Consider the following 57,671-nt stretch of genomic DNA (forward strand, 5'->3'; position numbering starts at 1 on the left):
GCACTTTAAGGGGTCAGCATCCGCCGGAATGTCATGCTAAATTCATGACTTCAACCAACGTTTGCTAAGGGGGTCAGCTTGCTCCGGAATATCCACATAGATCCAAAGAAATCCGTTTTTAATACGTCCCAGACAAAGATTCTGAACAAATGGTTTTATCTAATATTTGTTGCTATGGGCATGGCATTTCTATTGGCTTTGATTTACGATGTTATTTAATTAATAATCTGACGAAGAACCCCACCCGCTATCGCACAACCTGCTCCATCAAAACGGAGATTGCATCGCGTGATAAAGAGATATAAAAAAACAAAATGCTGCATTTTAAAAGTGCGGCTTTTGTTTTGTAAGCTCTCCGTCGGGAGCCGGACAAGCTGGTTTGGCTGCTCTGTACATTGACGATGAATCCACCGATAACGATGGTGGAATGTACTTTACCCATACCGATTATCAAGGAAATTTATTAGCTTTAAGCATTGAATCGGGTAATGTGGTAGAACGCTACGTCCCGATGAGCGCAGCAATTTCGGGAACACCATGCTATCACGTTTCTTAAGTCCCAACCCGTTTTCTATCGATATCAATTGGATAATGGCAGGGGATGCCGATATTCTTAATTCATTCACTGAAACGGGCCAAATTATTTCAGGGAGTTACTTGTTCCATAATCTGTATTCAGGAAGAGTAGATACTATTTACCCTTAATTTGATATATTAACGGTTGCAAGACTTAAAATTAACCCTCCGTTCCTTTTTTAATTTTTTCAACAGCTTCTTCCTTCTCCTCTGTACTGGGACTATCTGTTGTATTTTGTGCATATTGAGCTTTAGAACTGTATAACAATTTGCTGTATATGGGAAAATGATCGGAACCAATGTTTTTTTGGCGTTCCATGGCAATCAGCTTAAAGTCATTGCTATGAAAGATATGATCTAAAGGCCAACGCAACAGCAGATGACCGGCATGAAAAGTATTGAAAAAACCACGTCCTCTTCTCGGATCGAGTAGTCCACTCATTTTAAGGAATAAGCTGGTTGTGCGCGACCAGGCCACATCGTTGAGATCGCCCATCACCAAAATGGTTTCGTTGTCGGCATCTAACTTATTGGCTACCATAAGTAGTTCGGCATCGCGCTCGGCTGACGTTTCGTTTTGCGAAGGGCTGGGGGGTGCGGGATGCAGACAAAACAGCCGGATTGTTTTTCCCGATTTTAACTTCACCGTTGTTTCAATAGAAGGCACATCCGATTCAACCAAATAGTTCACCTCGGCATCTATCAGCTCCAGGCGCGAATACAAATGCATGCCATAAAGGTTATCCAAAGGCACTTTTACCGTATAGGGATAATCCGGCTCTAAAACATTCAACTTGTCTTCCCACCACTTGTCCGATTCGAGCGTGAGCAGTATATCTGGATTTTTTTTTCGCACCACCTCCAACAGACGATGCGACTGCCTATTGGGGGTTAGCACATTACTCACCAATACCGAAACGGTGTTATCCTTCTCCGGCTCAATTATCTGGTTTTGAACACTAAGCACCTGTTTAGGCGCTAACAACGTATATGGGTAAATACGGTATGCCTGATAAGCCAAACTGCACAACAACAGAAACAACAGGAAGAAATGCCATAGTTCGGAGAAATCGTAAACCCACGCTGTTAACATGAGAGTAATAAGCAGCAAGGCACTTATTTGAATACGTGGAAAATCGAATGCTCTTATCCACCAATCATCCCATTTTAAGCGGGATGCAAAAGTAGCCGAAATTGTAACTATAGCAAGGATAAAGGTGATAATTCGGCTAAGGCTAAACGGATCCTGAAATATAGTCATCATAATTATCAGTTAATTACCTGTGTGAACCTATCCTTAACTACAGCAAAAAAATAGCATCGGAACTTCGATTCACTCGTTATATCATGGTAAAATATTTTTTTTTGTTAGCACTTGTTCATCCCTCAAAATAATACATTAAACCTCTATCCCACTATATAAAAAATGTGCTTACATCTGTGGCATCGGCATATTTCACCAACAAGGCGGTGGTTTCGGTCAGGGCTTCTTCAAGTTCATCTTTGGCATTAAAGCCAATATAAATAAATATAATTTTATTTGTTTTATGGTTTATCATGGTTCGGGTAGAATCGCTTGTGGGTGTACCAAAGGCACCCACGGCATCCCTGAATACAGGCAGCCGCTCAATGTTCAGCTCACCCCTACCTATTCCCTCATAAGGTTCTTTTGCTTTTCCAATGCCCAGGGATATGTTGCCTACAATTTGACTGGCATCGTATCCACAAATCGAAAATCCTGTTTTAATAGAAATGTAATTTAATACATCCACAGCATTCAATATCTCATATAATCCCTTGCCATTGGCAATCCTGCGCATGAGCGCTTCGGCGGCAGGACGATACCGGTTGGGGTCTTTACCGAGAGCCCGGTAGGCATCTTTGGTGGCCTTTACGTTTGGTGTTTGCCTTATGGTTTCAGGACTTAGTTTTACTTGTAGTTTTTCAATCTGTTTTCGGATCCAAACGCCTTGATCTGGTGAAGTGGGCGCTATAGCTACCGAAGCCTCCAATCCGGCCAACTGTATTTGTGGTAAAATATTTTTTATTTCGGACTGTATGCTTATTATCGCCATGAGTTCCTTTACTTTTTTATTGTTGGACAAAGTTAACATTTAAGTCCAAAAAACAGACCCTATTCCATACCATTTAGTAGGAGTTAGCACTCCTTGCGTTTTCAATAAGTATTATATTGAATACTATGAGTAGGGTTTTGGCATTGCGATCTCTGTTTTTTTTACTTTCTTTAGTGTTAAAACAAATTCCCGGTACAATGCCGGTAAAAGGTAAAAAATATGATAGGTAAAGATATAATTCCCGATGATTTAAAATGTGTGATATTTGATATGGATGGCGTTCTGTACGATTCGATGAAAAACCATGAGATAACATGGCGGAAATCGTTTCAGAGCGAGGGTATCGACTTTCCGGGATACGAGGCCTATATGCATGAGGGCAGACCCGGACACGAAACCATAGCTTATGTGTTTAAAGAATATGTAAAGAAAGAGGCTACGCAGGAGGACAAAGATAGGGTGTATAACGAAAAAGTACGCCTGATGTCCAAAATGCCGGCTGCAGAAAAAATGCCCATGGTAAAAGAGCTCATAAATTTGTTACGGGAGAGGGAAATAAGTATTTGGGTAGTGACCGGCTCAAAGCAGCCTACCTTATTGAACAGGTTGAGTCAGGATTTTGAGATAGCGCCAAGCCATATCGTAAGTGCCAGGGATGTAACCCAAGGCAAACCACATCCCCAGCCCTATTTAATGGCTATACAGGGTTCAGGTTTTATTGCTTCGCAATGTATGGTGGTGGAGAATGCGCCTTTGGGAGTGCGATCGTCAAAAGCTGCAGGTATAACTACTATTGCTGTTAATACGGGTGTATTAAAAGATGAGGTATTAAGCAATGAAGGTGCCGACATAGTACTACCCGATACAAGAAGTTTATATGCCTATATGGTGGCTCATTTTAAGACAGGATAATTAACATATAAAGTAGATGGTAGTTAAAAATGCCCATAGGAATCTAAAATGGATATAAATTAACAGAATAGAAACTACGTCCCTTTTGAGATGGAATACTTGGTTGGTTTAGGTTCTGCCATTTCAATTGCCTACCACAGTCATGCGTAGCGTATGCTTTTAACTGCCAGTGTGGCTTATGCATACTACGAATAAATAGTAGCCAATATATTACGGTGTCCTCCATGATTTCTGAACTCACACAAATAAATGCCTTGCCAGGTGCCCATATTTAGTCGTCCTTTGGTGATGGGAATATTCAAGGAGCAGCCCACCAAACTCGATTTTATGTGTGATGGCATGTCATCGCTCCCCTCGAGCGTATGCGTATATTCCGGTCTGTTTTCGGGTACCATGGTGTTAAGGATGGTTTCAAAATCAACGCGTACCGAGGGGTCGGCATTTTCGTTAATTGTAAGCCCCGCCGAGGTGTGCTGGACAAAAAGGTTCAATAAGCCGGTTTCGGGCAAGTTCAGGTGCGATTCGATGTAGGAAGTTATGAGATGAAAGCCCCTTTGTTTTTCGGGCAACCGAAGTTGTATTTGTTGTATCATGCGTGTTTTTTTATTCATAGAGTATGGGGTATTGCCATACGATGCCACTTGCCATTTCAAGTACTTATATAACTACAATTAAACTTGTTATTTATTGCATGATATCAAAATGCTTCATGGCAAAAACCATGGCGTAATCTTCAATCTCGTTGCATATCTCCCGGTAGGCCAACAATTTTTCCTGGTCGGTTCCTTCGGCCAAGCGTGGATCTTTAAACGGATGGCAGATTATTTCGCCCGGTTCGTGCGTCCATACTAAATCATCGGGCGATGAGTGATCGGCAACAATCACATAGTCAAATCTGTGCTGCTTATAATCTGAAATATTGGACGAAGTGTTTTTGCTGATATCGATAACAGATTCCATCATGGCTTTCTGAGCCAGCATGTGCACGGGTTCGATATTGGTTCCGGCACAGAACACCTTGGCCTGGCCCTTCAAATAATAATTCAGCCATCCTTGCAGCATTTGCGAACGTGCTGCGTTTCTTTCGGTGTAGATTAAAATTTTTTTCATATCGTTCAGGTTATTTCTATCTTATCAAAGATAGACAAATTGATGATAGGGGCACAATGTTGATTATGTTTTTTACCACTAAGGCACAGGGGGCACAGAGAATCTTTGTGTCCTTTGTGTCTCTGTGGTTATTTTGTTTTTTTACCAATTTCTTTGTGTTCTTTGTGTCTGTGGTTATCTTCAATTCACAATATACTTCTTCAGTGTCCCGAGGAAAAACTGATCAATAATATCGCTGATGAATCTGCTCATTTCCTCACGCGTTTCCTGCGTGGCAGTGCCCACATGGGGCGTTAGTACCGCATTGTCCATGGCCAGCAGTTCCTTGGGGATGTGGGGTTCGTTTTCATACACGTCCAATCCGGCACCAGCTATCTCCTTGTTTTTTAATGCCGCTATAAGTTCGGGCTCGTTGATAACGCTTCCCCGTGCCGTGTTAATTACGATGGCCGTGTTTTTCATAGCCTTGAATTGCGCAGCGCCCATCAGATGATGGGTTTCCGGTGTCAAGGGGGTGTTCAGCGAAACCACATCGGCCGATTTAAGTAATACTTCCAAGGACACTTTAGTAGCCTGATATTCCTCTTCAATATCGGGACTCAGTTGTTTGCGATTGTGATAAACGATGTGCATGCCAAAGGCCAATGCCCGCCGAGCCAATGCCTGACCTATGGCCCCCATGCCGATGATGCCCAGCGTTTTTCCATAAAGGGTAGTACTCAGGTTTTTCATCACCCCGGTTTGCACGCCTTCGGGGCTTCGGAGTTGGTTATTCATCTTACCTATTTGCCGGGCCGCTGCCACCATCAGCCCCATGGCCAGCTCTGCCGTGGGCTCGGTTACCGGGTCGGGCGTATTGGTAACGGTGATGCCTTTTTTGCGGGCATAATCGATATCGATATTATCATAGCCCACCCCAAAATTGGCTATCAGCTTCAGTTTTTTCGCCCTGTCGATAAGCTGATTGCTCAGTGCATGCCCGAACACCGAAACGATGGCATCCACTGTTTCAATGTGTTCTTCAATTTCCTTCTCGCTCATCGCATCCCCTTTGGGAATGATAACCTGGAATTGATCGCTTAGGCTGTCAAAACCATCGCTGGGTATTTGCGCCATTATCAGTATTTTTTTCTTCATGACATACAACGTATTAAAAAAGTAAATCTATCGTTTTTAAGATTATTTTAAAAGTATATTTCTGTTTAATCCGCTTGGATGTTTACTTTTGTCTATCATCTTTTTACTTTTACCCTTTACCTTGATTCTAAACTTGTACTCTGAACTAGTACTTGTATGGCAAAGCACCTATTAAAAATTTTTCATGCTTAAAAAGCTTTTACTTCTATCTGTCATTTTGTTTTGTAGCGCAACTTCGTATGCCCAGCAAAACATCCATATCACCGGCACGGTAAAATCTTTCGAGGGGCTGCCGCTGGACCTTGTCAACGTTTCGGTAAAGGATAATCCCGGCGGGAGCATCACGAACCAGGAAGGGGAGTTTACCCTAAAGATAAAAACGCCATGGCCTTTGGGCCTTGTTTTCAGCCGCATTGGTTACCAGCAGCAGGAATTGACATTAGATAGCGCAGCGGCCACAAAGCCCCTGGTAATTGTTCTGTCGGCAAAATCGGAATCACTGGAAACGGTGGACGTAAAGGCCAGGCGACAGAGCGAGCAGAACTTCACGGCCATCGACTCTAAGCTGTCGACCACACTGCCGGATGCTACGGGTGGGGGCATAGAAGCCTTGGTGAAAACGCAGATGGGCGTGAGCTCCAACAACGAGTTGAGTTCGCAATACAGGGTGCGCGGCGGTAACTTCGACGAGAATCTGGTGTATGTAAACGATATAGAGATTTACCGCCCCATGCTCATACGTGCCGGACAGCAGGAGGGCTTGAGCTTTGTGAACCCCGAAATGGTTTCCGACGTGCAGTTTTCGGCCGGGGGGTTCGATGCCCGTTATGGCGATAAAATGTCGTCGGTGCTGGACATAACCTACAAGCAGCCTACCCATTTTGCCGGGAGTGCATCCGCCAGCCTGCTGGGCGCCAACGCCCACGTTGAGGGAACGGACAGGAGCCAGAAGTTTACCCACATTACCGGCTTGCGTTACAAAACCAATAAATATTTGGTGAGCAGTACCGATGTGTCGGGCGATTACAGACCCGCCTTTTTCGATTTACAAAGCTATCTGACCTATCAGATAACTGATAAATGGCGTTTAGGTTTTTTGGGCAACGTGTCCCGGAACCAGTACAATTTTAAACCTGTGGACAGGGAAACCAGCTTTGGTACCATCAATGAGGCCAAAAAATTGAAAATCTATTTTGAGGGCCAGGAGAAAGACGAGTTTTTAACCGGCTTTGCCGCCGGAACCATCGACTTTATGCCCAACAGTCTGCACCATTATAAGCTTACCGTTTCGGGATACCGTACATCGGAAGATGAGAATTATGATATTCTCGGGCAATACTGGTTACAGGAGTTGGAAGGAGAAGATGGACAAATATCGGACGCCGAACGGATTGCTACAGGAATAGGGGTAGGATCGTACCTTGAGCATGCGCGCAACTACTTGTTTGGAGCCATTAGCAACGTAGCGCTACGCGGTGCCCATCGTTGGGGAGATAACAATATGGAGTGGGAAGTGAAATATCAGCACGAGCGCTTTTCGGATATTATCAACGAATGGGAAATGCGCGATTCGGCCGATTTTAATATCCCCATCAATCCCGATAAACTGGAATTGATATATGCCTACAACGCCGAAAACGATATATCCTCCAATCGCTACACGGCCTTTGTGCAAGAGAAAAGACGCTTTGAGCTGCCGAGGAGTAGGATGGATGTATCATTAGGAGTGCGGGGCAATTATTGGGATTTCAACGGTGAGCTTTTAATCAGTCCCAGGCTGGGCATAAGTCTAACGCCCGAGTGGGAGCGGGATTTCAGGTTTCGTTTTTCCACAGGTCTGTATTATCAATCGCCTTTTTACAAGGAGTACCGTTCGCAGGGAGGTGGCATCAATTACAACATCAAAGCCCAAGAGTCGATCCATTTTGTTGGGGGTATGGACTATTACTTTACAAGGGGGGAGCGTCCGTTTAAATTATCTACGGAGCTTTATTATAAAAAGATGAAGAACCTGATTCCCTATCAAATTGATAATGTGCGCATCCGATATTCGGCAAAAAACAATGCCGAGGGCTACGTTGCGGGTATCGATATGAAGATAAACGGCGAGTTTGTCAAGGGCGTTGAGTCCTGGGCCACCCTCTCGCTCATGCGCACGGAGGAGGATTTAAAGGACGATTCATATAAAGATGGGCAAACGGGCCAAAAGATAAGTCCGGGCTATATCCCACGCCCGTCGGACCAACGTATGAACTTTAGCCTGATGTTTCAGGATTATTTCCGCAACAACCCATCCTTTAAGGTGAATCTGAATTTTTTATACGGTACAGGCTTGCCATTCGGCCCGCCACGCAGCGAGCGTTATAAAGCCATAAACCGTATGCCGGCCTATCGCAGGGTGGATATTGGGTTCTCCAAGGAGATAACCGGCACTCAGCTTAACCCCAACGTAACAGCGGGCACCTTTAAAAATATATGGATAGGGCTGGAGGTATTTAACCTTTTTAACATCAACAACACCATATCCTACTTTTGGGTAAGCGATGTAAGTAATCGTCAGTATGCCGTGCCCAATTATTTGACCTCGCGCAGGATAAACCTTAAGTTGGTAACGCGTTTTTAGATTTTACAGCCTCAACTATTTATATCCCATTATTTGAAGCACAACGTGCACAGGAAACTAAATACTGCGCTCCGATATAACGGACTACCCTGCCAGCAGATTTTTCTTTCTTTCTTCATACTCTGCCCTACTCCCCACTTTCTTTATCTTTCGTAACAACCGCCGTCCCCCTTCGAGGTGCTGTGCCGGATACTCCCAGAAGCATTTCAGGTGGTTTAGAATCTGATGCTCCGAATAGCCAAATTCCCTGAGATTATTTAAAAACAGATCGTGCAAGTGTGACATGGTATTGCGCCATTCCTGTTCGGGACGTAACATGCAGGGATTGGCCAGCAGTCCACGGCCAATCATCCAGGCAGCAACATCCGGGAATTGTTGCTCCAGATCATCCAGAATCTTACTTGAGGTGATATCGCCATTGCCAACTACCGTATAACGATGACTTAAATCTTTAAATACATCCCAATTGGGACGGCTCTTATATTGCTGAATGCCCAGACGGGGGTGTACGATGATTTCTTCCAGCGGAAATTGGCTTAACACTTCCATTACCGGTTTTATTTCGTTGGAGTCCTCCCAGCCCAGGCGTAGTTTTACGGATAATCTGAGTAAAATGTCGGTATCAAAAAAAGCAGTCATCATATTGAGCAGCATATTTGGGTGGGGCAACAGGCCGGAACCTAACCTTCGTTTACTCAGCATCGGGAAAGGGCAACCCAGGTTCAGGTTAATTTCAGTAAATCCCCTATCCACCATTGTATAGCCAAACCGCAATAATTCTTCGGCTGAGTTGGTAAGCACCTGAGGGATTATATTTATTTGCGGGCGGGCTGTTAATTGTTTTTCGATCCCAAAATTCCCCTCCCTGTCTGCCCTGTAAAACGGGGTAAAATATTTATCCACACCACCTATCAAATTGTTAAAGGCCAAATAGTACGGCAGAGTGGTATAGCTCTGTAAGGGGGCAAAATATATCGATGTTTTCACAGTGAGAGATGTAAGTGCGGTTAAAATTACAAATTAGTACCTAAGAACAAAATAACGGTTTAAATTTAGTATTTTTGCCCGCAATCGATTAAAATTTTAGCATATTGAAAACAGAAGCCGATCCTTTAGGCAGCGCTTGTCGCGATTATTTAGCCGGAGAAAAAAATGCAGAGATAATTGTGGAATCGAACCTGGTGGAAGACGACGTTATTCCGGTGGAATATCTTTTTAGGTCGTTTAACCAAATGCCCGAACTCGAAAAAATGGCACTCACCCTAAGCACAGGGCGTATACTGGATGTGGGCGCCGGAGCCGGAACGCATGCGCTGCATCTTCAGCAAAGCAATAAACAGGTGTATGCCAACGAAATAAGTGCTGCTGCATGCGAGGTAATGCGCCAACGCGACGTGAAAAATATATTGCAGCAAGATTTTTACACGCTGCCCGAAGATATAAAGTACGACACCATACTAATGCTGATGAACGGGATAGGAATAGCACAGGAAACCGCCAACCTTAAAAAATTCTTTGCCAAAGTAAAAGCATTGTTGGCACCCAATGGCTGTCTGCTTGTTGATAGCTCCGATTTACGGTATCTTTTTGAAGAGGACGATGGTAGCCTGCTTATCAACCTAAACGAAGATTATTATGGCGAGATACATTACCGCATGAAATACAAGGACATACAAGGAAATTCATTTAAATGGCTCTTTATTGACGACGCACTGTTGAAGTATTATGCAGCGCAAAATGGTTTTATGATGGAGAAAATAGCCGATGGACATCATTACGATTACCTGTGCAAGCTTACAGTTAAATAAGTACAGTTCAATCAAGTTATTTATACGGTTATCAAACGTATGATGCATTATCGAAACATATGTGTATTTTTAGCGTTAAATATCTTAATCTTACATACGATTATCCGTGCAATACCCGCCCCTTACTTTTATTATTTTGGGCTTAAAAATATTATACTATGAAGAAGCTTTTTACTTTATTTTTTATTCTTACCATAGCGATTAGTGCCTGGGGACAGGCTTATAATGCTGGTTATCCAAAAATAGAAAACATTGACACTGGCACGGCTACTGTCATCACAAACCTTACTGTTGCAGGATACTATACCACCTTTATCATTTTAGAAGACGGAGCGGCCACCCCTAGCATTCAAAATGTTATTGACTGGTCTCTGGATGGAAATGCTGGCAGTCTGCCATTAGGAACATGGGGGGAAATCGCTGTTGTTGGTCGAGGTGCGGCCAATAGCGATAAAACTTTTAATGTAACAGGCCTTACTTCCAACACCAACTATGTTTTATACTGTGTTACAACAGATGATTCTTATAGTGTCGCTAATGCAATTGAAACATCCGGCCCTACCGCTATACCTTTCACCACCCTAGCAGCTGCGCCTCAATGGGCGGCTAGCTACCCCAATCTGCAAAACCAAAACAAAACAGCCATCGAGGTTATTGGTCAGGTTGATCTGGGGGGTAATTGCCACGTAGTGGTTACCGATAACGCCACCCCCCCCACCCAGGCGCAAATTGCCGCGGGACAGGATCATACCGGGGCGGCGGCAAGCATCGCCAACACCAATAATGTTATTATTGCCAATACGGAGTTCAGTGTAAACCTGGATATCTCAACGCTCATTTCCGAAACACAATACTATGTTTATGCGGTAAGCGAAGAAGGAACAGGCAACTTTTCCGGCGTGGAGCAGATGACCTTTACCACCTTAGACACGCAAGCACCCACTTACAATGCCACGTACCCATCGATGAGCGACGTAGCAGGAACAAGTGCGGCGCTGAATGTTTCTATCAATGAGGCCGGGCAGTTTTATTGGGTAGTCTTACCCCAGGGTGACGCTGCACCTACAGCAGCACAAGTTAAATTGGGGCAAGAAGCCAGTGGCAGTCCTGCCACATTTAGTGGCAACGCAGCACTATTCATTAACACACCCGTACAAGCAACAATTACAGGTCTTTCGTACGGAACGGCGTACAATACTTATCTTGTTTCTGCCGATAACAACGGAAACGACATTGAAACAGGCGCCGCCACCGTCAGAGCTTTTACCACCCTGGAAGCACCACCTACCATCACCAACCTTTCACCTGCCGATAACGTTACGGATGTTGCTGTTAGTCAGGACTTGCAAGTTACGTTTAACGAGAATATTGTTATTGGGACGTCTGGATATTTCACTATTCACGAGAATGGCTTACCTAATTTAGCCTATCCCTACAATAGTGGTAACGTTAGCATTACAGCAAACACCCTTACCATTACCCACCCCGCATTTAACCATGCCACTGACTACCACATCACCATCGATGCCGGCTTTGTGAAGTCGTTGGCTACAGATGTCGATTTTGAAGGCATCAGCAGCGCTACCGACTGGAACTTTAGCACTATTATTGCCGACCCACAATGGAACTCCGGCTTCCCAACCATCGACCCACCCACAAAAACAGATGTAGTGGTAAATGGCCAGGTGGACAAAGACGGCACCTATTATCTGGTGCTGACCCAAAGCGGCACCGCTCCTTCCGTGGCCCAAATACAAGCCGGGCAGGACGAAAATGGAGTCACCATGTCCATTTCGGCAACGGGTGTAGCTACAGCCAACACTACTTTTAGCCCGTCGTTGGATATTACGAGCCTCAGCTCCGAAACACAGTATTGGGTACATTTAGTTGCCGAGGACGGTGCGGGCAACTTTTCCACTGTTGCATCGCCTAGCTTTGCCACACAGGACACGCAGGCACCAACTTACAACACACCTCCCGCCGTTGAAATCTTAGACGGAACATCTATTTATCTCAATGTTGAAATAAACGAAGATGGAGAGTTTTATTATGTCGTGTTGCCATCTACTGAAACTGCACCGTCCATTACACAGGTTAAATTAGGGCATGGGGCTGACAACATTCCGGTTCCGGCACCTCTTTCAGGTAACTATCCATTGTTCACGGATGATCTAATCTCTGCCCCGGTTTTTGGCCTTGCATACAGCACGAGCTATATTGTTTACATCGTTTCCACCGACAACAACGAAAACGACATTGAAGAAACAGATGCCACAGCCGTACCATTTTCCACACCCGGCCCGCCACCGGCCGTCACAAGCTATTTGCCTCTGCAAAACGCCACCGACGTGCCCATTGGTCAAAGCCTGCAATTGACTTTTGACGAGAACATACAGTTTGTGGCAGGATCCTTGGGCAGGATATCTATTTTGCGTAGTATTGATGATTCCGAATTTGTATCTTACAGTATTAATAACCAAAATATTTCCATTTCAGGCCCTACCCTCACCATCAACCACTTGTCTTTCGCCGAAAACACGTCCTACTACGTCACTATCGATGATGGTTTTATAGAATCAGTAGCTACGGGGGGCGACTTCGAAGGTTTCTCCGGACCAACGGATTGGACCTTCACCACTGAAATATTGCCTGCACAATGGGCAGATGGTTTCCCAACTATTGACATACCTACAAAAACATCAGTGATAGTGAATGGTCAGGTAGATAAGTCGGGCACTTATTACATGGTTGTTACGCAAAGTGCAAATGCTCCTTCGGCAGCGCAAGTAAAGGCGGGCCAAGACGAAACAGGAGCGGCTGCTTTGGTAGTTACAAGCGATGTGTCAACCGCAGACGTACCTTTTAACCCGGCATTGGACATATCGGCTTTGGCCACACAAACACCCTACTATGTATATGTAGTGGCGGAAACAACACCCGATAAGTTTTCTACGGTTGAGCAACTTACTTTTACCACGGTACAAACATCGTGGGCAGATACTTATCCAAATATTCAAAACCAGACCAAAACCGATATGGATGTGCTTGGTCAGGTAGATGCAGCTGGTGCTTACCATTTGGTTGTGACTGAAAGTGCCACAGCGCCAACCGAGGCACAAATTATTGCCGGAGAAAATGAACTTGGAAACCCGGCCCTGCTGCCAACAACAGCAACAGTTACGGCCTACACCGAATTCATAGCCAACTTGGATTTATCAGGCTTAAGCTCACTGACCGAATATTGGGTACATATTATGGTGGTGGATGAATTTGGAAACTACACTTCTATTGAAACGCTACCATTTACCCAGGAAGATACGGAAGCTCCCGTTTATGTTGCTCCCACGCCCAACGTAACCAACATTACCGGTACAGGTGCCACGGTAGAAGTAATTATCAACGAACCGGGCAGGGTGTATTACGTGATTTTGCTGGCATCGGAACAGGCTCCGTCCATTGATCAGGTATTGGCCGGCACGGATGCCAGCGGTCAGGCTGTTGTTAATTCTGGCAACAGAAACCTTGCTGCTGATGATGTAGTACAGATAACGTACGACACCTACACCTCCGAAACCAGCTATGTAGCCTATATTGTAACCCACGACAACAGCGATAACTATATTGAAACGATTATTCCAACCCCCGTACCCTTTACCACCGCGGACACTTCCGCTCCTGTGGCCACTTTTGACCCGGCTCACATGTCGGTGGATGTTCTATTGAACAAAACCATTACTGTTACCTTGAGCGAAGAGGTATATAATGCAGCCCAGGAGTTGATTACCAATGGCAACGTGGGCTCTGTTGTGAGCCTGCGCGAAAACAACGCAGCCGGCCTAGAAGTACCGGCAACTATTACTTATGATGAAATTAATTTTATCATCACAATAGACCCTACCTCTGATTTAAAAGAGTTGCAATTGTATAATATTAACCTGCTCGCTTTGCGCGATTCAACGGGAAATACATTAAATGCACAGAATTCCCTATTTACCACGCAAGATGTTACGCCGCCGGTAACAGCGTTTTTAAGTCCGCAAAATACGGAGGAAGATTTCCCTATTGACGCAACTTTAACCATTGGCTTTAACGAAGCCATCCAAAATTTAGACGGTTCTGCTATTAGCAATTTAGATTTGCAAACGCTAATTAGTTTTTCGCCAAGCTTTAGCTTTTCGGCCAGTATAAATGCCGAGGCGAATAGTATTACCATAACACCGGACGTGGACTTAGCACAGAACACTGCTTACACGATTACAGTAAATGAAGTTGAAGATGTGTATGGAAACCAGCAATCGTCACCTGCATCAGCCAACTTTACAACAGATGCATATCAGATTTGGAACGGGTCGGCAGGTTCGACTTATAGTGACCCTCTTAATTGGACTGGCTCAGGAAATAGTATCATTATCCCTCGCTCAGCAACAAATCAACCTGTTTTAGAGAGTCCTTCCATAACAACAGTACACAACGTTTCTGTTGAAGCTGGTGCATCACTCACTATTGCACCAACTGGGAACCTTAACGTCACCAAATCGCTCGTACTCAAATCGTCTGTCGATCCTGCTATTGGGAATGCCAACCTATTAAACAACGGCACTTTAACAACAACAGGAGCTCAAATTAACGTGGAACAAGCTATACGTGGTAATTTGGAAGGCGTTTACATTTCGAGCCCGGTTAGCGGGGCAACTCAAGACAACACGGGCATATCCCACAGCATATACCGTAGAAACGCATCTACTGCGTCCTGGGAAACACTTTCCTCGACAGAAGTATTACAAGCGGGCAATGGTTATTTGGCCTATGGAAACGCAGGTGATATCATTAACTTTAACGGTGCCATTAATAATAATGACGTTGGACCTGTTATTGCTGTGCGTACCGAATCTCCAAATAATTATGGATGGAATTTAACTGGCAATCCTTTCCCGTGCAGCATTGATTGGGAAGCCATTACATTAAATAATATTCGGGATAGGTTTTACATTTTAAATAATGACGATGGTCTTTATGGAGTTTACAATGGTAACAACGGAGGTACGGCGACCTATGTAAATGTTAATTCCGATGAACCAAGTCACATTCCATCCTGTCATTCTTTTTGGACTCAGGTTGAGATTGGCCAGACTATTGGCGACATAACTATACCCAAAAGTGCACGAGTAAATTCTCATTATACCTATTTAAAAAATGCAAAAGCCATTTCCGGTCAGCAGATAAGGTTTGCCGGAATAAACTCGGAAAATATTAAGGATGAAATTCTAATTTCCTTTGATGCCAATGCAAGCGATGAGGTGGATTCATACGATGCCGAAAAACGTTTCTCGAGCAATAAAAAAGTAGTGCAATTTTACGTTATGCAGTCATCCGAAAAATTAGCCATCAGTACTTATAGCAACTACGAAGCAGGCCGGTCTATTGAGCTGGGATACAAGGTGGGACAATCAGGCGAGTATAATTTGGCATTAATTGAAATGCTCAATACTGAAGAAAATGTTATCGTAAAAGTTGAAGATAAATTCAATGGAACCCTTCAAACCATGGCTTTAAACGATACGTATTTATTTACAAGCGAAGCCGGCACTTTTGAAAATAGATTTGTGGTACATATCACGCCAACTATTTCGACAAAGGTAAATCCGGTATCGGATAATTATCCAATCAACATATATAGTGCCGGCTCCTATATTTATATTAAAACCCCGGAATTGACAAAGCCCTATTATCAAGCATACAATACCTCGGGCAGATTGGTACAATCAGGAATAATACAAGCGGGCAGTAACAATAAAATATACACGGAATACGAAGGTTTGTTATTGATAAAAATTATCTCAAATGAAAAAACGATAAGCCAAAAAGTTTTTGTAAAAAATTAGTATCTTTGTAAGTGTTATGAAGAAAAAGTTATATACTAAACCTGAACTTTCTGTTACCATTATCGACAATGACATTTCATTGGTGATGATGACCGATGAAAATAATCCTCCTGATAAACCAGTTCTACCAGCGGCTGGACAGAATCGGGAAGCTAGTCCTTCCCAAAAAAGCAACTTCAACGAAAACCCTTTTGGGGAGTAAAAACAAATATAAAAAAGGCCATCAAGCAATTGACGGCCTTTTTTTTTATCTTTGCAGGCTGAATTAATGCCTGAGAGAATTGAACTTTCCAATGGGGCAAAGCTAAAAATCAGATAAGCACCAATAGTCTCTTATCTTGCTCCTCTGCTTCTCAACCGCTAAAGTTTTTGGCGAATGCGGTAGCTACCCCATGGAGATGCTGGCAGCGCACAGATTATCTCAATTTCTCTTATCTTATTTTAAAAAAATTATTGTGGGAAGATCAAGGAAACGAAAACCGCTTTTTGAGCAGGTAGAAATTACAGATGTGGCCGCCGAAGGGAAGGCATTGGCCAGGATTGACGAAAAAGTGCTATTTGTGCAACATGCCGTACCCGGCGACATCGTAGATGTACAAGTAAACAAAAAGCGCAAAAACTATTACGAGGGCTACGTAACCCAATACCATAAAAAGTCGGAGATTAGGATAGCACCTTTTTGTTCGCATTTTGGTATTTGCGGCGGCTGTAAGTGGCAGCCTCTGCCCTATTCCGAGCAATTAAAATACAAGCAGCGCGAAGTGGCCAGTAACCTGCAACGCATTGGTAAAGTGGAGCTGCCCGAAATAAGCAGCATTATCCCTTCAAAAAAAACACAGTTTTACCGAAACAAACTGGAATATACTTTCTCGAACAAACGCTGGTTAGAATCCGACGAAATGCAGCTCGAAGAAGATTCCCTGGAGCGTAACGGTTTGGGTTTCCATATCCCCCGCATGTTCGATAAGGTGGTTGATATTAAAAAATGTTACCTGCAGGAAGAACCCTCAAATAGCATCCGCCTGGCCATCAGAAAATATGCCTTAGAAAATGGGCTTTCTTTTTTCGACATACGAAAGCAAGTGGGTTTTTTACGTACCCTCATTATACGTACCACTTCAAGCGGCGAGGTAATGGTTATCGTAGCTTTTTACCACGAAGATGTAGAGAAGAGGGAAGGCCTGCTGAATCATCTGAAAACGCAGTTTCCGCAGCTAACTTCATTAATGTATGTGATTAACGAAAAAGCCAATGACACCATTGCCGATCAGGATATTATCTGTTTTAGTGGTCGCGATTACATTGAGGAAGAAATGGAAGGTTTAAAATTCAGGATAGGCCCTAAGTCCTTTTACCAAACCAACTCGGAACAAGCTCATGAGCTGTATAAAATAACGCGCGATTTTGCCGGCCTCACGGGTAACGAAGTAGTGTACGACCTATATACGGGTACCGGAACCATTGCTAACTTTGTGGCCGGAAAAGCACAAAAAGTAGTGGGCATAGAGTATATTCCTGAGGCCATTGAAGATGCCAAAGTAAACTCGGCCAATAACAACATTGCCAACACCCATTTTTATGCCGGCGATATGAAGGATATCCTGAACGAGGATTTTATAGCGGAAAATGGACGGCCCGATGTAATTATTGTGGATCCACCACGCGCAGGAATGCACGAAGACGTGGTGAAAACCATCTTAAAAACTTCAGCTCCAAAAATTGTATATGTGAGTTGTAACCCGGCTACACAGGCACGCGATTTAAATATATTGAACGAAAAATATAGCGTAACACAAATTCAGCCTGTAGATATGTTTCCGCATACCCACCATGTTGAAAATGTAGTGTGCCTGGAGAGGAAGTAGGCGAGGTACGATTCATCAGATACTGTATAAATTACTTATTCCAATCCGGACTTATTAACAATAAATTATTTCATCCTTATTATAAATATAAGTTACGCAAAACGGTAAAATATCAATAACCATGGGTGAAATCCATGGAATAGAAAGATGGAGAATTCGAAGCCGAAAGTGGGTTCAATATTTATTTTAAATTTTTAATTTGATTATTGTTGATGTGTTACCCGCGATATTCCTTGTTGGACTAATTAAAACCAAAAATAAACTATGGAAAACTTTAAACAATTAGGTGTTAAAGATAATTTTGTAAAAGCCATCAGCGAGCTCAATATTATCCAACCTACCGAAATACAAAATCAGGTCATCCCTTTATTGCTTCAAGGTAACACTGATCTGGTGGCACAAGCACAAACCGGCACAGGAAAAACCGCCGCCTTCGGCCTGCCTTTATTGCATCGCATCGTAGCTAAAAGCAAAGAGGTACAAGGCCTTATTCTTTGCCCAACACGCGAACTGGGGCAGCAGATTGCAAAGCAACTGTTCAAGTTTACCAAGTATTCCGATAAGATATTTGTGGAATCCGTTTTTGGTGGAGTACAAATAGAACCGCAGATAAGTGCTCTTCGTCGTCCAACGCATATTGTGGTAGCTACACCCGGCCGTTTGATTGATTTGGTAAAACGTAAAGCCGTTGACCTGCGTAAGGTAAAAACAGTTATTCTGGACGAAGCCGATGAGATGCTGAGTATGGGTTTTAAAAAGGAGCTGGACGAAATATTAACTATGCTACCGGCTATTGAGAGCAAATGGTTGTTTTCGGCCACCATGCCCGATGGCATACAAAAAATAGTAAAACGCCATCTCTCCGGCCAGGCAATTAAAATAGAGATCAACAAAAAACGGCAGGTAAACCGCAATATCGATCATCAATTTTTAATATGCGAAGAAAAGGAGAAGCTGCACATATTGATTCAGATGCTCAATGCCGATCCCAAAGCGCGTGGCGTAGTGTTTTGCAAAACCAAATCAGCAGCACAGACCTTAGCCAAACAGCTGCAAGCTAAAAACATTGCAGCAGATGCCATACAGGGCGACCTGAAACAGGTGGAGCGAGATAAGGTGATGCGTGCCTTTAAAAAGGAAAATCTCCGTATTTTGGTGGCTACCGATTTAGCTGCCCGCGGCATTGACATCGAAGCCCTCGCCTTTGTAGTGCATTACCAGTTGCCCGATAAAGACGAGTATTACACGCACCGGAGCGGACGGACAGCACGTGCCGGTAACCGAGGCATATCCCTTGCCCTGATTACTTCGCCCGAAATAAAACAGATTCGCTGGTTCGAGAAAACACTGGGCATCAGCTTTAAGCAGATAAGAAGATCGAAGTAAAACGGAAATCAGTAATCAGTAATCAGTATTCAGTAATCAGTAATCAGTGATTGGTGTTGGGTGCATGAATGATTGGCAGGTCGATACTGGTTCATCGTTGACAACTGAAAAGATACCTGCCACTAACAACGCGAATCAATAAATCAAATGTGGTGAAAACAAAAATTGCAGAACAACTATTCCATGGTGCCGAAGGGTACAATTGTGCTCAGGCTATTCTTAAGACTTTTCAAAAGGAATTTGAGGTAGATGAACAGGCTATTGTTGCAGCTGCCCGTAATGGCGGTGGAAGAGCGGAAGGTGGTCTTTGTGGCGCCTTGTATGCGGCTCATCAGTTGTTAGGCGATAATCCGTTGCAACAAAAAATAGACATGGATTTTATTGCTAAAGGCAGCAGTGTAAGGTGTAGAGAAATACGAACGGAACGCCGCTTGAGCTGCAAGCAATGTGTAAGTCTGGCAGCGCAAAATTTGCAGGGTATGCTGGGGACATAACAAAAGGCTTCGTATTTAAATACAAAACACATCAGGAATGCACAACGAAAACAAAAAGACTTAGTGTTCATGGCGCCTTCTTTGTGAGCATGGTGGTTAAAAAATCAACCACAAAGGACACGATGAATGCACAACGAACACAAAGTCTAATTATCTAAAATAGAACAGCTTACAAACTCATTAATTTAATACCTACAAATACCGTTCGGGGGCGAGCGGGTCCATACACATAATTACTGTCCCTGTTTTTACCGGTTTCAAAATCATCCTGATATTCGTTAAAGATATTTTGCACACCTGTAAACATTTCAACAGCAAGCCCTTTTTCTAACCAATTGAATTGATACGACACCTTCAGGTTGTTTTCCAGAAACGAAGGAGATTTAATCAATTCGTTACGACCGTAATTTGGTACCAGCATGGGGCCGGTATATACACCCGATAGTGCGGCGTTAATACCCAAACGCGAGTTGTAGGTCAAGGTGTAATAGCCGTACTCGTCGGGTGTTCGCAGATATTTTTTGATGCCCGGGCTGTTCTCACTCCATTCTACCGCTTTCTCGTGTTCACTATTCTGAAAGGTAAGGCCGGCTTCCAGCTGAACTTTGCGGTTGTAGTTAGCTCTTATTTCTGTTGTTACACCTTTCACCGTTGAGCCTTCACCGTTTCTTTTTTCCAGGATGGAGTTTCCGTTAGCATCCGTCCCGTTTTCCTCTAAAATAAAGGCGTCTGTTAGCTTGGTATAAAACCCTTCGAGGGTAAAACCCAAAATAAAATGCTCATTCGGATAATCGTAATTAATAGAAGTACTTATGCTTTTCGATCGTTCTTCCTTTAAGCTTTCTGCGAGCTCAACGCGCTGTATGCCACCACCGGCAAAGGCAATGTGCATGTCGGCATCAAAAGCCTGGGGTGCCCTAAAACCCGTGGACCAGCTTGCGCGGAATTGCCACTGTTTTTGCTTCATCAATGCCGAAATACGAGGACTCCATACCAAGTTATCCACCATGTTGTGTTTGTCGGCTCTTACACCGGTAAGCAAGCTTAGCTTGCGATTGATGGACCAGTCGCTTTGCAGGAAGCTGCCAAAGTTTTTTGTTTCCTGATCCAGGTGGTAATTGTAGGCAACAATCTCATCATCTACCATGTCGTAGTTGTACTCGGCCCCAAAACTAAATTGGTTACTGCCCGATATAAAATGACTAAGCATATGATTAAGCTGAATACCACCCAGATAGGTTTTGTTGTCGGTAATGCCATAAGGAGGTTCTTTAAAATGTTCATCGTATTCCGGTGTGCCTTCATCGGGCATAATGCCGGTATAATGATCGCGGTCGGTAGTTTGTCCGGCCACATAGGCAGCAAACGACGATAGATTATTGTTAAAATTAACGCTGTAATCTGCACCACCCATCAGCACGTTGTGCACGCGCTCCTCGCTTTGGTCGGCCAAAAATGCAGGACCATCTTCCTTATTGCCTCCATACCTGTACTCATACATCGACGACAGATTAAACTCAATTTTATGGTTGGGTGCAGGTAACAGGAAGGCATTTAGCCCAAAAGAATTGTTTTTAAGCTGGGGCATCTCACTAAATCCGTCGTTATTGTGATTGTAGGATTCGCGCATACGGTGCGAAGCAAAAATACTCATGCCGGCATTTCTCCTGTCGGATACGGTACTGGCATTTGCATTTAATATAAAATCGGAGGCAGCACCATTGATCACCGATGTATTGGCATTTACGGCATAGGCATTCCTGTCCGGTGGGCGGGTAATCACGTTAACGGTACCCCCTATGGCACCGGCACCGTACAGGGCAGAGGCACCACCCCGGACCACTTCAATACGCTCTATCATATTAGCCGGTATCTGTTCCAGGCCATATAATCCCGTAAGCGGGCTGAACACCGGACGGCTGTTGATAAGTATCTGCGAATACCCACCGCCGAGCCCGTTCATGCGCAGCTGGGTATAATTGCAGGTCTGACAATCCGTTTCCATACGTATGCCCGGCTGAAAAACCAAGCCTTCGGACAGCGTATTGGCTTGTATCATTTCCAGCATTTTACCTTCCATCACATTTACTATAACCGGCGAATCTGTTTGACGTTTAAAGGTTTTGGTGCCGGTAACTACAATGTCGTCAATGGCCATGATTTGTTCTTCGAGCACAAAGTTTATTTCTATGGTTTTTCCGGCTTCAACCACGATTTCCTTTTCTACGGGTTTGTAGCCTACGCTATTAGCCACCAAAATATGTTTTCCGGCGGGCAAGTTAGTCAACATATAATGGCCACTTAAGTCAGTTGCCGTACCTTTGTTTGAACCTTTAATATAAATACTCACAAAGGGAAGGTGTTCACCATCGCACTGTACATGGCCAAAAATATTGGCATCGGTATGTTGCGCATAACTTAAGCTAACTGTTATGCACAGCATAAATAAGGATATTATTCTTCTCATCATTATTAAATATACTTTTATCATTATTATTACATTGTTGCGCTATTTATAAATATTCGGTATTGGAAATAAAACACGGAGCTTGCACCACAGTAACGGAATAGTGCGTATTTGTTTTTAAATTGCTAAGTGCTGCACGTCTGTCCATCTACTACGCTATCTTACAAAAACATCAATAAGCTAAAAGCCATTACCAACATACCTACAAACAATCCATAAATTGAAAGGTGATGTTCGCCGTATTTTTGGGCAGCGGGTAAAAGTTCGTCCAAACTGATAAATACCATGATGCCCGCCACTGCGGCAAATATAATCCCAAACAAGGTTGGCGTTAAAAATGGCATCAGTATCAGATAACCCACTAGTGCACCTACCGGTTCTGCCAGCCCCGAGAGAAAGCTGAGCTTAAAGGCTTTTCGTTTGCTTCCGGTGGCATAATAAATGGGTACCGAAACGGCTATCCCCTCGGGTATGTTATGGATAGCGATGGCTACGGCTATGGCAATACCCAGATTGGGATCCGTTAGTGCGGCCGTAAAGGTAGCCAAACCTTCCGGAAAATTATGGATGGCTATGGCCAGCGCGGTAAAAAGACCCATTCGCATCAGGTGGGGGCTGTTGCGCCGTTTTTCTTCCGTCATATCCTCAATGCTTTCCATCTCGTGTGGGTTTTCGGCCGAAGGAATCAGTTTATCGATGATAGCAATAAGCAGCATGCCGCCAAAAAAGGAAACTACCGTTACCCACGTGCCGCTCACCTCGCCGTACACCTCTGTAAGACTGTCTTTCGCCTTAAAAAAAATCTCTACAAAGGATACATAAATCATTACTCCCGCCGAAAAACCCAATGCGAGTGATAAGAATTTAGTGTTGGTTCGTTTGGCAAAAAAAGCCATGGCACTCCCAATACCGGTGGCCAAACCTGCAAGGAGAGTTAAGCCAAATGCCATTAATACTTGCGAAAATGCTATGTTTTCCATTTAGTTGTACATTTTGTTTAGTTTTTTACCCCAATAGGTGTAACACCGAATATTGATTGATCAAATACCGGTATGCTGTTTTTATCATCTCAATTACAGATCGGTGCATACTTATTTTAAAACAGTACAGAAAATCCGTTTTTGTAAAGTAGGGGATATCAATATTTTTTGATCATCCATCTGTATCTCCATCGATTGGTCCAGTGCAAAAATTTTTTTCACACTAAACTGTTTGTTGGTTCGTATTTCATAATGATCATATAGCCGTTCAATTTCTTCATCCGCATATATTAATCGCACAATCTTAGCACTGTCTCCTTCCTGCAACTGATCCATTTTAACAGAATTTTTGTGTCGTTGTATAGTTCCGTCTGCATGGGGTATAGGGTCGCCATGCGGATCAAACTTTGGATTGCCTAAAAAGTCATCAAGTCGGGCCAATAAACGATCCGATGTTTGATGCTCCAAGCATTCAGCCTCCGTATGTACCTCACTTAAATCCATATTGAGTACCTGATGTAAAAACATTTCCCACAATCGATGTCTGCGGATAACCGTGATGGCAATTTCTTTCCCTTTCTCAGTGAGCTCTATTTCTTTGTAGGGTTGATAGTTTATCAGGCTTTTAGAGGATAGCTTTTTTGCCATATCGGTTATGGCAGGCCCTGAAATACCCAACCTAAGGGATAGCTTAGAGGCGGACGCTTTTTCACCCTCGTCATACTGTAGGGTGAACACATTTTTTAAAAAATTTTCTACCGATGTTGAATTCATATTTTAGCTTACTTAGCTGCAAAGTTAAGCATGCTTAATTAAATGTGAAAATTATTTTAAACTATTATTTGTTAAAATTTAAATAATAATTTTCCCCAGCAGGATAAATGGTGTTCGGTAAACTTTTTTACATTGACTCCAAATGCAATGCTTTGTTGATGCAAAAAGGTTTTAATTTGATTAGTTGAAGTGTAGCACGTTTCCGGAGTTTAATCAACCCATCTTACTTTAAGTCCTGAAAAAAGTTTTTGTTGCTATATTTCAAAAAAAACTTATCAAACTATAATTGGCAGGTAGTGCCGGCTTTTTTGTGCACTTATTGGGGCTGAAGCCATTTATTACGAAACGTGAAGTAAGAACTCAGCTCACTTAAATATGTTGAACGAAGCTATAACCTTAAATATAAGGAATTAAGATCCCGTTTAGCTTAAGCACTAAAGTTAAGATACAAATGTTTCACCCGACAATAGGGTGTTTTGATAAACAAATGATTTACTTTATGCTGAGTTAATAATTATTTTTAACTTCGGTAGTTACCTTAATTCGATTGTCAACCTAAAAAATCATTTTTATTACATGAAGGTTTTAGTGTTTTATGTAAATAGTTTCGGGTACGAGCCTCGCACAAAGAATTTAGATAATGCTCCTGCGCCAGGAGTGGGAATAGAGATAAAAGATGCGGTTTTGGCATTTATACAGGTAGAAGAATTGGATGAAGAGAAAGATGTGATAAGCCGGGAGAAAAAGTTGGTAAACCATTTAAAATGGGTGGCCCGAAAAAATAAAACCCAACGTGTAATTTTACATTCATTTGCACATCTGTCGGAGTCAAAAGCATCCGTTTTATTTTCGCAGCAAGTATTCGATGCAGCCCAAAAGAGATTAGAAAATGCTGAGTACGAAGTTTGGCAAACCCCTTTCGGATATTTTTTAGATTTAAAAATTGATGCACCCGGAAAATCGCTTGCCCGCATATGGGCCAGTTTATAATCACCGTTAAACCGGCTTCCGGTCTCCGGTAAAATAAACCATGGTTATAATTTTCACTTTGCCCATTTTGTGTAAGTTTTTCCTCCTATGGGCAGATCAAACCCCGATTAGTCTTTTTAAAAGTACCCTCTGCCGTAATTGGCACAATAAAAAAGAATCCGGTATGAGCCTTCATCAATCCGGTACGCTTGGTTTGTTTCGCCTATTTACTGTGCCCCACCCATTGCAATATGATGTAAATAAAAGGAGTAGACAGTACACCATGTATTATAGACGAAAATCTATGGGCTAAAACAACGCCACCACCAACCTATACTAACATTATCCTCGCGCTAATAAATGCCAAAAGGCAATGTATTTGCAATAGGATTTAGAGCGCAGTTTATTAAATATAAGCTAAAGTATCCGTCATAAATATCTAATAGTCAAAATCAAAAACACTATGATTAAACAATTGATGAACAATGAAATGTTTAAAAGGTAAAAAATATGAGCATATGGAACGTCATAACTTTTTTGCTAATTATCCTTAGTCTTTTTACGGATAGATTTGCCGCAGCACAAAACCCAGTAATAAAAAAAGATTCATCAAGGGTTTATGAAAAATTAGATTCTATAGCTCAGCAAAACAAAACGGTAAAAATACTCCACGATTTATTGATTAAAACAGAGGAGGAGAAAAAAAAAGCCAGGAAAAAAAACACAATAAAATCGTATTTGAGTTATAGTTCCTATGAGGGGAAAATCATCCGACACATTATCATCGAAACCCTCGACCCCTTCGGCTACTCGCTTGAAGATACTACCGCTGATGGACATAGTCTGTTGCAAAAAACAGGAAATACGCTGCATATTAAATCGAAAAAACGCACCATAAAAAACCTTTTACTTTTACAAGAAGATCAACCTTTTGACGCCTTTCGTGCTAAAGAGTCGGAAAGGTTAATCAGAGAAAAAACGCATGTGCGTGATCTTAGTTTTAGCGTACGACCATGCGAAGGCGATAATGAATGTGTGGATATTTATATACGTGTTTTGGATATGTGGAGCATCCTACCCGAAACATCGGGGAAGGCACGTATTTTAAGCGATAAAAATTTTCTCGGTCGGGGTCACGAGTTGAAACACATCTACAACCATACAATAAAATACTACGGTATGGGGTATGTAGTTTCAAACATTGGTGCAAGCTATATTAGTGGTGGAATACACTTGGGGCTTGATAGGCATGGTCATGTTAACAGACGCTTAAGTTTTGAACGTAACTTTTTTTCACCACTTACTAAATGGGCTGGTGGAATAAGCCTTGCACATCACTCGCACAGCGACACCGTAGGTATTGATCCCACCCCCACAGGCGAGCGACAGTTTGTAGTTAAGATACAGGATTTATGGGGAGGTAGTTCAATGCAATTGATCAAAGGCAAAAGCGAATACGCACGATCTACAAACTTGATTTCGGCAGCCCGTTTTTTGCGTGTGCGCTATCCTAAAAAACCAAATAATACGGATACGCATTTAATTTTTGAAAGTGAAGATTTCTATTTGGGAAGCATGGGTGTGTCTACCCAGCGGTTTTTAAAAGAAAAATATATATTTAAATTTGGAACAACCGAGGACTTACCCATTGGAAAGGTAATTAATTTAACTGTAGGCTATCAGATTAAAGGGGAGAAGGAACGAAAATATCTGGGGGCCCGTTTTGCTTTTGCTAAATATCCTCCTTGGGGTTACCTTAGTGGGCAACTTGAATATGGCTCATTTTTTACGGCATCCAACTCCGAGCAGGGCGCAGTTTCAATGGGTCTAAATTATTTTACACATTTAAAACAGATAGGCCAATGGAGGTTCCGACAGTTAATTAAATCGCATATTACCATTGGCATTAACCCATTTACCACCGATAGCCTCACCATTAACAACGATGTAGGGATAATAGGATTTAATAGTAGTAGCTTGATGGGTACCCGCCGTGCGGTAATCACGCTGCAGACACAATCCTACGCTCCTTTCAACATTTTAGGGTTTCGTTTTGGACCTTACCTTACCTGGTCGGGAGCCTTGTTGGGGAGCGATCAAAATGGTTTTAAAAACAGGAAACTCTACCAACAGTTTGGTTTGGGCGTTCTAATCCGAAACGAAAACCTGGTTTTAAACACCTTTCAGCTATCGCTGGCATTTTACCCTTCCATGCCCGGAAATGGAAATAATATTTTTAGGCTTAACTCGCTACGCACCACCGATTTTGGACTTAATTATTTTAATATTGGGAAACCAGCCACCGTACTGTATAAATAATTTTTACATAGATGTCAGCCAAATTCAACATTATAAAATTAGTTTTGGATCGTACCCGCAGTTTAGGTTTCGTACTGGTTATCGGATTTTTGTTTCCGGGTCTGTAATTTGGCAAGGCCGATCCGGGCTCAACTTACGGTGCTGCCGGTTCGTGGTACTTACCCGGCTTGTGGGTATCTTATTCCTGTCTCATATTATTTTTTGGTGCCGAGTTTACCTATATTTACACCATGCGTTATGGCTTAGCAAATGAACCCAACTCCCATACGGTGCGGGTAGAACAATAAGAAATTATCGCAGAAAAGAATTAATGCGCAGAATAAACAAAACAGCTGTAATTCATACAATTACAAACTAAAAACAACACAATAAGATGATAAAAGTTTGTGCCCTGGCATCGGGCAGCAACGGCAATTGCTACTACATTGGTAATAACCACGAAGGCATTTTAATTGATGCCGGCATAAGCCGAAGGAAAATTGTGGAACGAATGAAGGCCAGAGGTATCAATCCCGCCATTATAAAAGCCGGATTTATAACCCACGAACACCAGGATCATTATCGGGGAGCACGGGTATTCGGACAAAAGCACGGTATCCCTTTTTATATTTCGGAGCAAACCTTGCACCGCAGTTATTATACCCTGCGCCCACCTCACATCAAAACATTTACACCAGGCGACGAAATACAGATAGGCCAATTTAAGGTACATTCCTTTTTAAAAAAGCACGATGCCGCTGAACCATGCAGCTTTAGGGTGCAAACAGGTAATTATAACATTGGCGTGTTCACCGATATTGGCGAACCCTGCGAAAACGTAAAATCACATTTAAGCCTATGCGATTTCCTGTTTCTTGAATCCAATTATGATGATGCATTGCTTGCCTCCGGACGATATCCTGCTTTTTTAAAACAACGCGTAGCCGGCGAGTATGGTCACCTCTCCAATAAGCAAGCAGTTGAACTGATAGAAAATCATGCCTCGGAAAAATTAAAGACCATATTTTTATCGCATATATCAGAAGATAACAACAGGGGCGATATTGCCCTTTTTGCTTTTGAGCATTTGAATGATAAATATGATATACGCTTAACCTCGAGATACGATGCCACCGAACTAATGCACCTCGAAGACGACACCATTTCATTATCTTTATAAAAACAAAAAAAATAATAAAATGAGAATCACAAAAGAAAACACCGTTGCCCTTGTGGTAGATATTCAGGAAAGATTATTTCCGCACATCCACGACCACCAACAGCTCAAAAAAAATATCGGAATATTGGTGGACGGACTTCAAGCACTGGGAGTGCCTATGATGGTGACCGAACAGTATAAAAAAGGACTGGGCCCCACTATCAAAGGATTAGCTGAGAAAGTGGCCACTTGCCCTACTTTTGAAAAAATTGCTTTTAGCTGTATGGATGACGAAGCATTTATCGAAAAATTTGAAACCGAAGGCTACAAAACGGCTATCCTATTTGGCATTGAGGCACACATTTGTTTGATGCAGACAGCGCTGGACTTGCAAGCCAAAGGTTATAAGCCGGTTGTGGTAGAAGATTGCGTAGGCTCGCGAAACCCCGAAAACCATAGGATAGCCATCAATCGCATGTTGCAACAGGGCATCCTGGTTACCAGCTACGAATCTCTTTTATTTGAACTATGCCGTTTTGCCGGAACTGACACCTTTAAAACTATCTCAAAATTGGTAAAATAAAAAACAGGGAGCGGAAAACAATGAGCAGAAGGCGGGGAGCGGAATATCCGCCCCCAGACCTGTCTGCCTTTTTGGATCCCACTACGCCGATGAAAAGCAAAAATAACGAAGAGTGGAAATCAAGCGGAGAAGCTATAGCGTATTGCTTAGAACGTAGAGCGGAAATTAAATAAAATAGATATTGGGAAATTGAATATTAGCGTTGTTCCGGTCAATCCTATTTTTTTATTACCTTAATAAGCCTGTGTTTGTACAAGAGCTTACTCCTTATCAGCTAACAAGCTACTGATTTAACAAGCAATCCGTGTAACAACCTATTAGTTAACAACAAACATTATGCGCAGAGTTTTTGGATTAGGCGAAACAGTGCTGGACATTGTTTTTAAAAACGGCCAGCCTATTGCTGCAAAAGCGGGTGGTTCTGTTTTAAATGCCTTAATTTCACTGGCTCGGATGGGGCATCAATGCCATTTTATCAGTGAGCTGGGGCACGACAAGGCAGGTGATTTGATTCTCGATTTTATCAAAGAGAATAAAGTTGATACACAATATGTTCAGCGTTATAAGCAAGGACAAACTGCCTTGGCCCTGGCATTTTTAAATGAACACAACGATGCCGGATACGAATTCTACAAAAATTATCCTTCCAAAAGATTAACGGGTCCCCTCCCCGATTTTAATTCAGACGACATCCTGCTCTTTGGCTCGTCGTATGCCATAGCCCCGGCTATACGCCAGCAAATCTATCCGATTATTAAGCATGCGCAGCAAATGGCTTGCCTCATCCTTTACGATCCCAATTACCGAAAAAAACATGATGAAAACCAGGTGCAATATCTCAACTATTTAAAAGAAAACATTGCGGCAGCAGACATTATAAGGGGCAGCAACGAAGATTTTGACAACATCTATGCGGCTACTTCATCCGATCAGGTGTTTGAGACAATAAAAAACAAGTGTAATAACTTAATTTACACCGCAAGTGCACAGGGTGCTTATTTACATAGCAAAGAATTTAAAAAGCATTATCCGGTGCCACGCATCAAGCCGGTGAGTACCATCGGAGCGGGCGACAACTTTAATGCAGGTATTATTCATGCCCTGCTGGCTAATAATATTACCAAAAAGGCATTACAAAATCTTAGCGAAAACAAGTGGGACATCCTAATGAATAGCGGAATAAAATGTGCTACCGAAGTATGCTTGAGCCTCGACAACTATGTGCCGGAAGAATTTAGGGTCTAGCTCCTGACTACTGGCGGACGGTGTGGTAGGTATTGGACATATAGCATGAGGATAGCATACACTTACCAAAACTTTAAAAAACGCGGCGATAAGATCATTCTATTTCTACTGATTTTTCTCAGCACAATCCAAGGCGCATATTACTATATTAGCACTCGGCCTTGTTTAATCCCCAAAAAAATAAAATAGGTATGAACAATACAAAAATGACCCCGCAACATTATATAGACAGAGAAGATAAATATGGCGCCCATAACTATCATCCACTGCCCGTTGTTTTAAAGCGCGGACAAGGTGTTTATGTTTGGGATGTTGAAGATAAAAAATACTACGATTTCCTGTCGGCCTACTCTGCTGTAAACCAGGGGCACTGTCATCCTAAAATCATTGAAGCTCTTACCGCACAGGCTGCACAACTCACCCTAACATCCAGGGCATTTTACAACAACGTATTGGGTGAATTTGAGGAATACATCACCCGATTTTTTGGATACGATAAAGTATTGCCCATGAACACCGGTGCCGAGGCAGACGAAACGGCCATCAAACTTTGCCGAAAGTGGGCTTACAACAAAAAAGGCATCCCCGATAATCAGGCCAAAATAATTGTTTGCGAGGGTAACTTCCATGGCAGAACCATCACCATCATATCCATGTCTACCGATCCGGATTCCTATAAAGGTTTTGGGCCCTACACCCCCGGATTTGAGGTAGTGCCGTACAATGATTTGACAGCTTTAGAAGAAGCCTTGCGCGATCCCAATGTAGCTGGTTTTTTGGTGGAACCTATCCAGGGCGAGGCCGGAGTATATGTGCCCGACGAAGGGTATTTGAAAAAGGCCTACAATTTATGTAAAGCCAATAATGTATTGTTTATTGCGGATGAAGTACAAACCGGTATTGCACGTACAGGTAAAATGCTGGCTTGCGACCATGAAGAGGTGCGGCCCGATATCCTGATTTTAGGGAAAGCCGTTTCCGGCGGGGTATTCCCCGTATCTGCCGTATTGGCCAACGACGACATTATGCTGTGCATACAACCTGGTGAACATGGCTCTACTTTTGGGGGTAACCCCTTAGCATGTAAAGTGGCTATGGCAGCACTGCAAGTAATCAAAGACGAAAAACTAGAAGAGAATGCCGCCCGCCTTGGTACCATATTTCGCAACGAACTACGAAAAATACAATCGGATAGGATAGAACAGGTGCGTGGTAAAGGACTTTTAAACGCTGTTGTTATTCAACCAAAAAACGGAAAAACGGCTTGGGACGTGTGCCTGGCTCTAAAGCAAAACGGCCTCCTTGCTAAACCTACACATGGACATATCATCCGCTTTGCTCCCCCCTTAATTATTACCGAAGATCAGTTGCAAGAGGCTCTGTATATCATAAAAAAGACAATGGCTGGGCTGGAGTAAAATAAATTGTTTATATTTAGTCGGCTCTACAAAAGGGCATTATAAATTTGTAGCATGGAAAAAGAATTAGAACTCCTTTACAGCCGGCTTCGTAAGGTGGAAGAACGGAATTTTGACCTGCACAGTTGGAAACAGGGCACCATTGCGGTGTTAGATTCTATATTGGGTCCCGGCAATATGAAAACAAAACTTATCGAAGAGGTAGACTTTCATAACAGCAGCTGGTCCTTACGCGATACCACGGGCGATGTGGATTCGATAAAAAAAACCTGTGCCGATGTGCTCCAAACGATCATCATGGAGATAGAAACATTTGGCTTGGCCGAAAAAGATATTAGTGAGAAAAAGAAAGAAAGAAATAAGGAGCATTCAATAATAGAAGAGGCCATACGAAAAGAACTGAGCCAATCGCAACTGGACGAGCTGATTGAATTGATAAAAAATAAAGAGGTAACTTTTGTAGATGTGGTAGATAAGTTGAAACGCTACGGTTACGAAGTGGCTCCCCGGATTTTAGCTAGTCTGCTTTTATTGCCCGAATTTAAAAATAGCGTAGGAAAATAAGAAAGGGGCGCTGGAGTTCTACCAGGTAGAGGTTTAAAAGTGCTTTCCCAAAAAGTATTATAACGGCATTAGAGCTTATGATACGCAATTATACGCATCTTACATTTTGATTATAAAAGCAATATGATCAGACAATTATAATAAGCCACGTAAAAGATATTTAAAGCTACTTATCAGTAATATATCCATTGTGTTTGTTGGAAGGCTGCATATATACTTACCTAATAAAATACGCCAAACACCTCCTTGTGTGGCAATATAGTCCGATGAAATAAAATAAGCCGATTAACAATTTCTTTTAATAATCATCGCCCTGCATTGGTGCGTATTCGTCTAAAACCTGGTTAATAATTACAGGGTATTGATGATAATATTTTTCGCAAACCCATTTTTTAAATTGAGTTTGTTCATAATCCTGTAACCAGCGTAAGGATTTAACCAGTTCTTTTTTAAATAAATCGGGGTTGTGATCTACTTGTTGCAGAATCTGCTTTTGGTGCGTTATCATTGCTGTATTTTTATGGTTGCGAAATACATATCAGATACCGTGTTCTATGCGTAATCGGAGCATAATGGTAGTTTTTTTATTTTGTGTTGCTTCAATTTGCTATTTAGGCAAACTATCCGGTTCGTGAAAATCACAATTAAAATACAAAGGAAACCAGTGTACCTGGGGTCGTTTCTTTTTATTGCCTGTATCTACTTCTCAACTGTTTTTAGCCATTGTTAATTAATACTTTAAGTTACAAATATTAGGATGATAAATCAAAGATATAGCTAAAAATCATTACTTTTCAGTAGCACTTTTAAAAACCTAAACTATGACCGGATAGAGAGATCGAAAATGAGCTTAACTTTTTATTGAATGCCGTAAAAGATAGCTGCGAAAGAAAAGAGCATGTTGCAAAAAAGACCCGTAGAAGTGTTGCGATATGGCATTGATAGATTTTAAAAATGAATTTAAAATTCACCCTATCCCACTTGCCAATTAAACACTAAACATCAATCACTCAGGCTATGATAATTTCAGGATGCCAATAGTCCTAACCGGACGACAACTAACCACCATCCGGAACGAAGCGACATTCCGCCATCTAAAATTTACACAGCTGGCTTTTTTCTTACAAACAGGAAACCACCGCAGCAATAAGCCAATCAGTATCCGCCACCTTACATCTTATCCGGCACATCAATTCCCAATAGCCACATGGCATTTTTCAATGTTTTACCTACCGTTTTACACAATAACAAACGCATCATGCGCTTGTCTTGATCCTCCTCGAACAAGATCGGACAATCGTGATAAAACTGGTTATACTCTTTGGCAAGGTCGTAAGCAAAGTTAGCGATAATAGCAGGCGAAAACACTTTACCTGCTTCGGCTACCACGTTGGGAAAGTTGGCAATAGTACGAATCAGATTGTTCTCCTTCTCTCCTATTTCTGCATTGGTTGGCGCTACAGTGGCCACTTCAATCCCTTTTTCGGCAGCTTTACGAAAGATGGATTGGATACGTGCATGGGTATATTGAATAAAAGGTCCTGTGTTACCATTAAAATCGATAGACTCTTCGGGATTAAAAACCATATTCTTTTTGGGATCCACCTTTAGGATAAAATATTTTAGGGCACCCAGCGCTATCATATGATATACTTTTTCGGCCTCTTCCGGAGTATAACCGTCCAGTTTACCTAACTCCTGCGACATGGCCCGGGCGGTGCTCACCATCTCGTCAACCAAATCATCGGCATCAACCACGGTACCTTCGCGCGATTTCATTTTGCCTTGAGGCAGTTCTACCATACCGTACGAAAAATGCACAAGGCCTCTGCCCCATTTAAATCCTATTTTATCTAATAGCAGCGATAACACCTGAAAATGATAATCCTGCTCGTTGCCCACTACATAAACCATTTTATCAATATCAAAATCGTCGAAGCGCAGCTTGGCCGTACCGATGTCCTGTGTCATGTACACCGAGGTACCATCTTTGCGCAGCAGCAGTTTTTCGTCTAAGCCTTTATCCGACAAATCGCACCAAACACTACCATCCTCTTTACGGTAAAACACGCCTTTTTCAATACCATCGAGCACCATATCGCGGCCAACGGTATACGTATCCGATTCGTAATAAATCTTGTCAAAATCAACACCCAGTTTTTTATAACTTACGTCAAAACCATCATACACCCATTGGTTCATCATCTTCCAAACACGATACACCTCTTCGTCCCGGGCTTCCCATTTTAGGAGCATGTCGCGGGCTTCAAGAATTAACGGGGCATTATTTTCGGCATATTTATTGAGCTCTTCGCACGCATTAAATTGTGCTATTTCCTGCTCGTTGAGGCCTTGCTTGGTTTTCTTTTTGTTTTTCAAGGCCCTAAAAGTGGCCTTAAAATCATCGACACCCTCCAGAGCCGGATACTCCGAAATTTTTTGTTGGATGATTTTATTCATCTCGGCCTTATATTCCTGGTCGAATTTAACGTAGAAATCGCCCACTAAATGATCGCCTTTTTTACCTGCCTTTTCAGGGGTAATTCCCCTACCCCATTTTTTCCAGGCCAGCATCGATTTACAGATATGAATACCCCTATCGTTCACAATATTGGTTTTAACCACTCGCTGACCGTTAGCTTCGGCAATACGCGATAGCGAATAACCCAATAGGTTATTACGAATATGTCCTAAATGAAGGGGTTTGTTGGTATTGGGCGAGGAATACTCAATCATCATCAAGGGAGCATCGGCATTAGCACGCACGTAACCATGCTTATCCTGCCCGGCGATAGAATTGATTAATGCAAGCCAAAAATCGGCTGCCAGCTCAATATTTAAAAAGCCTTTTACCACATTAAAATTAACCACGTTAGGATGGCTGTGCAAAATGTGTTTGCCAATATCGTTGGCGGTATCCTCCGGCGATTTTTTTGATATTTTAAGTAGGGGAAAAACCACAATGGTAAAATCTCCCGTTAAATCTTTACGGGTGATTTGAACCTGTGCCTGTCCTTCGTTTATATCTTGTCCGTACAATTCTTTTACGGCGGCAATCAACTTGCCTTTGAGCTGCATTTCTATATCCATAGCTGCTGTACTGCGTTAAAATTCGAATGAAAGTGCAAAGATAAAAAAGTTATGCTATTACTATTGAGCTTGGGTGAGTGGGATTACGTTTTAACAGGGGTGATAATCGAATATTTAATATTCAAAAGCATGTATTCTTTTTAATTCAAGATTTAAACTGTATTTTTTTTAACCACAACATAAATTTCAACCATTCAAAATACAAATACCGTATCAGGTAAATCCTAAATGCTTTGTCCGTAAGTTCGCTCAGCGCAATCGCCCTTCAGTTAGTTCAAACTCAATGTCTATCAGGTATTCACCACTAATGTTTTGCCCGTGATATGTAGCCGGTATCCATTGCCAATGTGCAGGCATTGTTTTGGCCACTTTCATCACTTCTTTATCGAGCAAGGGGTGTAGTTTTTCTTTGAGATACAAACTGGTTACTTCTCCCTTTTTATTAATATTGATGGCTAACACCACCTTTCCGCTAATGTTTTTATTTTTTGCCTCGGTGGGATAATAAATATTACGCACCATATATAAATACGGAATGATGGGGCTACCATGGAACAAAATTGGCGTTTCCATATATTCCTCAGGCGTTTGCCGGGTACTAATCTTTATTACCTTATGGGTGTTATAATCGTACTCGAACTCAAATACGCCATCGAGCGAAAAATAAGCCCACCTACCGTATTTCTGATTATTTTTAAAGGCACCTTGCTCAATAACGTAATCTCTGTATCGTTTCAAGTATCTACCCTCTTTGATGGAGGTGTCTGAAGCAAGCGCAAGATATTCCTCGTAAAAAGCACCATTGGATTTCCGGATGGTTTTAAGCTGCTGACCATGGACACCTATTGCGATGCTTAGCAATACGATAAAAAACAATCTCTCTTTCAAATTATTTATTATTAGTGGTTTAAACAACTCCTAAATACCGGCTAAGCATATTCTCGCGTACAAACTAAACATCATTTACTACAATTGGATGCGGTCAGTCGGGCTTAAGGCCTTGCTAAGTTTTTTGCCTTTTATTTTAAACCAACGTAATTTTTTGCTCTACAAATTTCTTTTTAAATAATCGCTCATCATCTGGTACAAATGCATTCTGGTGTTTCCTCCAAAAATACTGTGATTACGGTTGGGATAAACGAACATATCAAACTGCTTACCCGACTGCACCAATTGATCCACGTATTCCAAGGTGTTTTGGAAATGCACGTTATCATCGGCAGTACCATGTATCAATAACAGTCTTCCTGAAAGATTATCCGTCATGTTTATGGGCGAGTTTTCGTCGTAACCTTTGGCATTTTCCTGTGGTCTGCGCATGTATCTTTCGGTATAAACCGTATCGTAATAGCGCCAATTGGTTACCGGGGCTACGGCAATACCTACTTTAAATATCCCCTTGCCCTTGCTCAAACAGCTCGAACTCATAAAACCACCATAGCTCCATCCCCAAATGGCTATCCGTTCTTTGTCGCAATAGTTAAGCGAACCTAAATATTTGGCAGCTTCAATCTGGTCGTCCGATTCGAGTTTACCAAGTTGCATATAAGTGCATTTCCTGAATTCCTCGCCGCGCGCACCTGTTCCTCGTGGATCCACGCAGGCTACCAGATAGCCTTGAGCAGCCAAATACTGCTCCCAACCGATTCCCCATTTGTCCAATACCTGCTGCGAGTTTGGACCACTATACTGTGTCATCAGAACCGGATATTTTTTGTTGGGGTCAAAATCCAGGGGTTTTATCATCCAACCGTTCAGCTCAATACCTTCGGATGTTTTAAAGGTGAAAAATTCTTTGGGTGATAAGCGGTATTCTTTTAAGGTAGCTTTAAGTTGAGCGTTATTCTCAAGTGTACGGATGAGTTTACCACTTTGGTTGTGCAAGGTTACTTGTTTGGGTGTTGTGCTGTTTTGATAATAATTGATAAAGTATTTAAAGTTACTACTGAACTCAGCTTCGTTAAAACCTACTTTTTCCGACAGCTTATAGCTTTTTTTTCCATTCAGATTTACCGCATAAACTTCCCTTTGCATGGGCGCGTGTTTCGCGGCCTGGTAGTAAAGCATTTTTTTTTGGGTGTCATAACCATAAAACTCCAACACATCCCATTTGCCACTGGTAATCTGGCGCACTTGCAAGCCCGCCATAGTATATAAATAAATGTGGCTGTATCCGTCCATTTCGCCCACATAAATAAAATGTTTGCCATCATTTAAAAAGGTAAGGTTGTCCAATACTGTTTCCTCCACAAAATATTCGTTTCGGTCGGTAAAAATATTTTTTGTAAGGGTACTGGCTGTATTGGCAATAAGTAAATCAAACTGATTTTGCAAGCGGTTCATTCTCAATATACCCAGCATGCCTTCGTCGTGCGTCCAGCGGATGCGTGGAATATAATACCCCTCCTCACCCTTTATGTTCATGGTTTTGGTGGTGCGATTTTTAATATTGAAAACACGCACGCTCACCTTCGAGTTGGCTTCGCCCGCCTTGGGATATTTGAACTTATATTCTCCGGGATACAAAGCATACTCCTTGTTCGTGGGGTAACTGGCCTGGTATAAGGGAAACGAAAACTCTTTGACCTCAGATTCATCAAAACGTACATAGGCCAGCTCCTTGCTATTAGGCGACCATTCCATCGCCTGGTTGTAGCTAAACTCCTCTTCGTAAACCCAGTCGGGAATACCATTTAATATTTTATTTTTCTCACCATCGCTGGTGATAGGTGCTACGGTACCAAATTTTAGGTTGCTGATATAAATGTTGTTATCTTTTACAAAGGCAACCATCTCCCCATTAGGCGAAAAAGTAGCCACCTGTTGTTTGCCACCCTCAAACAGGGGGTTTATTTCTTTATTTTTTAAGTCGTATACATAGTAATCGGCTTTGAACGAACGACGGTAAACACTAACCCTGTTGTTATATAGCAATATTTTACTTTCATCGTTGTTTAGCGCATAGCCCTGGATATTTTTAACAGGACAATCTTCAATCTTATTCAAATCTATTAATACACCCACCTGCTTTCCAGTAGCATAAGCATACTTGACAATTTGAGAAGCATTATTTTCGATGGTAGTATAGTGAATGCCATCGTTCATAGACTCCAAACCACTGACCGATTTGGCACGGAGAGCTAGGGACTTTCTCGTATTGAGCTCCTCGAGTGTAATCGTTTTATTTTGAGCCGATAGTGTTAAAGGCAGCAATAGGCCAACAAGTAATAATATCCTGTTCATAATAGCTGTGTTTGTTGATATATCGTTTTATTCTATAGGCAAAACTATAAAAAAACGCCATAGATGTTTTATCTATGGCGTTTTTTATTTTTTAAAAAATCCCTGGCTAATACTCATCTTCATTAAAGAAAAAATCATCTTTACTAGGATAATCGGGCCATATATCTTCGATGCTTTCGTAAACATCTCCCTCGTCCTCAATTTCCTGTAGATTTTCTATAACCTCCAACGGTGCACCCGAACGAATGGCAAAATCAATTAATTCGTCCTTGGAGGCCGGCCAGGGCGCATCCTCTAATTTTGATGCCAGTTCTAAAGTCCAATACATACCCTGATTTTTTATAAATAAGTTGTTAAATAGATTCTGTTAATTTTGTGCGAATATAAAGAAAAAGTAATAACCTACAAATCCGGAATCCAAGGAATTTCATTTATATTAAAATGTTTTGCCAGATAACGGGATAAAACAAATAAATAGTCCGACAGTCTATTTAGATATCTTATTACCCAGGGGTTCACTTCGCTTTGGTCGGCCATAGCCAGCACACGCCTTTCGGCTCGTCGGCAAATTGTACGCGAAATATGGCAATAACTAACCCCCGGATGTCCGCCGGGCAGCACAAAATGTTTTATGGGTGGCAACTCGCTATCCATCCGATCCATTTCCTGCTCAAGGCCTTCGATAACACTTTCGTCGTAGTTGAGTTTATCCCGTAAGTCGGTGGCATTTGAATCGGTAGCCAAATAAGCCCCAACAACAAAAAGCTTGTCCTGTATGTCGATAAGTTGCTTTTCACTTTTTTCATCCACCTTGTAGGAACGAATCATACCGATAAAAGTGTTTAACTCATCCACGGTTCCATAGGCCTCCAGCCGATAATGGTTTTTTGCAACCCGGGTACCCCCAATCAAACTGGTTTTACCCTTATCTCCTGTTTTAGTATATACTAAACTTTTATTCATCTTAATTTTTTGTATTGCGCAGGAAAATTTAAGCATTTACATTCTGTCAATATTTAAATTGACCGACACAACTTAACAAGATCCCACCATATTTTTTTTGAAGGAACAACTATCCTTTTATAATGTTCTATTTAAAATTGCTCACTCATGGTTACTTTTTCATTAATTGTATCCGATTCTATCAATCCGTCGCGCAGGCGGATAATTCTATGGGCGTATTGGGCAATATCCTCTTCATGTGTAACCAGTATAATGGTGTTGCCCATGGCGTGTATATCCCCAAACAAACGCATAATATCTACTGAAGTTTTTGAGTCGAGGTTTCCTGTTGGCTCATCGGCCAGTATGATGGACGGATTATTGACCAGCGCTCGGGCCACGGCTACTCTTTGGCGCTGCCCCCCGGATAGTTCATTGGGTTTGTGTGAGGATCGATCTTGTAATCCTACTTTACGAATCACATCGTTACCTTTTTTTAATCTTCCCTGTTTTGACACTCCGGCATAAATAAGCGGCAGCATCACATTTTCCAGGGCTGTATAGCGAGGCAGCAGATTAAAGGTCTGAAAAACAAAACCAATTTCTTTGTTCCGTATTTCGGCCAGTTCATCGTCGCTCATGCGGCTCACATCGGTTCCGTTTAACACATAGGTACCACCAGTGGGCGTATCAAGGGCTCCTATAACATTCATAAGTGTTGATTTTCCGGAGCCGGAAGGCCCCATGATGGCAACATACTCACCTTTTTTTATAGCAACATTCACTCCCTGCAATGCTTTTACCACCTGCACACCCACTTGGTAATGCTTGGTAATACCCCTAATTTCAATGATGTTTTCATTCATTACATCGCGTTTTATTTACTAGTAACAAAGATAATTTTTTTAGTGTAGGGATAAAGCAGAAGTAGTAATATTTTAGTGGATGAGGCCTTATTCATTATTCTGTATTTCTATTATCAATGCAGCCCGGTGGGTTTTGAGAACTCAAACAAAATACTTTTTCCTTTAACGCTTAAATAAACCAAATAAGTTAATATTAAAATTTAGCGAATACCCGCTACCCATTCATGTAAATCAAGTGATAAAAAAAACCCGGCTTAATTTGCCGGGCTTTTAAATTTGCGCTTATTACTAATGCGCTTTAATCCATTCTTTTAATTTTAATACTGCGGAACCAAACGTCGTCGCCATGATCCTGAAGACCAATGTAACCTTGCCTGTTTTCGCCACCGGCATTAATCATCTCCTGCCAGCCCTTAAATTTACTATTTTCAATCATTTGCTCCCATTCCGGTGTCCAGAGATGGTACTCCAGCACCACTTCATCATTTTGCATATGAACCACGGTACCTTTATAAACAATGATGGCTCCCGTATTCCACTCACCATATGGTTTCGAATTTTGTGGCGTGGCAGGTATCATATCGTACAGTGAAGCCGACATGCGGTTATTGTCCTTTCCCAAACGTGCATCAACGTGATTCTCATTGTCGAGTATCTGGTACTCAGGCGAAGAACGCCAAATAGGCTGATTTTCTACTTCCTGTCCCAAATAAAAAACGCCGCTATTGCCTCCTTTGGATACCTTCCATTCAAAATGCAGCTCAAAATTTTTAAACTGCTGGTCGTAAATAATGTCGCCACCATCTTTGGCACCTGCCTCACCCTCGCCTGAACCATTAATCTTAATGGCATCATCTTCGATACTCCAGGCAGCGGGAACATCCTTGCGCCCATAACCTCTCCAACCGTCAAAATTTTTACCGTTAAATAATAGTATCCAACCTTCGTCCACTTCTTCGGAGCTGAGCATATTGGGTTTCGTTTCTGATTTAAGCATAGCTTCTGAATTGCTGGTGTTTTTTTTGTTGCTTCCGGTTCCACAGGCTCCCAAAGCCAACAGGCCGGCAAACAACAACGATAATAATAAATTCTGTTTCATTGAAAAAAAATTAATGTTATACTTAATTTAAATTAAAAACCTATAAAGGCATATCCGGTAAATCAAAACCATTATGATAAGTGTGCTTAATCAGCTCATCGGCAAAAGCCCTGGCATTTACCGGGTCGGTCCACTTTTTAGCAAAGCTGGGGTGACCGTCTGTTATTTTAAAACCATCCTCTATAACTGTGCGGATAGTTTCGTTGTCGCCGATATTGGTAAATTTCATATTCTGACCATCCCACTTGAGCTCTTTGTTGAGGCTTTGCAAGCGTACCCCCAACACGCCCATCACAACAATCTCGTTAAAAGGACCTGCTTCGTTAAAGGCCGAAGTGGGTTCTATACGATTTTCGGGACTTTCCTTACAGGCACGTACCCAGTCCATTTCGTGACTTACCGGTACCCTACGCAGTTTTTTGGGAGCTAAAGGTTTACGCCCACTCAACAACCAAGGATCCTTACCATAGCATCCGGTCACCAGCACATCTTTACTGCCATAAAAAATAACACCTCCCCCTGCATCGTTCATGTCTTTACCTGCGGGCCATCCCTCCGGCATTAAAGGTTTTATTCCGCCATCGTACCAGTTCACCTCTACTTCGGGCATTTTCATTTTATCTTTTTTATTTCGCGCCGGGAAAGTGAGCTTTACACGTTCCGAAACAGGAGCACAATCGGTGAGCAATAAGGTAGAGCTACCTTGCACAGCCGTTGGGTAACCCAAATCCAGACCTTTAAATACGGGATGCAGAATATGGCAGGCCATATCACCCAGGGCACCTGTACCAAAGTCCCACCATCCACGCCAGTTCCATGGGGTATAAATTTCGTTGAAAGGACGCATAGGAGCCGGACCTACAAATAAGTCCCAATCCAGCGTATCGGGTACCCAATGCCCTTGCGATGGCCTGTTGAGTCCCTGTGGCCAGATAGGTCGGTCAGTAAAAGTATCTACCCGGGTCACTTCTCCAATTTCGTTGTTCCAAAGCCATTCACAGGCTTGAGCCACGCCTTCACCCGACGCACCCTGGTTACCCATTTGAGTAGCTACCTTATATTTTTTGGCCAGGTTAGTGAGCAGGCGCGATTCATAAACCGAGTGGGTGAGTGGTTTTTGAACATACACATGCTTGCCCAAGGTAATGGCATGCGCCGTTATAGCAGCATGCGTATGGTCGGCAGTGGCCACAACTACAGCATCAATGGAATCACCCATCTCATCGTACATCTTGCGCCAGTCCCAATATTTTTTTGCCTTGGGATAATGATCAAATACACGCTGCGAATATTTCCAGTCTACATCGCAAAGGGCAACAATATTTTCTGTTTCCAGCGCTTTTAGATTGGCAAAACCCATACCGCCTATACCCACACAAGCAATATTGAGCTTATCGCTGGGGGCTTTTCGATTAAGTCGCCCCCCCATAGCTACATTAGGGATAACAGAGATACCGGCAGCAACAGCAGCGACATTTTTAATAAATCGGCGACGGCTTTTCCCGTCAAAATCATGGTTGTTTGTCATAATGAAGATAGTTATAAATAAACAATCGGTGTTTTTAGGATTCTTCTACCCGCTGCAAGGCGCTTAACCTTGCACTAAATCGCCAACAATATAAGAAAAAAAAGAGTGTTCCGAATTGAAAAAAAGACAAGATCCTAGGCATTACCTTTCCATAGATTCTGTTCCACCCAAGCTCTCATTTCCTGCCAGACGATTTTTAAATGGCTTGTAATTGTTAAAACGATACGTTATAACAAAGGTGAGTACAGGGGTATGTATCTTCTGAAAATAATGGTCGCTAAAGCCGTCTCCTCTGTTGCTGTTTTCGCGATTATTGGTCGAAAAAACATCGCGCAACTCCATTACGGCGGTCACCTTTCTTTTATGAAAGTCTCTGCGCAGCGCCATATCAAAAGTATAAACCGGTTGGTATATCCCCTGTGAGGTTATCCTTTTGCTGTAATAACGCCAGTTGCCTTGCACTTGTGTTAATAGGTTTATCTTTAGCGTTTGGTTTACCCTATAATTCCATGTAATCCTTTGCTCATAAAAACTATAATCGCCCCATTGTCCTTTTACCTTATAATTATAAAAGCTGCCCATCAAATCTACCCGCCACCATTTTAACAAATCAAAACTGTAGGTGGCATCCATTCCCAAATAATAATCCTTGCCTACATTCTCGGGCGAACGCTGTATGATATTATCCTGGTAAACTCTTCTCACCCACTCTATTTTATTATGTGTTATGCTGTAGTAGGTTTCGAGCGATAAATAGGACGACTCCATTTTATTCAAGTAATTCAACTCGTACGAGTCTACATATTCGGGTAGCAAAGCACTGTTTCCGCGTCTTATATTAAACGCATCTTCCCAGGTATAAAATGGCTCAAAATGATACCCCTGTGGGCGTTCTATCCTTTTGGAGTAGCTGGCCATCACCTCCTGACTGGATGCTATATTGTACGAAACATGTGCCGAAGGAAATAAATCGTAATTATCCAAACTCTCATGACCCGCATCCACCGGCCTATCCGTTCCGCTACTCACGAGCTTCACCTGTCGCTTGCTATATTCGCCCCGAAGCCCAACCTGATACCTAAAATCAGATAACTGATTACCCAACAAGAGGTAAAGCGCATGAACATCCCGTTTATACTTTACCTTATTATTATACGGCAAATTCTCCATAAAAACACCTGTTCCATCCTGGTCTTCCAATAATCTGGTAACATCTTCGTTACTATCGACTGTACTCTGATAGCCCGCTTCAAATGTAGCCTTACTGCCCATGGGTTTTGTGTAGTCCAACTTTGTTTGCCAACGATACATGGGGCCTTCTTCGGTATTTTCGCGTGCTTCGAAAATCGCCCCACTGTCAAGTTTAAGTAGATTTTTGTTGTATGCCTCCTTTTCCCAGTTTTTATACGAAACGTTTGCGCTCAACTGATGCGCATTGACAGCAAACTTATGTAGATAATAAACATTGACCGATAAGCCATCATTACCCACAAAGGCATCTTCGTGGCTTAAATATTTATATTCATCTATATTTTTATTGTTATACCTGGCATAATTCAGATCGGAAAAGTTATGTCTGTTGCGACCTCCGTAATTAAAGTCCACCGCGATCGTATTCAGGGTATCGATTTTAAGCTCGGCACCTCCCTTCAGGTTATAATTATGCCATCGTGTTCGGATTCCACCCTCATGTTCCACCGTAAAAGTACTGTCTTGGTTAAAGGTCTTTCGGTAACCATTTTTGTCCCCCTTATAATCGGCATAGTTGTAATCGGCTCCAAAAAATCCTTTCCACTTTTTCCCCTGTAAATTTAACCTAAAATCGGCACCTAAATTATTGGTACCGATCTTTCCATTTGCCACACCACTCAATCCATTCGTGCTATTTTTTTTACTTATCACATTAATAATACCGGCGGTTCCTTCGGCACTATATTTTGCCGAAGGGTTGGTAATTATCTCAATAGTTTGGATGGTTGATGCTGGTATTTGCCGCAAGGCTTCGGATGGTTCCAACAGCGATGGCACACCATCTAACAATACGGTAAATTGTGTGCTGCCCCGTAACGACACATTGCCCTCTATATCAACGGTAAGTGATGGTACATTTTCAAGTACATTGACTGCTGAACCCGAAACGGCCGTGTAATGCTCACTCACGTTCACCACTTTTTTATCTAACTGAAACTCCAGGGCGGCTCTTTCGGCCAGCACTTCTACCTCACCTAAGTATTTTGTACTTTCGCCAATAACTATAGTCCCCACATCTACTCGCTGCTTTTTTTTGTCGATTACCACACCCTCAATTCGTTTATTTTGATAACCCACAAAGCTTAGCTCCAAATAATACTCCCCCGGCAACAAGCCATCAATTTTAAAATGTCCGTTGGAATTACTGATAACACCCCCCACTAAGGCGTTATCCTTGTTTTGATACAGCGCCACACTTACATACTGTAGCGCAACATTACCCTTTGCCGATACTACGTAGCCGTGTATAGTAGCCTTAGGAACCGATGGTTCTGCCCCACCATCTATAGCGAACAAGAAAAACAACAGCCCTATAAAACAGACATGCCTGTTGATGCAAAAAAGCTTTTTTTTAGTGAGCACACATAGCCTATCCATTCATCAACTTGTATTAATCCTTTTTAAATAATTTCACCAAAAATAAGAGAAACTATTTAATAGTACGAAGAAGAAGAAAAATAATACTTAAAATGATTTACACTGCACCACTTTCCTTGTCCTAACCTTTATGGGTGATTGTGCAAAACTTAAATTACCGTATTACACATCTCATTTACTTTAGTAATGGGATTGGAATTACAGATTAAAGATAGCGTTTTACAGGTCGGTAGTTATGTATTTTTTCCAGTTCTATCTTTTTTTCATTCGTGGCCAACACGTATTCCGCACATCTATCCGAACAAGTCATATGGTATTTCTGGCCACAACTTTCACACTGTAAAAACAACAAGTTGCAACGTACATTGGCACAATTCACGTGCGTATCGCAGGACGCTCCGCACTGATGACAATGGCTAATCACCTCGTCGCTGATGCGCTCGCCGAGCCTATTGTCAAAAACAAAGTTTTTCCCTCTGAATTTATTTTCCCGGCCTTTTTGCGTCACCTGACGTTTATAATCGATAATACCACCCAACAATTGGTTCACGTCTTTAAAACCATGGTGCTTAAGGAAGGCACTTGTTTTTTCGCATCGTACGCCGCCGGTACAATAGAGGAGTACTTTCTCCTCTTCTTTTCCTTTCAGCAAATTCAACACTTCGGGTAATTCTTCGGCAAAAGTTTCCACCTGTGGAGTTAAGGCACCTTGGAACTTTCCTATTTCGCTTTCGTACCGATTACGCATGTCCACCACAATAGCTCCCCTATCCATCGCCCTATTCCACTGGTCTGCATCCAGGTGATTTCCTACATTGCTCGTATCAAAAGCATCGTCGGGCAAACCGTCGGCCACAATTTTGTTCCGCACTTTTATTTGAAGTTTTAAAAAGGATTTACCATCGTCTTCAATCGCCCTTTTAAACGGGATATCTTTTAGGTATTTATTGTTATTGATATTATCGACAAATAAATCCCAGTAATGTTCGGGCACATTCATTTGCGCATTAATACCCTCCTTGGCCACATATATCCTGCCCAAACAATCCAATTGTTTCCATTGGGTAAAAAGCTCGTTTCTAAACCCATAGGGATCATCAATACCTATGTACCTGTAAAACGAAATAGTGATACGCCTGAAAGTTTCCTTGTTTAATTTGTTGCGCAACTGTTCCGGCCCCCATCTGTTTATCAAATCTGTTCTACCTTTATTTGGATCCATATGTATTTTTTTTTGCAAAGATAATAAAGATATTAAGATGTTAATATACATATATGACTTAGAATATGAGCCGAAGCAGAGGGAATGTGCTGTAATGGAGTCAGCATTTCTAAAAAAAAGTATGGTATTTTTATGTTGCGCAAGATAATGCCAGATAGCTCCCTGCAGGCCATAAGTAAAATCTATTATAACAAAATCTATTATCTATTCTCTTTTTATTACCTTTGTGCTCATTACAATTATGGCATAATAATGAAGAGAGATTTTTCGACGTTTAAGGTATTAGGTATCACGCTATTGGTGACAATGTCGTCGTGCGTGGTTGGATCTATTCAATTGAATGCCGAAACCCTGCGCACGTATGGAATGGAGCTTGGTATTAGCACCGGTGAAGAAACACAATATACGTCAAAACAGAAAAAATCAAAAACCACTTCCCCTTCAAAACTCAGGATAAATCATATCATCGAATCGGGCAGAACCCATATCCCATTTCCTGTTGTTTCTATCAACCATGCGCCCCTTGTTTTTCATGTATCCTTGGTTTATTACCCCGCCTACCTGATTAACAAAGCTATTCATACGCGAGCCATTGGCTATTCATCATTGTATCAAGGCATGAACTTCCAAAACAGGGCCGGACCAGGGACCATTTAATGCAGACAGGCATCATATAATGGCCTATGTGCCCATCTTATTATTATCATTCACTTTAAATTTAACCACAGCGGGATAATCCATACTTTATGTATTTATCCTCATTGAAAATATTATTATGGCATTTATAAATCAAATGGTTACCAAATTGTTTGGTAGCAAATACGAGAGAGACTTAAAGGAGTTGAACCCTATTGTAGATTTAGTGAAGGCACTTACTCCTGAAATTGAAAAACTGAGCAACGACGAGCTGCGCAACAGGAGTAGTAAGCTGAAAGAACGGATTTTGAACCATATTAAACCCGAGCAGGATAAAGTGCTTGCATTGAAAGCTAAAACTGAAGATAACTCCGTTAACATTGCAGAAAGAGAAAATATATATAGTGAGATAGATAAAATTGAAAAAGAGATTGACGACAAGCTCGAGAAATTTTTAGGCGAAGTACTTCCAGAAGCTTTTGCCATATTAAAAGATACGGCCCGCAGGTTTACCCAAAACGAAACAGTAGAAGTTACGGCCACACAATTCGATAGGGACTTGGCTGCCACCCACGATTTTGTTGAGATTGAAGATGACAAAGCCATATGGTTTAACTCGTGGGAAGCCGGTGGGAGCACCATCACATGGGAAATGATACATTACGATGTACAATTGTTTGGTGGTGTGGCCCTCCATCAAGGCAAAATTGCCGAAATGGCAACAGGTGAAGGTAAAACGTTGGTTGCTACCCTTCCGGTATTCTTAAACGCCCTTACCGGACGTGGCGTTCATCTGGTAACCGTAAACGATTATCTGGCTAAGCGTGACTCCGAATGGATGGGACCCCTCTACCAATTCCACGGTCTTTCAGTAGATTGTATCGATAAGCATCGCCCTAACTCCAATGAGCGACGTGCAGCATATATGAGCGACATCACCTTTGGCACCAACAATGAGTTCGGTTTTGATTACCTGCGCGATAACATGGCCATATCGCCCGAAGACCTGGTGCAACGCAAGCACAATTATGCTATTGTAGATGAGGTGGACTCGGTATTGATTGACGATGCCCGTACGCCCCTGATAATATCCGGCCCCATTCCCAAAGGCGACGATCAGTTGTTTGATGAGCTTAAACCCAAAGTGGAAAAACTGGTAGAAACACAGCGCCAGCTGGTAGCAAAGATACTAGTAGATGCCAAAAAGAAACTCAAATCGGACGATAAAAAAGTAGCTGAAGAAGGGTCTTTGGAATTACTCCGTGCCTACAAAGGTCTTCCGCGCAATAAGCCCTTAATTAAGTTTTTAAGTGAGCCCGGTATAAAAGCCCACATGCTTAAAACAGAAAACTTTTACATGCAGGAGAACAGCAAAAATATGCACATCGTAACCGATACGCTATTTTTTGTGATAGATGAAAAGCACAACTCCATTGAGCTTACGGAAAAAGGTATTGACCTGATTACCGGCGCTTCGGACGATCCGCAGTTTTTTGTTTTACCTGATATAGGTTCGGAGATAGCTGAGCTGGAGAAATCGAACCTGAGCGACGAAGGCAAATTGGAGAAAAAAGATGCACTTTTACAAAGCTATAGCGTAAAATCGGAACGTGTACACACTATTAACCAACTTTTAAAAGCCTATACGCTTTTCGAGAAAGACACCGAATATGTGGTAATGGATAACAAGGTAAAGATAGTGGATGAGCAAACAGGCCGTATAATGGAGGGACGTCGTTACTCCGACGGGCTCCACCAGGCCATAGAGGCTAAGGAACGCGTTAAGATAGAGGCTGCTACACAAACCTACGCCACCATCACCCTTCAGAATTATTTTAGGATGTACAGCAAGCTATCCGGTATGACGGGCACGGCCCAAACCGAAGCTGGTGAGTTGTGGGACATCTACAAGTTAGATGTGGTGGTAATCCCCACCAATAAACCAATTATACGTAACGACTGGAACGACAAAGTATATAAAACAAACCGCGAAAAATATAATGCTGCTATCGAAGAAATCGTTGGTCTGGTAAAAGCCGGACGTCCGGTGCTGGTAGGTACTACTTCGGTAGAAATATCGGAGCTATTGAGCCGAATGTTAAAAATAAGAGGCATAAAGCATAACGTACTCAACGCCAAACTACACCAGCGTGAGGCCGACATTGTGGCCGAAGCCGGTGCTAAAGGCGTGGTTACTATCGCCACCAACATGGCCGGACGTGGTACCGACATTAAGCTGAGCGACGAAGTAAAAGCAGCTGGTGGCCTCGCTATCGTAGGCACCGAGCGACACGAATCACGACGAGTGGACAGGCAGTTACGCGGTCGTGCCGGTCGCCAGGGCGATCCGGGTAGCTCCCAGTTTTTTGTGTCGTTGGAAGACAACCTGATGCGTCTGTTCGGATCGGACCGCATTGTAAAATACATGGATCGTCTGGGCGTAGAGGATGGTGAAGTGATTCAGCACTCTATGATTACCAAATCTATTGAGCGTGCCCAGAAAAAAGTAGAGGAAAACAACTTTGGCATCCGTAAACGATTGCTGGAATACGATGATGTGATGAACTCGCAGCGCGAAGTGATTTATAAAAAACGCCGTCATGCATTGTATGGCGAACGTATTCAAGTGGATTTATCGAACATGATTTATGATATATGCGACAATATCGTGAACGATTATCATTCCAATGCGGATTACGAAGGTTTTAAGATGGAACTCATACGTGTTTTTTCCGTTTCTTCGCCATTTAGCAGTCAGGAATTTCTGAAAGGAAGCCCCAACGAAATGGCGGATAAGCTTTACGACAATGTATGGAATGCCTACCAACGAAAAACAGAAGCCATTGCAGCTCAGGCTATGCCCGTTATAAAGGATGTGTATGAAAACAAAGGGCATCAGTATCAAAATATTGTGGTGCCCTTTACCGATGGGCAAAAAATGATGCAAATTACCACCAACCTCAAAAAGGCCTATGAATCCAACGCTGCCGAGTTGGTTAAGTCTTTTGAAAAGTCGATTATTCTTATGACCATCGACAATGCCTGGAAAGAGCATTTGCGCGAATTGGACGATTTACGAACATCGGTACAGAATGCCTCCTACGAGCAAAAAGATCCTTTGCTCATTTATAAATTCGAGTCGTTTGAACTGTTTAAAACCATGCTGAACAAAGCCAATAAAGATGTGGTTTCTACCTTGGTAAAGGCCAGCATTCCGGTACAGGATCCGCAGGAAATAAAACAAGAAGAAACACGTAAGCGCCAGGATTTAAGTGGGTTGATTTCGAGCAGAGAAGGATACGACGGCAATGGCGACAACAACAAACGTGCAAAGAAAAAAGCCCAGCCGGTGCGAGTAGAGAAACGTGTAGGACGAAACGAACCCTGCCCCTGCGGAAGTGGTAAAAAATACAAGCAATGTCATGGGAAAAATGTAAATGTGTAGGGGCTTAAAAGTTAAAAAGTTTATAATTCTGAGTTGAAAGTGTAGAGCTTAAAAGCTTTGGCAACGAGCATGGAGCAAAGGCACTCTTACGGTGGATGGAGAACAGGCATTTGACTTTTTCTTTTCAACCATTCAAATGTAATTAGGCTCGCAGTAAATCCTATAACCTGAAAAATGTGTGCATTTTTCAGGTTAATAGTAAATAATTACAATAATTGAGAAAGATGGAGGGATGGAAATTTATCTCTTATCTCCGTATCTCAAAATCTAAACAATATGGTATTTGACTTTATTACCTGGACGGTAAAACCGGAAATTTTTAGTCTGGGGCCTATCTCCGTTCGTTACTACGGATTGTTTTTCGCCATCGGCTTTATGCTGAGCTACAACCTGATGGAAAAGATGTTTAAATGGGAAAAAATCCCCCTGCCCTGGTTGGAGAAACTGTTTATTTATGTGGTGGTAGCCACCGTATTGGGTGCCCGGTTGGGGCATGTATTCTTTTACGGATGGGATTACTACTCGCAGCACCTGGGCGAAATATTAATGGTATGGAAAGGCGGACTGGCCAGCCATGGTGGCGCCATAGGAATCGTTATCGCCATTATGATATACTCCAAAAAAGTGTCTAAAAAATCACCTATCTGGGCATTGGATCGCGTGGTAGTACCTACTGCCATGACGGCTTTTTTTATACGAATGGGCAACCTGATGAACTCCGAGATATACGGCCATGCAACAGATTTACCCTGGGGATTCCGATTTGTAGATAACTTTTACGAGTGGCTGAACGGGGCCGAGCCCATTTTAACCCAGCCCTCGCACCCAACACAAATATATGAAGCCCTCGCCTATCTGGCCTTGTTTGGGCTATTGCTATGGATGTACTGGAAAACCAACGCGAAGGATCGCACCGGATTAATTTTTGGGGTGTTCCTTATTGGCACTTTCCTGTCGCGCTTCTTCATCGAATTTGTAAAACACGACCAGGAAAGCTTTGAAGCCGATATGGCCTTAAACATGGGGCAATGGCTCAGCATCCCCTTTGTTTTGGCGGGCATCTATTTTATATGGAAAGCACCAAAAGCAATACCGGTTAAGAAATAACGACCTCTAATGTAACGATTAAAGCGAATAAAAAGGGCTTTGCTACCCACCTGTTTCAAAGAAAAACACTTCGACACATTCGTTTTATTCGTGGTTGACATTGGCGAATAGCGCAGCTGTTTTTTTGGACGTTAAAGTTGGATTAACGAAAAGTATCTAATCTGACTGATACAAAAAGAAAACCCCGTTGGAGATTTATCCAACGGGGTTTTATATTAAAAAGTATTATTTATCAATTCCCATCTTCTTCGCCGGGCAGTTTTTTTAACTTCAGCCTGTCGCCTGTTTCGTCGGCTATTCTTTTGTAATAATCATTGCTGTAGCCCGGGAACTCTGCAGGAAGCGGGTTGCCGTGCGCATTGCGTAAAAACTCACCATCCACTTCGCGGTGCAGGTTACCGTCGAGGTATTTCACCATCAAAAACTCGTCGAGCGCTTTCCATTCGTTCAGGGTCAAGGTACTCTGGGTGAGCGCATACTCCGTTAAAAACGCTTTAGCTTTTTGCGGATCCTCTTTGTGCAGGGCAAGTGCGGCCTCATCAATAACCGGCATAAAGTCGTTAAACTTGTCCTCCAGCCTCTTTTGTACCTTTTTTATGTCCTCTATCATATAACTATATCGGGCATAAGCCTGGTTAGATACGCGGTTAAATATCCAGAACGCTGAGGTGGATGAATACTCCAACAGGCTACCATTACCCACAGCAAACTCATGCGGAATAGCTTGAATGCCGCAATAAATAGGCACGTAAACCGAAGTGGCCGCATCATCCACACCAAACCAAAGAATACCTCCGATAGCATCAGGCATCCAACTGCGCAGCTGCGCCACAAACGAAAATCCGGTTTGCTGGGTGGCGATGGCACGCTCATTAATGTATTTCTCACCTTCAACTTCCCAGGTGAGGGGGCGGAAGCGGTAGGGCTTGCCAAAGGGGCCTGCGCCGGGATCTTTGGTCATATCGAGCGAAGTACCTTCAAAGTGGTTACGCATGATATTTTGCACATCGCGGTACGATATTTTTTTCGAAGGTTTCATCCACAAGGGCATCCTTTCGCTGTCCTCGCCTTTTACGTAACCCTCGTATTTATCCATCTCGGGGTTCATCAACCTAAAACCGGCCCACACGCGGGCTTCGCAAAAACGCAATGCACCATAATCCAAGGGTGCATAGGCATCACAAAAGCTAAAGTCTTTCTTTTTTCCATCAAAATAACCTTTGTCTTTGGCAAAGCTGAATACATCTTCTGAGTAAAGGCAGTTCTCCTCATCGTTAAGCGGGAAATTGGTGATACGTGCCTGGTTGGCATGACCGGACACCATGCCGTCGGGAATTTTAAGTGCCACCCATACAGCGCCTTTATTGCCAACGCCCTTCCCTATCATCTCCATAATCCACACTTCGTTTTTGTCGGCTATCGAAAACGACTCGCCGGAGCTATAATAGCCATACTCGGCCACCAGATCCGTCATTACCTTGATGGCCTCACGGGCAGTTTTACTACGTTGCAAGGCAATATAAATCAGGCTGCCATAATCCATTATACCCGTGGTGTCGCGCAATTCGGAGCGACCACCAAAAGTTGTTTCGGCAATAGCCACCTGGTGTTCGTTGATATTGCCAATAACGGTATAGGTTTGCTTGGCTTGCTTTATTTTGCCCAGATACTTGCCCGTGTCCCATTCATATACCTCCAGCATGGCATTATCGGGCCAGGTTTGTCCGGGCCAGTAATATAGCTCCCCATAAAGATCGTGCGAATCGGCCGAATACGATATCATAGTGGAGTTATCGGCCGAGGCGCCCCTGGTAATTAAAAAGTTGGTGCAGGCACTACCTAACTGCGGAAATAGTAAGCCAATGCCCATCATAAGCGAGAGTAAAAACTTTGCTTTGCTCATAAGTGATATATTTATATGTTAAAAATCTTAGTGTTCTTCACAAAAATAACACTTTTTGGCAGATGCGAACCGTAATCGAATAATTTGACGTTTTATGTTTTTATATTGTTAAAAGCAGGGGATCAAATTATAGTATGATGTACCATTTAACATATATTCAATTTTTTTTATATTTGTTTGGCAGGATATAAAGACTATTAACTAACAAATTTTTTGTTTCATGAAAATATCCAAAGCTTTATTGATTGTATTTTTACTTTTTGTTCTACAATTACTGATAACGTTATCGTTGAGTTGGTTGGCCGATTTAATTGCATTAGATACTAAATACTTTGAGCATTACTTTGGGATGGTTTACTTACTAGCTATCTTAATTTCGGGCATGTTAGTTTTGCATTTATTTTTTCCTTTCAAGATAAAGTCGTGGGTAATTGGCCCACATGTCGCACAGCTAAACGGCAGGTTGCTTTCATTAATTGTAATGTCGGCAATAGGATTGGTATTCATTACCCGGCCATTTTCAGACATAACCCGGATATGGGACATCTATGTTAACGGTGTGTCCGAACCGTATTTTCACGAGTTTAATTCACATCACTATTACCGTTTAATTACTGCTCTGATTTTAGCCCCAGTTATTGAGGAGTTGATTTTCAGAAAATATATTTTCACTTCCCTACTCCAGAGGTATTCATTAAGAGTAGCTTTTCTGGTTTCTTGCATTTTATTTTCATTGATGCACATGCCACAATTAACAAATCTTATTCCTACGTTTATGTTAGGGGCTGCATGTTGTTTGGTCTATATAAAAACAAAGCGTATTATTTATCCTATACTTTTACATTTTACATACAACCTGGTTATAAACCTTTTTGTGTGGATAGGTGCACCCGCCTTAAACTGGATTTATACGCTATCTCCATTCGATTACAGGTATTGGGCAATAGTAATAATGGGCGGCCTTTTAGGCTTTTTGGCGTTAAAACGAATACCTATTTCCAAACCATAAATAAAAATTTGTTTAACAATGAAAAATCCCCTTTTACTTATACTTTTATTTTCAAGTATTTGTGCCAAGTCGCAAAATATACCCAACCATAAAATCTATCGACTGAATCAACTTGGGATAAGCACACAAAATATTAACTTACACAAGCCTTCTATCCAAAACGATTTAAACAAGATCCTGAGCTTCGAGAGAAAAAGAAAAACTAATAAAACCTGGGCAGTCGTTTTATCCTCGGTATCGGCAGTTGGCATTATTACAGGCAGTGCTATTTTGCTCTCGAACAGACCTAACGCCAAGCCTGATAACACTTTTAATAGTACAATGGGAGGCATTGTGGTGGCAGGCGGTGCTATTTATGCAGGTGTATCTCTTCCTTTTTGGGTATCATCGCGCAAATGGAAAAAAAAGAGAAACAAACTTAAACGTATATATCAATGAAAAGCTACAACTTACTCTTCGTATTATTGTTTTTTTCCTTCCTCGGATGTAAACAGGAAGCTTCGGTAATTATCGACTCCTACATCTACTTACAAAAAGAAGGAAGAGAAAAAAAGGATTGGGAAATAATTTGGGAAGACCATTTTGAGGGAACCGAGATAGACACAACCAAGTGGACGCGCATACCGCCCAACAATGCCGACTGGGGCAGGCACATGACCACCGACGATATGTGTTACGAAATAAAAGAAGGGAACCTTTATTTAAAGGGTATCAACAACCCGGATACGGTGAGCGATCCACGGCCTTTTTTAACGGGAGGCATCTATACTAAAAACAAATTTGCTTTTCAGTATGGTAAAGTTGAAATACACGCCAGATTAGAGAGTGCTCAAGGCGCATGGCCGGCCATGTGGATGCTGTCTGAACATAACAAATACGGCGGATGGCCCCATAGTGGCGAGATTGATATCATGGAACATCTGAACTACGACAGTATTATTTATCAGACCACCCACTCGAACTACACCAATAATCTGGGGCAAAAGCACAATCCTCCGCATGGTGGAACGGCAAAAATAGATGCCGGGCAATTTAACACCTTTGGGCTGGAATGGTATCCGGATAGTTTGGTATTTACACTAAACGGTGATAGAACATTTGCCTATCCACGCGTTAAGGATGCTGATAAATCGCAATGGCCCTACGACCAGCCTTTTTATATTTTAATCGATCAGCAATTAGGCGGATCGTGGGTTGGTAAGGTAAACCCGGAGGATCTGCCGGTGAATATGATTGTGGATTATGTGAAGGTTTATCAGTAAAATTAAAATCCTGTTTAGCATCTGCACGGAGGTAAACAGGATTTTAACCTATAGTTTTTTGCTCGTTGGGCGTTTGCGTTTTTTCTTTTCTACAGTGTAACCAAACTTACCAATGACTTTACCCAACTCAAAATAATGGCCATGCGAATAACATATGGGTTTTGAGGCAATTAAGGAAAAGGCTCCCGTTTTAGGATTTATGTATTTTTCATCGGCTTTAACGTTAACCACTTCGGCCATAAACATATCATGGGTGCCCAATTCAATAACCTGCGTTACCTTGCATTCAATATTGATAGGCGACTCCTCAATTATAGGTGCCTTGACTACACTTGACTTGCCTGGTGTAAGCTTCATGCGCATAAACTTATCGAACTTTCGCCCCGACCGTACGCCACACCAGTCGGTTGCATAAGCTAAATCTTTGGTGGTAAGATTAATCACAAACTCTCCGGTATTTTTTAATATCGAATAGGAATGCCGTCCTTTACGCACCGATATGTAGCACATGGGTGGGTCGGAGCATATGGTTCCTGTCCAGGCAATGGTAATAATATTAAAATTGTCGGGGCTGTCGCCCACGGTAACCATCAAGGCCGGCAGAGGATATATCATGTTGCCGGGTTTCCAATCAACTTTTGACATTAAACTACAATATTTTAAGATGTTCCTCGGTGGTAATTTTTTCGCAGTAATGGCACCTGAGGGCCAGTTCGTCAGAATCCACCAGTTTAAACTTGGTGGTGACCGCCTCGTTGTTGGTGATGCATTTAGGATTAAAACATTTGGCAATACCTACAATCTCGTCCGAAACGGTTACTAATTGTTTTTCCACCACCTCATAGTCGCGGATAATATTTAAACGGGCATCGGGTGCCACCAGGGCAATACGGTTGACATCTTCGTTCTCGAAAAACTTATCGGCAACTTTGATAATGGCCTTTTTTCCGTAACGTTCGCTGCCCAGGTTAGTACCAAAAGTTATTAAGTTTTCACAATGATCCAAACCTAAAATACCGATTACCTTAAACAGGCTTTTGGCGGGTATGTGATCTATAACAGTGCCTTCTTTAATGGCATTTACGCTTAATTCTTTCTTCTTACTCATGGCTGTTTTTTTTAGGTTAGTATCGTTTCGGCGCGTCTCTTATAAAAAAAGCAGACTATTTTATTGTTGATAAAAAATTGTTGCTATCCCGAAACTTATTACTGTTGATACTTTTGAATTAGGCTAATCCTAAAATTGAACATATAATGGCCATACGGGCATAAACGCCATTTTCGGCCTGCTGAAAATAATATGCCTTAGGGTTGGCATCCACATCACAATCTATCTCGTTTACCCGGGGTAAGGGATGGAGGATGC

Annotated in this window: 45 protein-coding genes (1 of these 45 running past the window's edge); 21 read left to right on the forward strand and 24 right to left on the reverse strand. The window is 42.2% G+C overall.

The window, feature by feature from the left end:
* Nucleotides 1-736: 736 nt before the first annotated feature.
* Both FN809_RS12645 and FN809_RS12650 read right to left on the reverse strand, forming a co-directional pair.
* Nucleotides 737-1,840: an endonuclease/exonuclease/phosphatase family protein gene (locus FN809_RS12645; RefSeq protein ID WP_221929421.1), complete on the reverse strand. Its 1,104-nt coding sequence runs from the start codon at nucleotides 1,838-1,840 to the stop codon at nucleotides 737-739.
* A gap of 151 nt (nucleotides 1,841-1,991) precedes the next feature.
* Nucleotides 1,992-2,681 (reverse strand): B3/B4 domain-containing protein, encoded by a 690-nt coding sequence (locus FN809_RS12650; protein ID WP_246095596.1) that lies wholly within the window; start codon nucleotides 2,679-2,681, stop codon nucleotides 1,992-1,994.
* A gap of 189 nt (nucleotides 2,682-2,870) precedes the next feature.
* Here FN809_RS12650 and FN809_RS12655 point away from each other — a divergent pair, with 189 nt between their 5' ends.
* Nucleotides 2,871-3,563: an HAD family hydrolase gene (locus FN809_RS12655; RefSeq protein ID WP_142533897.1), complete on the forward strand. Its 693-nt coding sequence runs from the start codon at nucleotides 2,871-2,873 to the stop codon at nucleotides 3,561-3,563.
* A gap of 185 nt (nucleotides 3,564-3,748) precedes the next feature.
* Here the strand turns inward: FN809_RS12655 and FN809_RS12660 are convergent, their stop codons facing one another.
* The 3 genes from FN809_RS12660 to FN809_RS12670 form a co-directional block, all read right to left on the reverse strand.
* Nucleotides 3,749-4,156 carry a secondary thiamine-phosphate synthase enzyme YjbQ gene (locus FN809_RS12660; RefSeq protein WP_142533898.1) on the reverse strand — a complete coding sequence of 136 codons (408 nt, stop codon included), beginning with the start codon at nucleotides 4,154-4,156 and terminating at the stop codon, nucleotides 3,749-3,751.
* 91 nt (nucleotides 4,157-4,247) lie between these two features.
* On the reverse strand, nucleotides 4,248-4,673 hold the full coding sequence (locus FN809_RS12665) for an arsenate reductase/protein-tyrosine-phosphatase family protein (RefSeq protein WP_142533899.1): 426 nt from the start codon (nucleotides 4,671-4,673) through the stop codon (nucleotides 4,248-4,250).
* Nucleotides 4,674-4,853: 180 nt separating this feature from the next.
* A complete protein-coding gene (locus FN809_RS12670; protein WP_142533900.1) occupies nucleotides 4,854-5,810 on the reverse strand; it encodes an NAD(P)-dependent oxidoreductase in 957 nt (318 codons plus the stop codon).
* 184 nt (nucleotides 5,811-5,994) lie between these two features.
* Here FN809_RS12670 and FN809_RS12675 point away from each other — a divergent pair, with 184 nt between their 5' ends.
* Nucleotides 5,995-8,433 carry a TonB-dependent receptor gene (locus tag FN809_RS12675; RefSeq protein ID WP_142533901.1) on the forward strand — a complete coding sequence of 813 codons (2,439 nt, stop codon included), beginning with the start codon at nucleotides 5,995-5,997 and terminating at the stop codon, nucleotides 8,431-8,433.
* Between the two features lie 84 nt (nucleotides 8,434-8,517).
* Here FN809_RS12675 and FN809_RS12680 read toward each other — a convergent pair whose 3' ends face one another.
* Nucleotides 8,518-9,420, reverse strand: coding sequence for a tRNA-dihydrouridine synthase family protein (locus tag FN809_RS12680; protein WP_185957549.1), 903 nt, complete (start codon nucleotides 9,418-9,420; stop codon nucleotides 8,518-8,520).
* A 104-nt stretch (nucleotides 9,421-9,524) separates the two neighbouring features.
* On the opposite strand from FN809_RS12680, the gene FN809_RS12685 reads away from it, so the two are divergent.
* The 6 genes from FN809_RS12685 to FN809_RS12710 all read left to right on the forward strand — a co-directional run bounded on the left by FN809_RS12685 (nucleotide 9,525) and on the right by FN809_RS12710 (nucleotide 19,868).
* The gene (locus FN809_RS12685; RefSeq protein ID WP_246095597.1) at nucleotides 9,525-10,241 is read left to right on the forward strand and encodes a class I SAM-dependent methyltransferase; all 717 of its coding nucleotides are present in this window, start codon (nucleotides 9,525-9,527) and stop codon (nucleotides 10,239-10,241) included.
* 158 nt (nucleotides 10,242-10,399) lie between these two features.
* Nucleotides 10,400-16,123, forward strand: coding sequence for an Ig-like domain-containing protein (locus FN809_RS12690; protein ID WP_142533904.1), 5,724 nt, complete (start codon nucleotides 10,400-10,402; stop codon nucleotides 16,121-16,123).
* Nucleotides 16,124-16,139: 16 nt separating this feature from the next.
* Nucleotides 16,140-16,325 carry a hypothetical protein gene (locus FN809_RS12695; RefSeq protein ID WP_142533905.1) on the forward strand — a complete coding sequence of 62 codons (186 nt, stop codon included), beginning with the start codon at nucleotides 16,140-16,142 and terminating at the stop codon, nucleotides 16,323-16,325.
* Between the two features lie 253 nt (nucleotides 16,326-16,578).
* Nucleotides 16,579-17,988, forward strand: coding sequence for a 23S rRNA (uracil(1939)-C(5))-methyltransferase RlmD (rlmD, locus tag FN809_RS12700; RefSeq protein WP_142533906.1), 1,410 nt, complete (start codon nucleotides 16,579-16,581; stop codon nucleotides 17,986-17,988).
* 264 nt (nucleotides 17,989-18,252) lie between these two features.
* A complete protein-coding gene (locus FN809_RS12705; protein WP_142533907.1) occupies nucleotides 18,253-19,374 on the forward strand; it encodes a DEAD/DEAH box helicase in 1,122 nt (373 codons plus the stop codon).
* A gap of 152 nt (nucleotides 19,375-19,526) precedes the next feature.
* The gene (locus FN809_RS12710; protein WP_185957550.1) at nucleotides 19,527-19,868 is read left to right on the forward strand and encodes a C-GCAxxG-C-C family (seleno)protein; all 342 of its coding nucleotides are present in this window, start codon (nucleotides 19,527-19,529) and stop codon (nucleotides 19,866-19,868) included.
* 169 nt (nucleotides 19,869-20,037) lie between these two features.
* Here the strand turns inward: FN809_RS12710 and FN809_RS12715 are convergent, their stop codons facing one another.
* The 3 genes from FN809_RS12715 to FN809_RS12725 form a co-directional block, all read right to left on the reverse strand.
* A complete protein-coding gene (locus tag FN809_RS12715) occupies nucleotides 20,038-22,338 on the reverse strand; it encodes a TonB-dependent receptor (protein ID WP_221929422.1) in 2,301 nt (766 codons plus the stop codon).
* Between the two features lie 158 nt (nucleotides 22,339-22,496).
* Nucleotides 22,497-23,315: a zinc transporter ZupT gene (gene zupT, locus FN809_RS12720; protein WP_142533909.1), complete on the reverse strand. Its 819-nt coding sequence runs from the start codon at nucleotides 23,313-23,315 to the stop codon at nucleotides 22,497-22,499.
* A 111-nt stretch (nucleotides 23,316-23,426) separates the two neighbouring features.
* Nucleotides 23,427-24,089: a metal-dependent transcriptional regulator gene (locus tag FN809_RS12725; RefSeq protein ID WP_142533910.1), complete on the reverse strand. Its 663-nt coding sequence runs from the start codon at nucleotides 24,087-24,089 to the stop codon at nucleotides 23,427-23,429.
* A 576-nt stretch (nucleotides 24,090-24,665) separates the two neighbouring features.
* Between FN809_RS12725 and FN809_RS12730 the strand changes: the two genes are divergently transcribed.
* The 7 genes from FN809_RS12730 (at nucleotide 24,666) to FN809_RS12765 (ending at nucleotide 32,325) form a co-directional block, all read left to right on the forward strand.
* Entirely contained in the window at nucleotides 24,666-25,079 is a 414-nt protein-coding gene (locus tag FN809_RS12730) for a threonyl-tRNA synthetase editing domain-containing protein (RefSeq protein WP_142533911.1), read from the forward strand.
* A gap of 489 nt (nucleotides 25,080-25,568) precedes the next feature.
* Complete coding sequence (locus FN809_RS12735) at nucleotides 25,569-27,377, forward strand: hypothetical protein (RefSeq protein WP_142533912.1); 1,809 nt, start codon at nucleotides 25,569-25,571, stop codon at nucleotides 27,375-27,377.
* Between the two features lie 373 nt (nucleotides 27,378-27,750).
* Entirely contained in the window at nucleotides 27,751-28,536 is a 786-nt protein-coding gene (locus FN809_RS12745; RefSeq protein WP_142533913.1) for an MBL fold metallo-hydrolase, read from the forward strand.
* A gap of 19 nt (nucleotides 28,537-28,555) precedes the next feature.
* Nucleotides 28,556-29,098: a hydrolase gene (locus FN809_RS12750; RefSeq protein ID WP_142533914.1), complete on the forward strand. Its 543-nt coding sequence runs from the start codon at nucleotides 28,556-28,558 to the stop codon at nucleotides 29,096-29,098.
* A 336-nt stretch (nucleotides 29,099-29,434) separates the two neighbouring features.
* Nucleotides 29,435-30,343, forward strand: coding sequence for a PfkB family carbohydrate kinase (locus FN809_RS12755; RefSeq protein WP_142533915.1), 909 nt, complete (start codon nucleotides 29,435-29,437; stop codon nucleotides 30,341-30,343).
* A gap of 191 nt (nucleotides 30,344-30,534) precedes the next feature.
* Nucleotides 30,535-31,761 carry an ornithine--oxo-acid transaminase gene (rocD, locus tag FN809_RS12760; RefSeq protein ID WP_246095598.1) on the forward strand — a complete coding sequence of 409 codons (1,227 nt, stop codon included), beginning with the start codon at nucleotides 30,535-30,537 and terminating at the stop codon, nucleotides 31,759-31,761.
* 54 nt (nucleotides 31,762-31,815) lie between these two features.
* Entirely contained in the window at nucleotides 31,816-32,325 is a 510-nt protein-coding gene (locus FN809_RS12765; RefSeq protein ID WP_142533916.1) for a hypothetical protein, read from the forward strand.
* A gap of 298 nt (nucleotides 32,326-32,623) precedes the next feature.
* Here the strand turns inward: FN809_RS12765 and FN809_RS12770 are convergent, their stop codons facing one another.
* The 11 genes from FN809_RS12770 to trhO all read right to left on the reverse strand — a co-directional run bounded on the left by FN809_RS12770 (nucleotide 32,624) and on the right by trhO (nucleotide 46,943).
* Nucleotides 32,624-32,833: a hypothetical protein gene (locus FN809_RS12770; RefSeq protein WP_142533917.1), complete on the reverse strand. Its 210-nt coding sequence runs from the start codon at nucleotides 32,831-32,833 to the stop codon at nucleotides 32,624-32,626.
* A gap of 662 nt (nucleotides 32,834-33,495) precedes the next feature.
* Nucleotides 33,496-35,415, reverse strand: a complete 1,920-nt coding sequence (gene argS, locus FN809_RS12775; RefSeq protein ID WP_142533918.1) for an arginine--tRNA ligase — start codon at nucleotides 35,413-35,415, stop codon at nucleotides 33,496-33,498.
* A gap of 249 nt (nucleotides 35,416-35,664) precedes the next feature.
* The gene (locus tag FN809_RS12780; protein WP_142533919.1) at nucleotides 35,665-36,303 is read right to left on the reverse strand and encodes an energy transducer TonB; all 639 of its coding nucleotides are present in this window, start codon (nucleotides 36,301-36,303) and stop codon (nucleotides 35,665-35,667) included.
* A gap of 159 nt (nucleotides 36,304-36,462) precedes the next feature.
* Nucleotides 36,463-38,658 (reverse strand): S9 family peptidase, encoded by a 2,196-nt coding sequence (locus tag FN809_RS12785; protein WP_142533920.1) that lies wholly within the window; start codon nucleotides 38,656-38,658, stop codon nucleotides 36,463-36,465.
* A 106-nt stretch (nucleotides 38,659-38,764) separates the two neighbouring features.
* On the reverse strand, nucleotides 38,765-38,986 hold the full coding sequence (locus FN809_RS12790) for a DUF2795 domain-containing protein (protein WP_138531309.1): 222 nt from the start codon (nucleotides 38,984-38,986) through the stop codon (nucleotides 38,765-38,767).
* 74 nt (nucleotides 38,987-39,060) lie between these two features.
* Nucleotides 39,061-39,621, reverse strand: a complete 561-nt coding sequence (locus FN809_RS12795; RefSeq protein WP_142533921.1) for a cob(I)yrinic acid a,c-diamide adenosyltransferase — start codon at nucleotides 39,619-39,621, stop codon at nucleotides 39,061-39,063.
* Between the two features lie 131 nt (nucleotides 39,622-39,752).
* Nucleotides 39,753-40,466 (reverse strand): ABC transporter ATP-binding protein, encoded by a 714-nt coding sequence (locus FN809_RS12800; protein WP_142533922.1) that lies wholly within the window; start codon nucleotides 40,464-40,466, stop codon nucleotides 39,753-39,755.
* A 298-nt stretch (nucleotides 40,467-40,764) separates the two neighbouring features.
* The gene (locus FN809_RS12805) at nucleotides 40,765-41,565 is read right to left on the reverse strand and encodes a 3-keto-disaccharide hydrolase (protein ID WP_142533923.1); all 801 of its coding nucleotides are present in this window, start codon (nucleotides 41,563-41,565) and stop codon (nucleotides 40,765-40,767) included.
* Between the two features lie 40 nt (nucleotides 41,566-41,605).
* A complete protein-coding gene (locus FN809_RS12810) occupies nucleotides 41,606-43,093 on the reverse strand; it encodes a Gfo/Idh/MocA family protein (protein ID WP_142533924.1) in 1,488 nt (495 codons plus the stop codon).
* 141 nt (nucleotides 43,094-43,234) lie between these two features.
* Nucleotides 43,235-45,721: a TonB-dependent receptor domain-containing protein gene (locus FN809_RS12815; RefSeq protein ID WP_142533925.1), complete on the reverse strand. Its 2,487-nt coding sequence runs from the start codon at nucleotides 45,719-45,721 to the stop codon at nucleotides 43,235-43,237.
* A 205-nt stretch (nucleotides 45,722-45,926) separates the two neighbouring features.
* A complete protein-coding gene (trhO, locus tag FN809_RS12820; RefSeq protein ID WP_142533926.1) occupies nucleotides 45,927-46,943 on the reverse strand; it encodes an oxygen-dependent tRNA uridine(34) hydroxylase TrhO in 1,017 nt (338 codons plus the stop codon).
* 252 nt (nucleotides 46,944-47,195) lie between these two features.
* Between trhO and FN809_RS12825 the strand changes: the two genes are divergently transcribed.
* From FN809_RS12825 to lgt, 3 genes are all read left to right on the forward strand, one after another.
* Nucleotides 47,196-47,600 (forward strand): hypothetical protein, encoded by a 405-nt coding sequence (locus FN809_RS12825; protein ID WP_142533927.1) that lies wholly within the window; start codon nucleotides 47,196-47,198, stop codon nucleotides 47,598-47,600.
* 118 nt (nucleotides 47,601-47,718) lie between these two features.
* Nucleotides 47,719-51,024, forward strand: coding sequence for a preprotein translocase subunit SecA (gene secA / locus FN809_RS12830; RefSeq protein ID WP_142533928.1), 3,306 nt, complete (start codon nucleotides 47,719-47,721; stop codon nucleotides 51,022-51,024).
* Between the two features lie 276 nt (nucleotides 51,025-51,300).
* Nucleotides 51,301-52,131 carry a prolipoprotein diacylglyceryl transferase gene (lgt, locus tag FN809_RS12835; protein ID WP_142533929.1) on the forward strand — a complete coding sequence of 277 codons (831 nt, stop codon included), beginning with the start codon at nucleotides 51,301-51,303 and terminating at the stop codon, nucleotides 52,129-52,131.
* Nucleotides 52,132-52,363: 232 nt separating this feature from the next.
* On the opposite strand, the gene FN809_RS12840 is transcribed toward lgt, so the two are convergent.
* Nucleotides 52,364-54,034: a dipeptidase gene (locus FN809_RS12840; protein ID WP_142533930.1), complete on the reverse strand. Its 1,671-nt coding sequence runs from the start codon at nucleotides 54,032-54,034 to the stop codon at nucleotides 52,364-52,366.
* Nucleotides 54,035-54,515: 481 nt separating this feature from the next.
* Here FN809_RS12840 and FN809_RS18230 point away from each other — a divergent pair, with 481 nt between their 5' ends.
* From FN809_RS18230 to FN809_RS12855, 3 genes are read left to right on the forward strand one after another with little or no spacing between them, the layout of a single operon-like run.
* Complete coding sequence (locus FN809_RS18230) at nucleotides 54,516-55,043, forward strand: CPBP family intramembrane glutamic endopeptidase (protein ID WP_394348169.1); 528 nt, start codon at nucleotides 54,516-54,518, stop codon at nucleotides 55,041-55,043.
* An 18-nt stretch (nucleotides 55,044-55,061) separates the two neighbouring features.
* A complete protein-coding gene (locus tag FN809_RS12850; RefSeq protein ID WP_142533932.1) occupies nucleotides 55,062-55,481 on the forward strand; it encodes a hypothetical protein in 420 nt (139 codons plus the stop codon).
* Nucleotides 55,478-56,305 carry a glycoside hydrolase family 16 protein gene (locus FN809_RS12855; RefSeq protein WP_142533933.1) on the forward strand — a complete coding sequence of 276 codons (828 nt, stop codon included), beginning with the start codon at nucleotides 55,478-55,480 and terminating at the stop codon, nucleotides 56,303-56,305. Before FN809_RS12850 ends, FN809_RS12855 begins: the two co-directional genes overlap by 4 nt.
* Before the next feature lie 48 nt (nucleotides 56,306-56,353).
* On the opposite strand, the gene FN809_RS12860 is transcribed toward FN809_RS12855, so the two are convergent.
* From FN809_RS12860 to pyrB, 3 genes are all read right to left on the reverse strand, one after another.
* Nucleotides 56,354-56,950 (reverse strand): flavin reductase family protein, encoded by a 597-nt coding sequence (locus FN809_RS12860; RefSeq protein ID WP_142533934.1) that lies wholly within the window; start codon nucleotides 56,948-56,950, stop codon nucleotides 56,354-56,356.
* A gap of 4 nt (nucleotides 56,951-56,954) precedes the next feature.
* Nucleotides 56,955-57,413 carry an aspartate carbamoyltransferase regulatory subunit gene (gene pyrI, locus FN809_RS12865; protein WP_142533935.1) on the reverse strand — a complete coding sequence of 153 codons (459 nt, stop codon included), beginning with the start codon at nucleotides 57,411-57,413 and terminating at the stop codon, nucleotides 56,955-56,957.
* A 118-nt stretch (nucleotides 57,414-57,531) separates the two neighbouring features.
* Nucleotides 57,532-57,671: the 3' end of an aspartate carbamoyltransferase gene (gene pyrB / locus FN809_RS12870; protein WP_142533936.1), read on the reverse strand. The gene runs 769 nt beyond the window's last position; only the last 140 of its 909 coding nucleotides appear in the window; the start codon falls outside the window, past its right edge — the gene reads right to left on this strand; the stop codon is at nucleotides 57,532-57,534.

Source organism: Saccharicrinis carchari (assembly GCF_900182605.1).
In the GTDB taxonomy this organism is placed as follows: Bacteria; Bacteroidota; Bacteroidia; order Bacteroidales; family Marinilabiliaceae; genus Saccharicrinis; species Saccharicrinis carchari.

Excerpts from the sequence above, each read along its gene's own strand:
- FN809_RS12645 (WP_221929421.1), bottom strand. The coding sequence starts at position 1,840 with ATGATGACTATATTTCAGGATCCGTTTAGCCTTAGCCGAATTATCACC.
- FN809_RS12655 (WP_142533897.1), top strand. The coding sequence starts at position 2,871 with ATGATAGGTAAAGATATAATTCCCGATGATTTAAAATGTGTGATATTT.
- FN809_RS12660 (WP_142533898.1), bottom strand. The coding sequence starts at position 4,156 with ATGATACAACAAATACAACTTCGGTTGCCCGAAAAACAAAGGGGCTTT.
- FN809_RS12665 (WP_142533899.1), bottom strand. The coding sequence starts at position 4,673 with ATGAAAAAAATTTTAATCTACACCGAAAGAAACGCAGCACGTTCGCAA.
- FN809_RS12670 (WP_142533900.1), bottom strand. The coding sequence starts at position 5,810 with ATGAAGAAAAAAATACTGATAATGGCGCAAATACCCAGCGATGGTTTT.
- FN809_RS12675 (WP_142533901.1), top strand. The coding sequence starts at position 5,995 with ATGCTTAAAAAGCTTTTACTTCTATCTGTCATTTTGTTTTGTAGCGCA.
- FN809_RS12690 (WP_142533904.1), top strand. The coding sequence starts at position 10,400 with ATGAAGAAGCTTTTTACTTTATTTTTTATTCTTACCATAGCGATTAGT.
- FN809_RS12695 (WP_142533905.1), top strand. The coding sequence starts at position 16,140 with ATGAAGAAAAAGTTATATACTAAACCTGAACTTTCTGTTACCATTATC.
- FN809_RS12705 (WP_142533907.1), top strand. The coding sequence starts at position 18,253 with ATGGAAAACTTTAAACAATTAGGTGTTAAAGATAATTTTGTAAAAGCC.
- FN809_RS12715 (WP_221929422.1), bottom strand. The coding sequence starts at position 22,338 with ATGATGAGAAGAATAATATCCTTATTTATGCTGTGCATAACAGTTAGC.
- zupT (WP_142533909.1), bottom strand. The coding sequence starts at position 23,315 with ATGGAAAACATAGCATTTTCGCAAGTATTAATGGCATTTGGCTTAACT.
- FN809_RS12725 (WP_142533910.1), bottom strand. The coding sequence starts at position 24,089 with ATGAATTCAACATCGGTAGAAAATTTTTTAAAAAATGTGTTCACCCTA.
- FN809_RS12730 (WP_142533911.1), top strand. The coding sequence starts at position 24,666 with ATGAAGGTTTTAGTGTTTTATGTAAATAGTTTCGGGTACGAGCCTCGC.
- FN809_RS12735 (WP_142533912.1), top strand. The coding sequence starts at position 25,569 with ATGAGCATATGGAACGTCATAACTTTTTTGCTAATTATCCTTAGTCTT.
- FN809_RS12745 (WP_142533913.1), top strand. The coding sequence starts at position 27,751 with ATGATAAAAGTTTGTGCCCTGGCATCGGGCAGCAACGGCAATTGCTAC.
- FN809_RS12750 (WP_142533914.1), top strand. The coding sequence starts at position 28,556 with ATGAGAATCACAAAAGAAAACACCGTTGCCCTTGTGGTAGATATTCAG.
- FN809_RS12755 (WP_142533915.1), top strand. The coding sequence starts at position 29,435 with ATGCGCAGAGTTTTTGGATTAGGCGAAACAGTGCTGGACATTGTTTTT.
- rocD (WP_246095598.1), top strand. The coding sequence starts at position 30,535 with ATGAACAATACAAAAATGACCCCGCAACATTATATAGACAGAGAAGAT.
- FN809_RS12765 (WP_142533916.1), top strand. The coding sequence starts at position 31,816 with ATGGAAAAAGAATTAGAACTCCTTTACAGCCGGCTTCGTAAGGTGGAA.
- FN809_RS12770 (WP_142533917.1), bottom strand. The coding sequence starts at position 32,833 with ATGATAACGCACCAAAAGCAGATTCTGCAACAAGTAGATCACAACCCC.
- argS (WP_142533918.1), bottom strand. The coding sequence starts at position 35,415 with ATGGATATAGAAATGCAGCTCAAAGGCAAGTTGATTGCCGCCGTAAAA.
- FN809_RS12785 (WP_142533920.1), bottom strand. The coding sequence starts at position 38,658 with ATGAACAGGATATTATTACTTGTTGGCCTATTGCTGCCTTTAACACTA.
- FN809_RS12790 (WP_138531309.1), bottom strand. The coding sequence starts at position 38,986 with ATGTATTGGACTTTAGAACTGGCATCAAAATTAGAGGATGCGCCCTGG.
- FN809_RS12795 (WP_142533921.1), bottom strand. The coding sequence starts at position 39,621 with ATGAATAAAAGTTTAGTATATACTAAAACAGGAGATAAGGGTAAAACC.
- FN809_RS12800 (WP_142533922.1), bottom strand. The coding sequence starts at position 40,466 with ATGAATGAAAACATCATTGAAATTAGGGGTATTACCAAGCATTACCAA.
- FN809_RS12805 (WP_142533923.1), bottom strand. The coding sequence starts at position 41,565 with ATGAAACAGAATTTATTATTATCGTTGTTGTTTGCCGGCCTGTTGGCT.
- FN809_RS12810 (WP_142533924.1), bottom strand. The coding sequence starts at position 43,093 with ATGACAAACAACCATGATTTTGACGGGAAAAGCCGTCGCCGATTTATT.
- FN809_RS12815 (WP_142533925.1), bottom strand. The coding sequence starts at position 45,721 with ATGGATAGGCTATGTGTGCTCACTAAAAAAAAGCTTTTTTGCATCAAC.
- trhO (WP_142533926.1), bottom strand. The coding sequence starts at position 46,943 with ATGGATCCAAATAAAGGTAGAACAGATTTGATAAACAGATGGGGGCCG.
- FN809_RS12825 (WP_142533927.1), top strand. The coding sequence starts at position 47,196 with ATGAAGAGAGATTTTTCGACGTTTAAGGTATTAGGTATCACGCTATTG.
- secA (WP_142533928.1), top strand. The coding sequence starts at position 47,719 with ATGGCATTTATAAATCAAATGGTTACCAAATTGTTTGGTAGCAAATAC.
- lgt (WP_142533929.1), top strand. The coding sequence starts at position 51,301 with ATGGTATTTGACTTTATTACCTGGACGGTAAAACCGGAAATTTTTAGT.
- FN809_RS12840 (WP_142533930.1), bottom strand. The coding sequence starts at position 54,034 with ATGAGCAAAGCAAAGTTTTTACTCTCGCTTATGATGGGCATTGGCTTA.
- FN809_RS18230 (WP_394348169.1), top strand. The coding sequence starts at position 54,516 with ATGTCGGCAATAGGATTGGTATTCATTACCCGGCCATTTTCAGACATA.
- FN809_RS12850 (WP_142533932.1), top strand. The coding sequence starts at position 55,062 with ATGAAAAATCCCCTTTTACTTATACTTTTATTTTCAAGTATTTGTGCC.
- FN809_RS12855 (WP_142533933.1), top strand. The coding sequence starts at position 55,478 with ATGAAAAGCTACAACTTACTCTTCGTATTATTGTTTTTTTCCTTCCTC.
- FN809_RS12860 (WP_142533934.1), bottom strand. The coding sequence starts at position 56,950 with ATGTCAAAAGTTGATTGGAAACCCGGCAACATGATATATCCTCTGCCG.
- pyrI (WP_142533935.1), bottom strand. The coding sequence starts at position 57,413 with ATGAGTAAGAAGAAAGAATTAAGCGTAAATGCCATTAAAGAAGGCACT.